Genomic DNA, 55,030 nt, shown 5'->3' with positions numbered 1-55,030 from the left:
CAAGGGCTGGGTTCGTGTCAATGGTGCACCTGCCGTCATGGGCCAGCCGGTCGCACTCGATGCCCGCATCGAGGTTGACCGCCAGGCCGAGCAGCAGCAGCGCCAGCAGGTCACCATACTCATCAATAAACCCGTGGGTTATGTCAGCGGCCAGGCTGAAGACGGCCATGAGCCGGCCGTGGTGCTGGTGCAGCCGCAAAACCGCTGGCGTGAATGCAACAGCCGCATGCGCTGGGGCCATGAGCAGTTGCGAGGCCTGGCGCCCGCAGGGCGGCTTGATATTGACTCCATCGGCCTGCTGGTGCTGACGCAGGACGGCCGCGTGGCGCGCCAGCTGATTGGCGAGGATTCACTGATGGAAAAGGAATACCTGGTGCGGGTGAGTCTTGGCGTGGGCGGTGAAAGCAGCAATGTGCAGGCGGTGTTTCCGCCCGAAAAGCTGGCGCTTCTCAACCATGGCCTCAGTCTGGATGGCCAGGCACTGCGGCCCGCAAAGGTCAGCTGGCAAAACCCGGAACAACTGCGTTTTGTACTGACAGAAGGCAAAAAGCGGCAGATCCGCCGCATGTGCGAGCAGGTTGGCCTGTTTGTGACAGGGCTCAAGCGTGTGCGCATAGGCCGGGTCAACCTCGGGCATCTTCCCGTGGGCCAGTGGCGTTACCTGATGCCGCACGAGAGTTTTTGAGGGCTTGCCGGCCCCCTGCTCAATCAACCCGGGGCTTTGACGAACGTGTGCTGTATGCCCTGCGGGTTCACCGCAGTGGCGCGGTAGCCTCCCCCTTCGGGGCCGGGCTCAAACTGCAACTGGTAAATCGGCGAGAAGCCTTCGTCCACCAATTCCCTGAAACGTCCCTCCGCCATCACCTCGGCTGAAAACCCCAGGGCGCCTGTGGGCACCAGGCGCAGGCGCGCGCCGGGTATCTCCAGTCGCATCACCAGTTGCCCCTGCTGCCGCGTGATGGTGATGGGCCCCAGCGTGCCGGACAGGTAGCGACCTTCCAGTGGCGCGGAATTTACTGCCTCGGCGGCCGCCGGCGCTGCCGCAGTGTCACTGCGCCTGAAGCCGGCCCGGTAGTCCTTTGCCGGCAGGCCCGCGATGCGGTCGGCGACCCATTGCGAAAGCGCGAAGGGCAGGCCTTCCTGTTGATGATTGGACAGCACGGCAATTCCTATGCCCGCCTCGGGAAGGATCATGGCGTTGGCGCCATAAGAGGCCGTGCCGCCTTCGTGGGTGATACGCCGGCCCTGCGGCGCGAACATCACGCCCCAGCCCAGCGCGCCACCTGCGGTGGGGCTGACCATGGTGCGCGGACGCCAGGTTTCGTCCATGTTGGCCTGCGAGACGATGCGCTGTCCGTCAATGGCGCCGCGGCCCAGCTGCAGGCGAAGCCACTGGCCCATGTCGCGTGCGCTGGAGTTGATCGACCCTGCCGGCCCCACACCCAGGCTGGACCAGTAACTGCCTACCGACGCCACCACCTGCAGCTTGCCGTCCAGGTGCTGGTGCGGGCTGGCGTGGTTGGCCGCAGCCAGCAGGGCCTCGCGCGTGGTCGAACTGTCCGACATGTTCAGCGGGCCGAAGATGCGCCTGGCCACCAGCGCATCCCAGTCCGCCTCGCCTATTGCCTGTGCGGCCACGGCGCCCACCACGGGGTGCAGCAGGTTCACATACTGCGGGCGCTGCCGGAATGGCGCGGTCAGCGGGGCCTGGGCAGCAGCCCGCAGGCGGTCTGCGAGCGGATAGCCCAGGAAGATCATGTCGTCATGGACATAGCTTTGCAAACCCACCGAATGTGACAGCACGTCGGCCGCCGAAACCTGCTGCGTCAGCCACGGGTCTTTCAGCGCAAAACCGGGGTAGCGCTGCACCAGCGGGGTGTCCCAGGCGAGCTTGCCGCTGTCTACCGCAATGGCGGCGGTGGTAGCCAGAAAGCCTTTGGTGACCGAGCCGATCTGGAACACCGTGCGCGCGGTGACCGGGTCACTCTTGCCGGCTTCGCGCACCCCGAAGCCCCTGGCGTAGAGCACCCGGTCCCGGTCTGCGATGACCACCGCCATACCGGGGATTTCCTCGCGGCGCATGAGGTTTGCCACATAGCGCTCCATCGCCGGGACGAGGCGCGCGACAGTCCGTGCGGTGCCTGATTTTTCAGTGGGCCCGGGCGCTGCCTGCGCAGCAGGGGAGCCGGGCAGCACCAGCGGTGTGGCGCTTTGAGCTGCTGTCGTCACGGTGGCGAACAGTGCAAGGACTGCTGTGGCCCTTCGCAGGGACTTCAGGGGGTGCCGGAGAGCGGGTGAATGTGGCATGGGTGAGCGGTAAAACAAAGGGGGTACGGGTTTGAGCCGTGAGGCACGCGTATTTGAAACCAGGTGCAGCTGTTTGGACAAGGCTTGAGCAGTCGTTCTGTATTGCATTTGAAATATGCCCGGCGCCTGGCTGAAACGATGGTGCAACCGGGCTTTTCAACAATGCAGTCAGGGCAGACGAATTCCCTGCCCACCCATTAATCCGCCAACTCATCAGGAGACTGCGACATGACCAACATCACCGCCCGCCCAGTGACCGTCCACGCCACCCGTTTCCCGCACCTGGCCCGCTTCGCCCTTGTTGCCGCGCTGGCGGTAGCGGCGCTGGCTTCACTGTCAGGTTGTGCCGGCATGGCCGAGCAGGCACGCCAGCAGCAGATCGCCCAGAACGAGCGTGATTGCAACCCCGGCTCGACCTGCTACAACAGCCTGACGCCCGAGCAGAAGCTCAAGCTCGTCGCCATCAAGCAGGAGGCCGCGCAGCAGGAAAAAAACCGCCAGTTGACATACCATTTCCTCAACCTGCTGCAAACCAGAGCCAGCTTCAAGTGATGGCGTTCAGGTATTTTTTCAGGCCTGTGTCCAGGGCAGTCTTTCAACCCACCTACTCCGGAGCGATAAAACAATGAAGTCCGCCTCTACCCGCCCCTCCCGCCACTCCCGTCATTTCCGCCTGGCCTGCGTGCCCCTGCTCGGCCTGTTCGCTGCGGCTTTCCAGGTGAGCGCCGCGCCGCTGACCGACGCCCAGAAGGCGCAGATCGACGCCATGGTGGCCGAGTACGTGCCCGCTGTGCTGCCGGGCCTGCAACTCGCCGTGGGCCGGGGCGGTGAGGTGCAATACGAGCGCGGTTATGGCGCGGCCAATGTGCGCACTGGCGCGCCCATGACGCCCGCTACGCCGGTTCGCATCGGCTCCGTCACCAAGCAGCTGACTGTGGCGACGCTGCTGGCGCTGAGCGAGCAGAAAAAACTCTCGCTGCAGGACCCGATCTCGCGCTGGCTGCCCGAGGTGAAGCTGCAACCTTCGCCCACACTGATGCAGGTGATGCAGAACGTGGGCGGCATCCCCGGTGCCAACGCCGAGGACTCTGATCTTTTCGGTACGGTGTTGCAGTCACTGGTGAACCCGCCGCCCCCGCGCGCCGACTTTATCAAGCGGCTCAATGCGCGCGGCCTGTTCGCGCAGCCCGGTGCGGTGTACGACTATTCCAACGCCGGCTACACCCTGCTGGGCATGGTGGCCGAGCGCGTGACAGGCCAGCCACTGGAGACCGTGTTGCAGGAGATGGTCTTCAAACCTGCCGGCATGGCCAGTTCCACACTTCCCGGCAGTCGTGAAGTGCCCGGCGCCGCAGCCGGCCACTACCGCGTCAAAACTACAGACAACTGGCGCCTGTGCCCGGACCTCAATGCCGGCTTCGATGCCGCTGGCGGTGTGGTGTCCACCGCGTCTGACCAGGTGCGCTGGAACGGCGCGCTCTACGGCGGCAAGCTGCTGCCGGCACAAACCGTGGCCTTGCTCCAGAAGCCCGCCATGCAGGCCGATGGCAAGCCCGCACCGGCCGGCATGGGCGTGGCGTACCTGGGCGGGCCCGGCAGCTACGGCGCAGCAGGCCAAACCGTGAATTTCGCCGCGGTGAACACCCACTTCGGCAGTGGCGATGACGTGGTGCTGCTGGCCAACGGCTCGAACGGCGCGGGCGATTCTGTCTACCCGCGTTTTGCGCTGGCCATACGTATCCACAACCTGCTCAACCCCGGGTCTGCGTTGCCAGTGCCGGCCACGCCCCCGGCACCGGGCGCCGACGCCCTGGCCCAGCCGGGCGAAGTGATGCAGATGTGCCGCTGACCTGGCGATGCCTTCGTAAGGCTGTCAGGGATGAGTAATTTAACGTATACATTAAAAAATTAATGTGTACGTTAAAAATTGATAAAAAGTTAACTTCCATGTTAACTTTTCGTGGTTTTGGCTTGTTTTGCGGCTACCAAAACCTGAAAAACAGTCAAAAAAGGCCGTTTTCAGGTGCCAAATGCGGCTGCAAGCCAATAAATACGTACGTAAGCAGCTACAAATATCATAGCGTCTGGCGCAGCCAACCCTCTGGTTAGCTGCCTCCTGAACAGCCACAATCCGGCGATGCCTCCATCCCAGCCCCCAAAAAGTTCGCCTGACATCCCCGCCAGCCTGCGCGAGCGCCTGCCGACCTGGCTGCATGTGTCTGACATCCAGGGGCTGGCGCAGCTGGCGACCCAGGGTGTGCTGGGGGTGACTGGCGTGGCCGAGGCGGTGCAGGGGGGGGTGTACAAATCTGTCGCCGCGCCTTTCGGCCTGCTGGGTTCGCGGTTTGTAGACGGCACGCCGGGCGCCACCGGCGTCAAGCCCCAGGGCATCACCGGTTTTGTGTACGGCAGCGTCAAGGCCATGACGCGGCTGGCGGGCGGCGCAGCTGACATGCTGCTGGCCGGTGCGAAGCCGCTGGTGGGTGAGCAGGCCTCTTCACCGCAGCGCGAGGCCATGCTGTCTGCCATCAACGGCGTGCTGGGCGACCAGCTGCTGGAAACCGCCAACCCGCTGGCCATCACCATGAGCCTGCGGCATGAAGGCAAAACCCTGGCGCTGGACAGGGCCGGCATCACCTTCGCACTGCCCAATGCAGGCCGCAAAATCCTGGTACTGGTGCACGGCCTGTGCATGAATGATTTGCAGTGGACGTCTGGCGATGCTTCCCACCGCTACAACCACGGCGATGAACTCGCAAAGGCGCTGGGCTACACGCCGGTCTACCTGCACTACAACACGGGCCGCCATGTATCAAGCAACGGCAAACAGTTTGCTGGCCTGCTCGAACAACTTGTTGAAGCCTGGCCGCAGCCGGTGGACGAGATCACGCTGCTGACCCACAGCATGGGCGGGCTGGTGTCGCGCAGTGCCTGCCATCACGCGGAACACCAGGCAGACCAGGGTGGCATGGCGTGGCGCAGCAAGCTGAAGAACATCATCTTTATGGGCACACCGCACCACGGCGCGCCGCTCGAGCGGGTGGGCAACTGGGTTGACGTGCTGCTGGGCAGCAACTTCATCACCAAACCCTTTGCAAAAATTGGCCAGGTGCGCAGCAGCGGCATCACCGACCTGCGTTACGGCGACGCCATAGGCAGCCACTGGGCCGATGCCGACCGCTTCAAGATGGCGCCCGACCAGCGCGAGCCCTTGCCCTTGCCTGAGGGTGTTGAATGCTTCACCGTGGCTGCAACCACGTCCGCCAAAGTCGGTGACCTGCAGGACCAGTTGCTCGGTGATGGCCTGGTGCCCCTGGCCAGTGCGCTGGGTGAGCATGACCAGACCCACCACGCCCTCGGCTTCAAACCTGAAAACCAGTGGGTGGCCACATCGACCAACCACATGGACCTGCTCAAAAAACCCGAGGTCACGACCCGCCTGCTGGGCTGGCTGGGCAAGCCGTCGGGGGTTTAGAACCCGACGGTAATGGTGTGGCCCTGACTGGCAGTGCAGGCGCCGCTGGTGCAGGTGCCGGCCTGGTTGGCCGCGGCAGTGCCGTTGACGGTGAAGTTTTGCGGGCCTGCGGTGCCGGTGCCTGAGGCCGCGCTCAACGTCAGGGAGTAATTCACGCCAAGCAGGGTGCCGGTGGCAGTGGGGATTGTCAGGGTGTACGGCGTGTTGTAGGTGCAGCTGAGCGCAAAGCCCGCACTGCCCGTTGCCGGGGATGCGCTGAAGGATGTGTAGTTCAGGATCAGCGGCGCGGGGCTGGTGCTGAAGTAGCACGAGTGCTGAATGCTGGCGCTCACCCCGAAGCTGGCAAGCCCCAGCACGCTGCCGGTTGCAAGGCCTGCCGAGTTGCTCAGGCGAATGGTCGCGGTGAGTGCGAGGTCGTCATAAATGCCGGCCGGCGCTGTCGCCTGCGGCGTGGGAATGCGCACGTAGTAGGGGTAGGAAAACGCTTGGGCGGCCGTGGTGTTCGTCATCCGGTAGAACACGCCGCCGCTGGTGCTGGAGGTCGAGCTCACTCCAGTGGCTTCAGTCCACGGCCCGCTGGTGGCGTTGCGGTGGTAGATCTCGTAGGTGAGCAACTCGGTGCCGTTCTGGCGCGTCATGGATCGCCCCGCAGGCGGCTCCCCCTGGTTGACGCCTATATAGATATACGGGCGTGTGGATGCTTCTGTGGCATTGGCTGCGGTGCAACTGCCGCTGATGGTGCCCGTGACCGATGTCGCCGTGCCCGAGGCGTAGAGCGTTGACAGCGGCACCGAGGTGGCGGCGATGCTGCAGGTCACGGCGTGGACCGAGCCGCCGGCGCCCAGTACGCCAATCGACAGAAGTTTCAACAAGGGGGTTTTCAACGTTTCACTCCAGTACATTTCAGGGGGCCCACGCGTGCAATGTCATCTTGGTTGACTGCAGCTGGCAAGTCAACCGCAAAGGTGCAGCTTGCACCCTCCCATTTCAGGCGCAGGCGGTTGGAAGCCTGCATTCCCGTGATAAATGCCTCACCGCGGCGTGCGACAAAAAACTCCTGCTTGTCGCCTATCAGCTCGATCTCCGCCCCGGCCGGTGCGGGTTCGCCATCATCAAACACAATTTTGATGAGGGCGCCGCGCCCGCTGCGGACCGGGAACCTGACGATCAAGCCGGTGCGGTTGCCCGGCACGACCACCTGCTCGATGCTGTCCAGCTCGGCACTGATGGGCAGCTCGCTCGGGTCCAGCCGGATGCTGTTTTCCTGGTACGGCAGCATGCCCGGCACCAGCGCCTTGCCGTCCTTGTTGGTACGCGCAAGAATGCGGCCCTGAAAGCCCACGCCGACATCGGCATAACCCGGTACCTCGACGAGCGCAAAGCTCTCCTGCACGCGGCGTGATGCAAAAAACTGTCCGTCAATGGCAGCGAGACCGCCCTGCGCACCGACACGCACGGTTTGCTGCAGGCTGGAAGCACTGACATCTGCTGTCCATGCACCCCGGTTGCCCTGGTAGTACAGGCCGCCTTCGGCATAGTTTTGCATGGCACGCTGGCCTGCAAGCGTGCGCCAGCCCAGACCGGTGTCGCTGCTCAGGCCCTTGCTGGCGCTGATATAGCCGTCGGTCTGGCCGCCGCGATGCGACAGGCTGCTGGAAACCGCCAGCTGGTTCTCCAGCGGGATCAGCAGACTCATGCCCACGGAGGTGCTGGATGGCGTGTTGCCCGGCAGGCCCTCGACGCGCACCACATTGAAGTTGAGCGACGAGCGCTGGCCCAGGCGCATTGAATAGTTGGCACTGTAGGTGGTGAGCGGCCCCTGGGTGAAGCTGTTGACGCGGGCATAACCCAGCCCGAGGGAGCCAAAACCTTCCGATGAATAGGTGTAGCTGCCCGACAGCTGGCGCTGGTAGGGCAGGGAGGCGACGTCCTGCCCTATCTGGCGGTAGCCCTGTGAGGCGGCTTCGTTTCGCAGGCTGAAGCCGTGGCGCAGGCTGGTGTGCTCCAGCGCGAACATGTACTGGTGACCGCGCCCTGTAACCACATCGTTGCTGACGGCCGCGCCGAGCTGGCCCAGCAGGTTGAATGGCAGCGCGCGAACCAGGCCGAACGTTGCGCCCTGGGTGCTCTGGCCGTACTCGCCGTGGGTTTCCATGGTTGTGTTTTTGTCGATGCCGTAGCGCCAGAGCCCGGACATGAAGCGCTGGCCATAGTCGGCGTTGCTGCTGCCCAGGTTTCTGCGTACCGCACCGGCTTCAATGCTCCAGTCGCTCAGGCCCTGCTCAAGCAGTTCTGCGCGGCTGAAAAAATCCTGCACCAGCACGGTCTCCCGGCCCAGCGAATCGCGCACCACGACCCGTGCCTGGCCGTTACCCGTGAGAAGGGGAAAGTTGTCGATGGCAAACGGGCCGGTGGGGACCTGCGAGGTTTGCCGCAGTGCATCGTTGATGTAGAGCTCCACTGTGCTGGGCGCGCTCGACATGCCGTTGATAACGGGCAGAGGCTGTGAAATAAAACCCGGGTTCAGGCCGAAGTTCCGGCTCAGCTGGAAACCGCCGAAATAAATCGAACGGCCCAGCCCTGCATTGCGCGTGGTGGCATCGCCCAGACGCAGCGTGAGCTTGTCATCGGGCAGATCGCGGGTGAATGTGGTCTCCAGCCGTCTCACCGTGCGCGGTGAAAGCGGGTTGCTGCTGCCGAGGTTGAGTGCCGAGTAGGTGCTGGTCAGCACGCCCCAGCGGTTGGAGACGCCGAACTCCAGCAGCGCCCCAAAATTTTGTGTGCTTGCGAGATCGCGTTGCCCGGTACGGGTGTAGCTGATGTCGTAGTTGAGAAAGCTGGCCAGTGCCGGCTCACTGAGTTTGGGCCGTTCGGCCAGCGTGCGCGTGAGCCGGGTGGCTGCAAAGGATTGCGGCTGAAATTTCAGGTCAACGGACTGGTTCGCAAAGTTGACCTGGGCTTCAAAACCGGGCACGGCCGTCAGTGCATACCACTGCTGGCCGAGGTGAGTGAAGGGCGGTGCGTCGGCCCGGCGGTTCACGCGCCATTCGTCAAACGCGGCGGCCGGCGCAAACAGCGTGCCGCCGCGCTCAAGCAGCACCCAGTTGCCGGCCTCTGCACCATTGACCTTGACCTCCAGCGGCATCATGCGTACCGGCGGGGGGGTGCTTTCGATGGGTGCAGGAGCGGTGGTTGCGGGGGCGGGGGCCTCGGGCTCAGCGGCCATCAGGGGCGCCGCAGCAAGCAGCAGCGCGCAGCACCAACCCGCCTGCAGCATGGCCAGCACCGAAGGCCGCAGCGCATGTCCCGAATGACTCCTGGCCCCGGAAGGTGGCTGGGCGGCATGGCGCACTGGCATGACCAGCGCCAGCGTACGGACGGGCAGGCGGGCGGGCGGTTGGGCGCAGTGGCGTAGGGGCGGGGCTTTACGGCAGCGTGATGTCAAAGGTCTGGGACTTGCCATCGTCAAAGCTCACGCTTAGCTGTGCCGCGCCGGGTGAAATGGGTTGCTCTGCCTTGACGCTCATCACCTGCCGCGCACCGGGCAGGATGTAGGTGCCGCCTTCGAACCGGCCCAGCGCCTGCGTGCCGCGCCTGACCTGAATCTCCCGCACCTGCGCGTAGGCCGTGCCGTTGTTGGTGCAGCTCACACTCACCGCAGGAGTGACGCCGCGTGCGGCCTGGCAGCTTACATCGCGTTTGGCCACTGGGGGCGTGATGAATACCGGCATCGACAGGGCCAGCGCAATCGGCACCTGTATGGTCTTGTCGCGTCCGGCAAGGGCTTCGGGCACTTCGCGCATGATCATGCGGTAAATCAGCTGGCGGCTCGCATCGGCAGGCTTGAGAAGGGCCAGGCGCACAACCTGGCGGGCATTGGGGGCCAGCTTGATGACAGGGGGGGACAGGATGAGGTCTTCTGTCGGGACCTGTTCATCGGTGCCGTCCGGCTTCTGGCTCCAGGCGTTCAGGTCCGCCTGCAGGACGACTTCCGTATCGCCCTCATTGATGATGGTGACTGCCACCGCACGGTCCCGCGGGGTCATGTAGATACGAACCGGGGTTACTGAAAAGACGCCCGCTGATGCAGGCGCCGCGGCGCCGGACAATACCCCCGCCAGCAACAAGACGACGGCCGGAGCAAGCCGGAGTGAGTGCACAGTGTCAGGCCTGTTTGGGTTGATGCGGAGCTTCATGTGCCGAGCTTAACAGCCACAGCCCGGCTTAAAAACTGACCAGCATCTCCAGAGGGCCATCTGAACCATTCGCGTTGTAAATACGCAATGCAGTGACCGTGCCAGCTCCGTTGTTTGCGCCGTTGGCGTTAAACATGGTGACGCTGGAGACGTTGTTGGCGTTCACGCTGTAACGGAAAGCACCGCCATGGGTGCCCACAAAGGGTTTACCCGGCAAGGGGGTGATGCTGACAAACTGCCCGGTTGTGCAGATCACCTGCACCAGGGAGTTGGTTTGCTCGCTCAAGGTCTGGTTGACGCAGACGTCCGACGCAACCGCCGCCTTGCCGCCCGTGACCGGGGGGGGCACAACCGCCACGCTACCGCCCGTGACCGGTTCACTAATGCCCGTGACCGGGGCGGGTTCAATGGCGTTCGGATTGTTCAGTCTGATGGTGACAGTGAACAAGCCCGAACTGGTTCCGGCAACCGCAATGCCTGCCCACAGGCTCATGAAGGCGCTCAGCCAGAAACTGCGGTTCAGTTTGTTCATGTGCTGGGGGCGTTGACGGCGTCAGGACCTGTCTGGAAACAATCAATAAACGACGTAGATGGTGCTTGCGACACCGGCGCCGTTCGTACAAGCTGCGGTCAAACAGGTGCCTGCCTGGCCAGCCGCCATGGTACCGGTAACCGAGTAGGCCTGGTCAACGCCACTGCCCGTGCCGGTAGCTGCCGACACACCCAGGGTGTAGGCAAGATTGGTTGCCGTATCCGTAACCGCCAGCGTCGCTGCGGGGGTGGCTGCATTGCTGAAACCGATTTTGTACGGCATGGTGTTGGTGCACTTCATGTTAAAGCTGCCGCCGGTGCCGTTGGCCAATGCGCCAAACGAGGTATAGGTGAATGCAAGTGCCGTCACAGCGCCAAAAACGCACTTGGACGTCAGACTGACGGTCACGTTGACGGTGGCCGAGTCATTGGCCGCCTGAACAGGGGCTGTCACAAGGCTGGCGATGCCGAAGGCGGCGACTAAAATGAGCTTTACAAGTTGTTTCACGACTTTTCTCCGATTGGGGGGACAAGAACAGACAAAATTGAAATGTGACTGAACTGTAACCGGTTGCGTGTTTTTAAAACATTTGTAACTTGTAACAGCGTCGGAATTTGTCCACTTGTTCACGGCAAGCTATTGAATTAATTGATTTTCAGCCAAATTTCAGCCTGTCAACGTGGTTTGTTTGATTGTAACAATTGTCTTTAAAGTTGTAACATAACTAATTAGTACTACTGGCAATTTCCATTCGTAACAACAGATATACATGTCTCAATTCACCATGTCACCAACTTCCATGCCACAAACCGCCATGTCACAAACCCTGTCCTTCCAGGCCGAAGTCGCCCAGTTGCTCAAGCTGGTCACGCACTCGCTGTACTCCAACCCCGAGATCTTTTTGCGCGAGCTGATCTCCAACGCATCAGACGCCTGCGACAAGCTGCGTTTTGAGGCGCTCAACGATGCCGGCCTGTATGAATCCGACCCCGAGCTGAAAGTCAAAGTCACTTTCGACAAGGCCGCCAAGACCCTGACCATCACCGACAACGGCATTGGCCTGTCGCAGCAGGAAGCGATTGACAACCTCGGCACCATTGCCAAGAGCGGCACGCGCGATTTCATGGCCAAACTCTCGGGCGACCAGAAGAACGACGCGCAGCTCATCGGCCAGTTCGGCGTGGGTTTTTATTCGGGCTTTATCGTCGCCGACAAGATCACCGTTGAAAGCCGGCGCGCCGGTTTGCCAGCAGGCGAAGGCGTGCGCTGGACCAGCGACGGCACTGGCCAGTTCGATGTCGCGCAGATCGAACGTCTAGAGCGCGGCACGAGCATCACCCTGCACCTGAAGGAAGAGGCCGAGGACTACCTCAACGCCTGGAAGCTCAAGGGCGTTATCAACAAGTACTCCGACCACATCTCCCTGCCCATCATGATGGAAAAGGAAGAGTGGAAGGAAGGTGAAAACGACCAGCCCGGCGAGATGGCCAAGACCGGCGAATGGGAAACCGTCAACCAGGCCGCAGCGCTCTGGACGCGCGCCAAGAAAGACATCACGCAGGACCAGTACGACGAGTTCTACAAACAGATCAGCTACGACCAGAACGCGCCGCTGGCCACCACGCACAACCGCGTCGAAGGTTCGACCGAATACACGCAGCTGCTGTTCATTCCGTCAAAAGCGCCCATGGACATGTTCAACCGCGACAAGGCGGCGGGCGTCAAGCTCTACGTCAAACGCGTCTTCATCATGGACGATGCCCAGGCGCTGATGCCCACCTATCTGCGTTTTGTGAAGGGCGTGGTTGATTCATCTGACCTGCCGCTCAACGTCTCACGCGAGCTGCTGCAGGAAAGCCGCGCCGTCAAGGCGATTCGTGAAGGCTGCACCAAGCGCGTGCTGTCCATGATCGAGGACATGGCGACGAATGACGCTGAAAAGTTTGCGACCTTCCAGACCGAGTTCGGCGCTGTGCTGAAAGAAGGCCTGGGCGAAGATTTTGCCAACCGCGAACGCCTGGCCAAACTGCTGCGTTTTGCATCGTCCACCACCGACACCGCGACTGTCAGCTTTGCCGACTACAAGGCCCGCATGAAAGAAGGCCAGGACGCGATTTATTACATCACCGCCGACACCCTGGCCGCTGCAAAGAACAGCCCGCAACTCGAGATCTTCCGCAAGAAGGGCATTGAGGTCCTGCTGATGGCCGACCGCGTCGACGAATGGGCGCTGAATTACCTGCACGACTTCGACGGCACGCCGCTGCAGTCCGTCGCCAAAGGCGCGGTTGACCTCGGCAAGCTTCAGGACGAAGACGAAAAGAAAGCTGCAGAAGAAGCGCAGACCCAGTTCAAGCCCGTGCTCGACAAGCTGAAGGAAGCGCTGAAAGACAAGGCGACAGATGTGCGCGCCACCTCGCGCCTGGTCGATTCACCCGCCTGCCTGGTGGTTCAGGACGGCGACATGTCTACCCAACTCGCACGCATGTTGAAACAGGCCGGTCAGGCCGTGCCTGAGGTCAAGCCGATTCTTGAAGTCAATGCCCAGCACCCGTTGGTCAAGAAGCTTGAAGGTACGACGGATGAGGCCAACTTTGCCGACCTCGCCAACATCCTGTTTGACCAGGCATTGCTGGCTGAGGGTGGCATGCCGGCTGATCCGGCGGCTTACGTCAAGCGCGTTAATGCGCTCCTCGTTTAAGACTCAGGCCTCAAACCCGCAATCCCGGCGCAGCGCAGAAAACTCTGCGCTCGCCAGCATCGCGATCAAATCACGCGCGACTTGGGGCTGGCCTGCCTTGGTACAGACTGCTGCGGTGTAGACGGTGGCCAGTTCAAACTCCTTGGGCAGCATTGCAACCAGTTCGACACCCTTGGTTAACAGGATTTCGGTCGCCTGCGTGCTGCCAATCAGGCCTGCCTCTGCGCATTCAGCCATGGCCTTCATGGCCGTTGCGCCGTTGGGGTACGGGCGCAGGCGGTCGGCGAGTTCAACATCCAGCCCGAGCGCTTTCAGCACCTTCATCACATGGATGCCGGCTGTCGCCTTGATGGGGTCGGGGAAGTAAATGCCGCGTGCTGCGCGCAGCGCGGCCTTCAGTGCATCCTGGTTGCTGACATCGACTGCCTTCTCGCCAGTCTTCACCGCCACCCCGGTCTTGACGGCACCCAGTGCCTGCGCGGTTCCTGCAACCAGATCACCACTGCCCGTCAGTTCATTGATCAGCGCATCACTGAGGATCATGATGTCGCAAGGCTCGCCGGCCAGCAGCTTGTCTTTCATCATGCCGACAGCGCCGAAGGTGCCGTCCACGCTGATACCGGACTTCTGGGTAAAGCCGTCCTTGAGCCGGGTGATCAGGCCTTGTGCCGCGCCGCCGCTGAAAATTCGAATGGCGTCCAAATCAGTCTGCCTTGATGTTGGCGTTCTTGATGACGCGCGCCCACTTGGCAATGTCATCCTGCATGTATTTGTCAAACACGGCAGGCGTCATCACCATCGGAACGGCACCCTGCTTGTTCCACAGTTGCTTCACGTCCGGCTGGCCGGCAATCTTTGAAACCGCCGCATTGAGTTTGTCCACCACGTCTTTGGGCGTGCCTTTGGGCGCCATCAGGCCGAGCCAGATGGTAGCCTCGTAGCCGGGCAGGCCGGCCTCGCTCATGGTGGGCACATCGGGCAGCACGTCCGAGCGCACCTTGCCAGTGGTGGCAATCGCCTTGACCTTGCCGGCCTTGATCTGCTCGACCATGGTCGTGACGGCGTCGAACATCACCTCGACCTGCCCGCCGATCACGTCGGTGCGCGCGCCCGAGCTGCCCCGGTAGGGAATGTGCACGAGGTAAACACTCGACATGCTTTTGAACAGTTCGCCGGCCATGTGGTACGGCGTGCCGGTACCCGACGACGCATAGTTGATCTTGCCGGGCCTGGCTTTGGCCTGGGCCGTCAGGTCCTTGAGGTTTGAAAATGACGTGCCGGGGTTGGCTACCAGCACCAGGTCTGAATAGTTGATCGGAGCCACCGGGACAAAGTCGCGCATCAGCTGGTAGGGCTTGCCCTGTACCAGCGTTTCGTTCACGGTCTGGGTGTTGGACATCATCAGCAGCGTGTAGCCGTCGGCTGGCGACTTGGCCACGGCATCGGTTCCAATCACCGATCCAGCACCAGGCCGGTTTTCCACCACAAAGCTTTGGCCGAGGGCATCCTGCAGGCCCTTGCCAATGAAGCGCGCATAGTTGTCGGCCGGGCCACCGGCTGCAAATGGCACGATGATCTTCACCGCTTTACTGGGGTAGCTTTGAGCGGTAGCCGAGGTGGCGAACAGGGCGGCGACGACTGTGCCAGCCAGCAGGATGGAAGGTTTGAAATTCATGATGTCTCTTTCGTTTTGATGTGATGGTTTTTCTATTCGACCTTACCGATGCGTCTGACCACGGCTGACATCCGGGCTGCATCGGCCTGCACATATTTTTTAAAATCCGAGGAGTCCTGGTATTGCACCGGGCTGCCCGCGCCGAGAATGACTTCCTTCACCTTCGCATCCTGTGCTGCGGCCCTGGCGGCTGCGCGCAGGCGCTGGGCAATCGGCTCAGGCACGTCTTTCGGAATGAAGAGGCCTGACCACTGTGCGTATTCGGCGTTGTAGCCGGCGTCTTTCAGGCTGGGCGCATCGGGCAGTGCGCCGAGTTGCGCCGTACCCCAGTGCGCCAGCACGCGTATCTTGCCGACCTTGACCTGCTGCAACACGGTGGCCGGGCCGGTAGATACCGCATCAATCTGCCCACCCAGCAACGCCACCACGGCGGGGCCGGCGCCGGTGAAGGGGACGTGTGTCATCCTGATGCTGGCGTTCTGCGCCAGAATTTCCATGGGCACGTGCATGGTGCCGTAGTTGCCTGATGAGCCGTAGTTGATGGCGCCGGGGCGTTTCTTCGCGTCGTCTACAAACTGCTGCACTGTCTTCCAGGGCGCATCGGCACGCACGGCCAGCACGGTTGGGTCGGCGGTGTAACGGGCGATGGGGCGCAGGTCACTAAGCGCAAACATGGGTGGCCGCTGCAGCACCACATCGGCTTCAGGCAGCACCGTCAGTGATGACAGCGCCATGAGTATGGTGTAGCCGTCGGGCCTGGCCTTGGCGACCTGGCTCATGCCTATGCCGCCGCCTGCACCGGCCTTGTTTTCAATCACCACCGGCTGGCCCAGGTCACGCGACATGGCCTCTGCCACAGGGCGCGCCACCAGGTCGGCAAGACCGCCGGGCGGAAAGGGCACGACCATGGTGATGGCCTTTGTCGGCCAGGCGTTTTGTGCGACGACGAAAGGACTGGTGGAAAGCGAAATGGCGGCAACAAATGCCGAGGCGAGCAGGGGTCTGCGCTTCATGTCTTGTCTCCTTTTGAAAGGCGTTGTTTTCCAGGTTGTGCAATCCTTTGCATACAATGGAAATTTATTCATGGCATGCTAACATCTGGCTGAATTTCAGGGGGCATCGCATTCCCTGAGACGCATCCAAAAAACGCACCTTCAACACAGGCGCCGGCGACTGCCGGCACCGCAGAGACAAGACACCGAAACCATGAAAATTGTTGCCTTTGAACACAACGGCCAGAGCGGCGTCGGCCTTGTCTCTAGCGACCTGCTGCAGGTTCAGCCCTTTGATTTACCCCAGGCGCAGCGCGCACTGGGTGCGCTGCCCATCGTCGAGATGCAGGTACGCGGCGATGCCTTGCCGAAGTTGCTGCCGGCCATTGCGCTGGCTGATGTGAAAGTCATTGCGCCGTTGCCAAAACCGCGCCGCAATATTTTTTGCGTCGGCAAAAACTATTACGCCCACGCAAAGGAATTTGCGGGCAGTGGCTTTGACAGCAGCGCCAAATCTGGCGGTGACATTCCCGCCGACCCCATCATCTTCACCAAGGTGCCTGAGTGTGTGGTCGGGCCTGATGCGGTGGTTGAAATGCCGTCGGTTTCGACCGCGATAGATTACGAAGCCGAACTCGCCGTCATCATCGGCAAGGGCGGCAAGGGCATCGCTGCCAAAGACGCCATGTCGCATGTCTGGGGCTACACCATCGTCAATGACGTGACGGCGCGCGACTGGCAGATGCGGCACCAGCAGTGGCACATGGGCAAGTCGTTTGACACCTTCTGCCCCATGGGGCCTTATCTGGTGAGTGCTGATGAGCTTGACGGCGCCAAAACGCGTGTGCGTTGTTTTGTGAATGGCGAGCTCCGCCAGGATGCATCAACGGCAGACCTGATTTTTGACATTCCCAAACTGATTGAAACGCTTTCAGCGGGCATCACGCTTTATCCGGGCGATGTGATTGCCACCGGCACGCCTGTCGGTGTGGGCATTGGCTTCAAACCGCCGAAGTATCTGAAGTCTGGGGATGTGATGCGCGTTGAGATCGACGGTATCGGGCATCTTGAGAATCCCGTTCGCTAGTTCGTCTTATCTGTCATTGCGGGCCTGACCCGCAATCCATGCTCGCTCAACGCAATCAAACAATCAGCGGTGCTTCCTGCATCGCTTCGTTCTGTTCTTCCAGCATGTCAGCCTGGCCCTTCCAGTAGTCACTTGACCCGAACCACGGGAAGTTGATCGGGAAGATCGGGTCGTGCCAGCGTTGCGCCAGCCAGGCGCTGTAGTGGATCAGGCGCAAGGTGCGTAGCGGCTCTATCAGCGCAAGCTCACGCCGGTCGAACTCGCGGAATTCTTCGTAGCCATCGACCAGTGCACCAAGCTGCCGCGTGCTTTGCGCCCTGTCGCCTGAAACCAGCATCCATAATCCTGCACGGCAGGCCCGCTGCGCGCATCGTCAAGATCGACAAAATGCGGGCCGGCGCCCGGCATGCCCTCGGGCGTCCACAGGATGTTGCCGGGGTGGCAGTCGCCATGCAGCCGCAGCGTTTTGACCTCGTTGGCGCTTTCAAACACGGCTTGTGCTGTCAGCATGGCCTCTTCAAAAGCCTTGAGCCAGCGCGACTCCATGTCTAGTGGCAGGTAGCCGCCCTTAAGCAGCACGTCACGTGAGGCGTAGCCAAAGGTCTGCAGGTCAAGTGCCGGCCTGTGCGTGAATGGTTTGGCGCTGCCGACGGTGTGTATGCGCGCCAGAAAGCGTCCTATCCATTCAAGCACTTCAAGGTTGTCGAGCTCGGGTCTGCGGCCGCCGCGGCTGGGCGAAACGCTGAAGCTGAAGCCGCCGAAGTGGTGCAAAGTGTGGCTGTGCAATTGCAATGCACCCACCACCGGTATCTCTGCGGCCATCAGCTCTGCCGCAAAGGCATGTTCTTCAATGATCTGCACTTCCGTCCAGCGGTCTGGCCGGTAAAACTTGACCACCACAATGTCACCCGCAGCGGCAGCCTTGCCCACGCTGTGCTCAAGATGCACCTGGTAGACGCGGTTCTCGTAGCTTGACAGCGCCATCAGGCGCCCGTCACCGTGCAGGCCCACGCTTGCCAGCGCGTCCAGCACCACGTCGGGTGTCAGGTGTTCATAGGCATGCAGCGTCTCGTTCGAAGGTGCTGCCTGATTGTTGTTGTCGGTCATACGCCGATTGTCGGCCCAATAAAGAAAGCCCGCCTGTTTGAAGGGCTGGGCTTTGTCTTTGCAGGTTCAAGCCGCGGAACCGGCTTTGCCGGGCCGCAGGCGGGCGGCCCCCTCGGGGGGCAGAGAGTTACACGAAGTGAACGAACGTGGGAGCCCTTACTTCAGGGTAATGGTCACGTCGATATTGCCGCGCGTGGCGTTCGAATAAGGGCAGACCTGGTGGGCGGCATCAATCAGCGCCTGCGCTTCTGCACGGTCCATGCCGGGCAGGGTGACGTTCAGGCGCACGCCGATGCCATAAGCGTTGGGGATCTTGCCGAGGTCGACTTCGGAGTCGATGGACACGTCATCAGGGACAGCAATCTTTTTCATGCCACCGACGGCCTTCATCGCGCCGATGAAGCAGGCGGCATAACCCGCGGCAAACAGCTGCTCGGGATTGGTGCCGGTGCCTGAGGTGCCGGGCGAGCTCAGGGTCACTTCCAGACGGCCGTCATCGGTCTTTGATTTGCCATCGCGGCCGCCGGTGGTGTGGGCTTTGGCTGTGTAGAGGACTTTTTCGAGTGTGGTCATGGTGTCTTCCTTGGGGTGAATGCCCTGGAGCGGGCGGGTTAAAAACAGGTGAACCGGCTCAGGCCACAAGTTGCTGGCGCAGCGCCTGGACTTGCCGGGTGAGATCGGAAATTTCAGAAATCGAGCACTGGCTTGCACTCAGAATACAAGCGGGGATTTTTGCGGCGCGCGTCTTGAGCTTGCGGCCTGCAGCGGTCAGCGTGATGTGCACGCGGCGCTCGTCCTGCACATCACGGATGCGGGTGATAAGGCCGGACGCTTCCAGTCGTTTGAGCAGCGGCGTCAGGGTGCCGGAATCAAGATAGAGCTTTTCGCCAAGTTCGGACACCATCAGGCCGTCGCGCTCCCACAGGGCCAGCATGGCCAGATACTGCGGATAGGTCAGACCCATCTCGTCAAGATGCGGTTTGTAGACCCTGGTCATGGCCAGCGAGGCGGAATAAAGCGCAAAACACAGCTGGTTGTCCAGTTGCAGAAGAGCGTCGGTTTTGTTTGGCATGGCTTTATTATAATACACAATTAAATTGTGTGCAATCTATTATTTGGGACTGGCTGGATAACCCCGGAAAGCCTCTCTGCAAGCCTGCCCCGCTAAACTGGCAGCCCATGCCTAAAACCACAAAGCCGCCCCGTCACCACCCGCCTGCAAAACCAGCGCAGGTGATTGAAGAGCTGCGGCCGGGGCAGTCGATAGAGTTGCTGAAGGAGCTGCACATCCTCACGCGCGAGGGCAAGCTCAACCAGGACACACGCCGCAAGCTCAAGCAGGTCTACCACCTGTACCAGTTCATCGAGCCGCTGATGAATCAGGTCATGGCCTCGAACCCTTCGGCAACGCTCGCTGATCATGGAGCCGGAAAGTCCTACCTGGGCTTCATTCTTTATGACCTGTTTTTTAATGTGGCGCACAAGGGTGAAAAAACCACCGGCCATATCTACGGCATAGAAACCCGCGCAGAGCTGGTGGAGAAATCCCGCGTACTCGCACAGCGCCTCGGCTTTGAACGCATGTCCTTCCTGAACCTGACGGTTCAGGAAGCCACAACCTCGCCTGAGTTGCCTGCGCAGATTGACATCGTGACCGCGCTGCACGCCTGCGACACGGCCACAGATGATGCCATTGCCTTTGGCCTCGCCAAAAACGCGCAGCACATGGTGCTGGTGCCCTGCTGCCAGGCCGAGGTGGCAGGCGTACTCAAAAAGACCCGCACGCTGAACCTCTCAAAAACCCCGCTGGCCGAGCTGTGGCGGCATCCGCTGCACACGCGCGAGTTCGGCAGCCAGATCACCAACGTACTGCGCTGCCTGCAGCTGGAGGCCAGTGGCTACGACGTGACCGTGACTGAACTGGTGGGGTGGGAGCATTCGATGAAAAATGAGCTCATCGTTGCCAGCAAACCCTTGCAGTCCAACGTGCGCAAGATTCGCGCAGCCAGTGAGCGCCTGCAACAGGTGCTTGTAGAGGTGGGGTTGGGTGAGTTGACGGCGCGATTCGCCATCCCTGCCTGATTTCAATTGCTATTCGATGCATCGCATGTAGCCCGGGACTAGACGGGTTACAGCCGGTGTGTCTCGTGGCAAAAAGCATCTCCCTTTTATAGAAGTCCATTTCTTGATGACCGGAGCCGTGTGCGCCCGGAGCGTGCCTGCGCGCGGGTTGGCTTGACAACAAGTTTGTGGGTGTTTTAAACTTGTTCTTGTTAACGAATTAAGTTCCTATATGAGAACAAGATGAGCGACTTAAACAAGCCACAAAAGGAGACTCATGAACCCCCATCCAGTTTTTTATCCTGTAGACACGCGAGGCCTGATGCCCGGCGAAGTACGCCAGCAAACCCTGGGCGGTAAAGACATCGCCATCTTCAACATTGACGGAGCATTCTTTGCGACCTCTGATTTCTGCACGCATTTGCGTGGGCGTCTGTCGGACGGGCATGTTGAAGGCGAAACCGTCACCTGCCCGCTGCATTTCGGAAAATTCAATATCCGGACCGGACAGGCGATGAACCCGCCGTGCAAGGCTGGTCTGCCGGTCTACCCCGTCAGACTGGAAGGTGGCACGCTGATGGTCGGCCTGCCTGCACAAGCAGAGGGCAGGCCGCATATACCGGTGACAGCCGCTTCATCTATGCCGCGAGCCTCCGCATGAGGCGCGTTTCATTCCAATAGTACCCACAGGAGATTTGATATGTCAGGCTTTAACCAGTTTCCCGGCGGCCAGGTTCGTGCGCGCCTTGATCACCCCGTCATTGATGGCGATGCGCACATGGTCGAGTGCGACTTTGCCTTTTTTGACTTTCTCAAACGGGTCGGCGGTGCCGGCATGGTGCAGCGCTCTGAAGAGTGGCGCAAAAACACCTTTGGAAAATCAAAGGGTGGTGATGTCTGGTGGGGCTTGCCCTCAGGTCCGCATACCAGTGACAGGGCTATGGCCATGCTGCCGCGGCTCTTCAAGTCGCGCATGGAGGAAGCCGGCATCGACTTCGCCTTCATGCATGCCACAACGGGTATCACCAACCTCTACATCGCCGACGATGAATTGCGCCAGGCCAGCTGCCGGGCGCTCAACATGCTTTATGCCGAGATGTTCAATGGCGTCACAGACCGCATTCGGCCGGTCGCTGTCATACCGACCTACACACCGGAAGAGGCCATCCGCGAAATGGACTACGCGGTGACAACGCTTGGCCTCAAGTCGACCATGATTGGTACGGAAATCCGCCGTCCGTCACCTTGGGGCGGCGTGCAGGTGGAGTCCATCGCCATGGATGCGCCTTTCGACTATGACCCCTTCTGGCAGCGTTGTGTGGACCTGGGTGTGGCGCCCATCGGCCATACGCCAGGTTTTGGCGGTCGCACGTTTCCCCATCGTGCATCACCGACCAACTATGTGTTCAACCATCTTGGCGGTTTTGCCGCCGGGGCGGAATTTTTCTGCCGCTCTGTTTTCTTTGGCGGCGTGATGCACAGGTTTCCCACATTGAACTTCGGCTTTCTCGAGGGCGGCGTGGCGTGGGCGCAGACACTGATCAACGACATCTTTGAGCACTGGGAAAAGCGCAACCGCAGGCTGATCCACAACCTCAATCCCAAGTCGCTCAATCTTGATTTGATGGAAAAGCTGTTCAACGAATATGGTAACGAGCGGCTCACGGGCAGCCGCATACGTGCCGAGCCGCACCACATGATCACCGCTGCACCGATTGACCCGCTGCAACTGGATGACTTTGCGGCCAGCGGGATGAACGAGGTGCATGACCTCAAGCACCTGTTCACAGACCGCTTCTATTTCGGTTGCGAGGCCGATGATCGCATGGTCGCGGTTGCTTTCAATCGCCGCCTGAACCCGGTAGGGGCCAAGCTCAAAGCGGTGTTTGGTTCCGACATCGGCCACTGGGACGTGCTGGATGCGAAGAGCATCCTGTCTGAAACCTATAGCCTGGTCGATGGCAAGCTGCTGGACCTCGACAACCTTCGCGATCTGACGTTCGTCAACCCGGCCAGCCTGCATCTGTCGATGAATCCCGACTGTTTTGTTGGCACTGCCGTTGAAGACGCGGCCGCAGCCTTGCTGCGCGAGCAGCGGCCCATGCTGAAGGCAGCATGAAGCCAGGGTGAATTTGCGGCAGCTAAAATTTCTTCAGGGGCTCATCAGCCTGAGCCCCTGAAGTACCGATGCGAGGCTATTGAGCCAGCCTGGTTCTATCTGTCGCTACAAAGTTACCGGACCACCCGACCGCCATGGCCAAATCAGCTTTTCGCGTGCTTGAAATTCTTGACCTGATCGCGCAACGCCCCAGTGGCGCAACGCATACAGAAATTTCGGCGGCGCTGAAGATTCCCAAGAGCAGCCTGACCAGTTTGTTGCGTGACCTGCAATTGCCCGGTTATCTGCAGCTTTCAGAAGGCTCGGGCAAATACATGATCGGCCCGCAGGTTCTGTTTCTTTCCAATGCCTATCTGAAGAACCTGAATATCGTTCGGCTGGCTGAGCCATTTGTGCGTCGAATTTTTCTGGCGGTGAATGAGTTCACGTCGCTGGTGATCCCGAAAGAAGAAACAGGTGTCATCGTCTGCGCCGAAAGTTCTCCTTCTCCACTTGCGCACGCCTTAAATATCGGCGAACGTACGCCGACTCTTGCGAGTGCGGCGGGCAAAGCTGTACTGGCTTTTCTTGAGGCAGACGAAGTTGACGCCTTCATCGCAAAGAACAAGCCGGTCGCCCACACGACTAACACCCTGATGCGCGCGGCGGATATCCGCAAGGACCTGGCTCATGTGCGCGAAGCGGGCCTGGCCTATAGCCGCGAAGAATATCTGCTGGGCATTACGTCGATTGCCAGCCCGGTTTTCAACAGCATGGGCCGGCCTGTTGCCTCTCTGGCCGTGGCGCTGCCAACGGCAAGGCTGTCGGCAAAAGTCGAGGCAAAAATTACAGCGGCGCTTTTGAAGGAAGGCGCCGCCCTGTCCAAGCTGCTTGGCGTTGCGCCTTCATCCCATTCCGCCAAACCCTGATCAGCGAATCGGCGAGAACGGCGCGGCGCTCATCAATTCCGATTGCTGGCTCACCACCAGGGGCAATGCGAGCGGTATATAGCCGTTGATCCACTCCGGGTCAGCCCACCATTTCTCGCGCGCCTTGCGGCGTGCCTCCAGATCTTCAAACTCCCAGACGTGCACCACGCGGTTTAACACGCCGGTGTCTATGGTCCAGTACGCCACCAGCTTGCAGTAACGCGACACCACCGGCAGTCCCTTTTCTTCGAACTGCTTCAGGTAGCGGGCGATTTCACCCACCTTGATCTGGTAAGTCCTCATCTCGTAAACCATGAAATCTCCTTCTTTTTAAAGAAATCCAGTTTACAAGAGAAATGGTAAGATGGCAAAATGGCATGACAAGATTGCCATTTGGCACTTGGGAGTGTAAATGACTGAAATTGCCTTGCCCGGCGTTTCAGACCCCTAAATAATGGAGATGACCCATGCATGGAAAAATAGATAACCGTCTTGCAAAATTTTTTTTGGCGTGGCTGCTTGCCGCAGCGACTGCTGCCTGGCACGTGCCCGGCGCGGCACAAACCTACCCCGATAAACCGATCACCATCATCGTTCCCTATACGGCGGGTACGCTGGCAGACCTGTTTGCGCGAACCGTGGGCAATGAGCTGGCGACCACGCTGAAACAGCCGGTGATTGTGGACAACCGTCCCGGCGCTGGCCAGGTGGTGGGCGCATCCGTGGTGGCGCGTGCTGCGCCCAATGGTTACACCCTGATGGTTGCGGCCTTCCCGAATATCGTGCCTCAGTCCATTCAAAAGACGCTTCCCTACAAAGGCAACCTTGACTTTGCGCCTGTGGCCCACGTCGCCACCGTGGCCAACCCGCTGGTGGTGTCCATGAACGTGCCAGCCAACAACCTGCATGATTTCATTGCGCTGCTGAAGGCCAATCCGGGCAGATACTCCTACGGCTCGGCTGGGGTCGGCAGCCCGATCCACCTGTTTGGCGAGGTCTTTAATGTGGCGGCCGGAACGAAGTCGGTTCACATCCCCTACAAGAGCTTCCAGACCGCACTCATCGACATCGGCAGCGGCCAGCTAGACTATGGATTCATGACCTTCGCCGCGATGCAGCAGGTGGCATTGGGCAAGATGAAAGTGCTCGGCACGCCGGGCGCCCAGCGTGACCCTGGCTATCCACAGGTTCCTACCCTGGATGAGCAGGGCATGAAGGGTTTTACCGCGGTTATCAACTACGTGATCATGGCGCCCAAAGCTACGCCGCCAGCTATTGTGGAAAAACTTAACGCGGCCATCAATGCGGCAACTTCTTCAGAAGCCTATGCCAGCAAGGTCAGGGCCGCCGGTGGGGTTACAGTGCAAAAGCCCATGACTTCAGCCCAGCTTGCCGCCATGCTTTCGCGTGAAGAAGATCGCTGGCAAAAGGTGGTGAAAGACCAGAACATCACGGTCGAATAAGGCACTGACGCGTACATCAAAAAGGGCCGCCTGAAGGCGGCCCGTTTCGTTTGGGGGATTTGTTCTATGCCCGCTGTTGGCACATCTTTCATAATGACGTCACTTTTCACTTTTCAGCCTCGCAAGCCAAAACCCCAATGACCGACGACTGGATGTTTATTGAGCGCAATCCCGCGCCGCTGCGCTCTCAGATCGTTGAAAAACTTCGCACGGCAATCATTGAGGGCGTCTACAAGCCCGGTGAGCGCCTGATTGAGCGGGCTCTCTGCGAGGCATTACAGATCAGCCGCCCGTCATTGCGCGAGGCCATTCGCCAGCTGGAAACCGAAGGCCTGATTGAAAACGTACCTAACCGCGGCCCCGTGGTTCGCACCCTGACGCCGCTCGAAGTCAAGGCGCTGTGCGACCTGTGCATACTGGTGGAAGGCCTTTGCGCCAGGTACTTCGCGGAGCATGGCCTGGAGTCCGAGATTGATGCTTTTGAAGCGGCGCTGCTGACCTTTGAAAGCTCCTTCAGCACCGGTAATGCGCTGGCCATACGCCGCGCCAAGCACAACTATTACGATGCCTTTGTCGCTGGCACGCACAGCGAAGTGCTGCAGACCACCCTGAAGCGGCTCAACGCACGCCTCAGCCAGTGCTGGGCGTCGTCCCTGCGCCAGCCCGACAGGGTGCCTGAGGCCATTGGCGAGATGCGCACCATCGTGCAGGCGATCCGTCAGCGTGACCCGGATGCCGCCTGCGCTGCCAGTACCTTGTATGCGCAGCACTTCAGCGCCTTTGTAAACCGCGTGCTGGTTGAAGAGGCCGTCGCAAAGCCCAAACGCAAACGCGCCGCAGCCGCAAACTAGCCGCTGCACAGCCCTCAAGGGCGTCTCTTCCTGCTTTGCCAGCTTTGTAGGTACCACGTCCACTTTCGCAGGCCGTGGCGTCGGCCCACCTCACTCCAGAAATCTCCAATCAACCGTTTTGTGGTCAGGGTCTTGTGCGAAATCTCGCATTTGGTATACTGGCATGACAATATTACAATTTGGTCAATTTGAGTGGTCTACGCGCAAAATGGCGTTGCCAGTCCCGATATGAAGGAGACAACATGATGAATTCGCGCATGCTCAGCAAGGATGTTGAGCTTTTCCAGGTCATTGAATTTCACGGCCCGACGCACGACGCGCAGTGGATGCTGCCCGGCGTGCCTGCCGCATCGCTTGAGCGCAACCTCGGCTGGATGAGCCCCGACTACTTCATGCCGGTCACCAACCGGCTGGTCTTTACCTTCCAGCTCTGGATACTGAAGATGGCCGGGGGTTTTGTCATCGTCGATACCGGCGTGGGCAACTCAAAAAAACGCACCGCCCCATCGCAGCACATGCTCAACAACCCGGTCCTTGACTGGTTGAAGGCGATTGGCGCAGAGCCAGAGCAGGTGAAGCACGTGATTTGCACACACCTGCATGGCGACCACGTTGGCTGGAACACCAAACTCGTGGATGGCCGCTGGATACCCACCTTTCCGAATGCCACGCACTACCTGCCGCGTATCGACTGGGAGGTCTACAGCGAGAGGCAAAAGGCGGGCACCCTGCTCAAGGTGTTTGAAGAGCCGTTGAAAGACAGCGTGATGCCCATTGTTGAAGCGGGGCTTGCGAAGTTCATGGACGACGGTGACGAAGCCGCCGGGCTGATCGCGCATGCCGCACCAGGCCACACGCCAGGCAACATGATTTACTCGCTGAACACCGGTGGTGTGGAACACCTTTTCACCGGTGACGTGATTCATTCACCCATCCAGATCCTGCACCCCGACATCAACAGCCGCTGGTGCGAGTTGCAGGATGTGGCGCGTAACACCCGCGTCAACGTCCTCAGGCGGGCGGCGGCCAACAACTCGAACATCCTTCCGGCGCACGCCAAGCTGATGGCCGGCTGGCATGTGCAGCAAAGCGGGGATGCGTTTTCAATCGATATCCAGGCGGCGAAATCCGCCGAAGTCGCATGAGCACCGGCGCTGCCCCATCGAGAACGATACCGGAGGCGTTGAAATCGCTGCCGGCTGCATCGCTGTACGAGGCAGCCGGCAAGCGCGGCGACATGGCCCCGCATATCCGGTCTCTGGCGGGCGGAAAACGTGTGGCCGGTTTTGCCTTTACCTTGCGCACCTTGCCGGGCGACAACCTCGGCGTCTTTCACGCCATCAACAAGGCTCAGCGCGACGACGTACTGGTGATTGACGCTGGCGGTACCGCCCGCGTGACGATATGGGGCGGCACATCGGCGATCGCAGCGCATGCAAAAGGCATTGCCGGCTGCGTGACCAACGCCGCCATCCGCGATGTTGCTGAAATCGATGTACTGGGTTTTCCGGTGTTTGCGGCAGGCACCAGCGTGCGGGGCGCCACTAAAAATCATGCGGGTTGGATGAATGTGCCGGTGTGCGTGGGTGAGGTGACAGTGAACCCGGGTGACTTCATCGTTGGGGATGAAGACGGTGTAGTTGTCATAGCTGCAGCGGACATTGCCACAGTTGTTGCGCGCGCCACAGAACTTGAAGGCAGGCACCTGCTTCGCGATTCGCGGCTTCGCGCCGGTGAATCCCTGGCAAGTGTCATGGAACTCTGAACAGGAAAGAAGCAGCAGACATCATGGGCCAAACCATCACGGAAAAGATACTGTCGCGCGCCGCCGGCCGTCCGGTCAGCGTCGGCGACACCATTTACCCGGAACCTGATCTGGTCACCTGCCACGACTGGTATGTCGTCAACTTCGACAAGGCCTTGAAAGACCTGGGTGTCAGTCAGATACGCAACCCTGAAAAGGTATTGATATCGACCGACCACGAGCCGGTAGCCCTCAGCCTGCGCGCATCAGAGCGGCAAAAGGCAGTGCGCGAAATCGTGCAGCGCTACGGCATCGAAAACTTTTACGATGCCGGCCGGGGGGGGCATGGTCATGTGTTCCCCATAGAGCTGGGTTATGTGCGGCCGGGCATGCTGGTACTCGCCTACGACACACACGTTACCAACTACGGTGCAGTGGGTTGCCTGGGCATCGCCATGGTCACGGAGATCAGCGAAGTACTGGCCTGTGGCTCGGCCTGGATACGGGTTCCACCGACTGTACGCGTCAACCTGCATGGCCGGCTGAGGCCGGGCACCAGCATGCGCGACGTTGCACAGAGGTTGACGGTTGACCTGCCTGCGGACCTGGTGGATTACAGCGTGGTCGAATACGGCGGCCCGGCCTTGAAAGATATCGGCATTGGCGGTCGCATGACGCTGTGCAACACACCTCTTGAAATAGGCGCCAAGTCTGCGATTGCCGAGCCCGACGCGCAAATCCTCGGCATGCTTGCAGCGCGGGCTCGCGGCCCGCTGGCCCTGATCGCGAGCGACGCAGATGCGCAGTTCAAGGCCGTGATTGACTTTGACATGGGAAGCCTGGAGCCCCAGGTTGCCGCACCGCCGCGCCCGGACAACGTGGTGGGTATCAGCGCCGTTGCGGGAACCGCCATCCAGCACGCCTTCATTGGCTCATGCGCCAACTGCTCGCTCGAAGACCTGCGCGATGCAGCGCGTGTATTGCGGGGACGCAAGCTCTCACCCGCTGTGCGCATGATCATCACGCCGGGCACCCAGGAGATCGCCGCCAAGGCTTACGCGGAAGGCCTCATGCAGGTCTTCTCGGATGCAGGCGCGATGACCACGCAGCCCGGGTGTGGTCCTTGTGCCGGGGGCGTGATCGGGACACTGGGCCCTGGCGAGACATCCATCAACACGGGTACGCGAAACGATGCCGGACGACTGGGTCCCCACGACGGGCAGATTTACCTGGCCAGCCCGATGACGGTAGCGGCATCGGCCATCGTCGGCGAAATCACCGACCCGAGGGAATTCCTGTGAGTGACGTCAACAGTTTCAACTGGGTTTACCGTGGCCGCTGCTGGAAGTTTGGCGACAACATTTCAGTCGACGGTGACCTGATGAGCCATGAACTGGCCGTAGCGCGCGAGATCCGCCCCGAGGTGCTGAAGAACCACGTGATGTGCGGCATAGACAAAAGCTTCGCAGCGAAGGTCATGCCCGGGGACATCATGGTGGCCGGCCTGCGTTTTGCGCAGGGCAATCCTCACATACAGGGCCTGTTGGGGCTGGCGGGCTTAGGCATGGGGCTGGTGGTGGAGTCCATTCCGCGCGGCAGCTTTCGCAATGCCATCAATGCCGGGCTGCCCATGTTGCCGCATTGCGAAGCTGTCACCAGCGAATGCGACACCGGAGACGAGCTGCGCGTGAACTTCCGTACCGGTCTGTTTGAAAACCTCACACGAGGTACCTCCCGGCAATACGACCCGATCGATGCACCTTTGCTGCGGACCATCGCACTGGGCGGCTGGCGTCCCATGGTGATGGAGCGCCTGAAAGAAATGGCACTTTTGCCTTGACGCGCGTTTCTGAACGCGCATTAAAACCATGAGAGAAAAATGACAGCAACAACAATGCAGGCCCTGGTGTTTGACGCGGCCGGAAAAGCAGAAGAAGTCCTGGCCTTGAAGACCGTCAGTGTTCCAGAGCCGGCCGCCGGAGAAGTCCTTGTGCAGCTTGAGGCGAGTCCCATGCATCCGGCGGACATGATGTTCATCGGCGGCCGCTACCGCATCAAACCGGCTTTGCCGCAGGTCGCCGGCCTTGAAGGCAGCGGCAAAGTGGTGGCTGCAGGTGAGGGCGTCTCGCTGGCTGTGGGTACGCGTGTAGCCTTTCGTCATCCCGGTACCTGGGCAGAATACGTCAGCGTTCCCGTTGCAAAAATACATGCTGTTCCCGATGGCATCGAAGCAGACAGCGCCTGCCAGTTTTCGCTGAATCCCTTGACCGCCTGGGCCCTGCTGGACGATGCGGACGTGAAGGCCGGTGACTGGATCGCGGTGAACGCCGCAAGCTCGGGTATTGCGCGCCTGGTTCATGGGCTGGCGATGCGCAAGGGCATCAAGGTGATTGGCATCGTTCGCGGCGCAGCAAAGATCACGCTGCCGTTTCCGGTGGTATCCACGGAGGTGGTGGATCTCTCAGCATCCATCCTGGAGGTGACCGGAGGGCAAACCATCGCGGCACTGCTTGACTGTGTCGGCGGGCAGTCCATCACGCGCGTGTTCCCTGCCATGCATCAGGGGGCCACCATCGTGAGTTATGGCGTGATGGAAACCACCGCAGCACAGGTCACCAACGTGGACATGATCTACCGCAACCTCAGCTGGAAAGGTTTTGGCATTGACTACTGGCTGTCGAGGTCATCTGAAGCGGTTCCCCGCATGACATCAGAAATCTGGCAGGCCATGGCCGATGGCGGGCTAGATCTGCCAGTCAAGTCGGCCTTTCCTCTGGCCGGGTTCAAGGCTGCTCTGGCAGCCATGAGTGCCGGCCCCAACACCGGCAAGGTGCTGCTTGGATCGGGTGCCTAGGTCTTGATATCTGCCTGGGGAATCAACCCGGCATCAAGCGCCCTGACGCGGTGGTCAACGTAATAGCCACCGAATTCCGTGTACCGGAGCAATACCTTGTGGCAGCTGCCGCAGCCGTACACATCGCACACGTTGTAGGGAAAGAACTTCACTGCCACCGGTGCATCGGGTGACGCATAGCGCGTACCGTCAGGGTGAAACTCTTGCTGTGTGGGCTCGTAAATGTCAGGGTCACGCAAAGTGCCCAGGGCCGTCATCTGTGCCTTGGGCCAGCGGTCTTCGGTAAAGCTTTCCCAGCATGCCGTCGGGCGTAGCGGGCAGCTGCAGGCCGTACCTTTACGTGCCGCAGCTAGCTGTTTGAGCGAATCGGCATCAAGCTTTTGCATCATTCATCCTTATCCACGAAACCGTTTGCGCGTCAGCGCCAGCGCAATCCAGAAAGCCACTACCGCATAGACGACCAGTAGCAGCAAATGCTGCAGGCCATGTGCCGGCCAGCGGCCCATGAAGAGTGGGCGTATGAGTTCCACTGCAGCTGTCAGTGGCAGCCAGTCGGAGATCACACGCATGATGCCGGGCAACTGGTCACGCGGAAAGAACACGCCGCTCAGGAACATGGTGGGCGTTAAAAAGAGCGTGAAGTAATAGGTGAAGAAGTCGTAGCCCTTGGCCAGCGCATTGAAGATAAGCGCGATGCATGAAAAGGTGATGCCGACCAGGCCCAGCAGGGGCAGGGAGAGCAGGAGCATGGGACTGTGGCTGATGCCCAGCGCGAGCATGACCAGCAAAATCACCGTTGTAGTGAAGAGGGACTTGAAAGCTGCCCACAGCATTTCTGCAAACACCACGTCGTCGAGTTGAACCGGCGCGTTCATGATGCCGTCCCAGGTGCGCTGCACCTGCATGCGCGAGAAGGCTGAATACAGCGCCTCGAAGGAGGCCGCGTTCATCGCGCTCATGCAGATGGAGCCACTGGCCAGAAACAGGATGTAGGGCACGGCCGCACCATTGAGCTGCACCTGGCCTACCAGTGCACCCAGGCCATAACCGAAAGCCACCAGCGTGATCAGCGGCTCTGCAATATTGCCGACCAGGCTGGGAATGGCCAGCTTGCGCCAGACCAGCAGGTTGCGCCTGAAGACGGGCAGCCAGCGCATGCTGATGCGTGGCGCACGAAAGAGCGAGGGGTTGTTGGTGGACATCACGCATCCTCCCTGATCTGGCGGCCGGTGAGCTTGAGAAATAAATCCTCGAGATTGGCAGGCCTGTGCAAGGTGCGCAGGTTCGGGTATTCGGTCAGTGCATTCATCAATGCTTTTGAATCCTGCGTGTAAAAGAACACCGTCTCACCGCTGACTTCCGTGCGCGAAGCCAGCGCCTTCAGTGGTGCGTTGACGAGTTCAAGCGCACCTGCACCATAAACCTCGACCACGTCTGGCTCCAGGTTTTCTGCGATGAGCTCACGCGGTGTGCCTTCAGTCATCTTCTTGCCGTGGTCCAGCACCAGCAGGCGGTTGCACAGGCGCTCCGCCTCGTCCATGAAGTGGGTCGTCAGCAGAATCGATTTGCCCTGCTGCACCAGGCGCTGCAGGCGCTCCCACATCAGGTGGCGTGCCTGGGGGTCCAGGCCGGTGGTGGGCTCATCGAGCAGCAACAGTTGCGGGTCATTGACGAGTGCGCGTGCAAGACTCAGCCGGCGCTTCATGCCGCCTGACAGCTCGCTGAGCTTGGCGTCGGCCTTGTGCGTGAGTGCCGCGAACTCCAGCAGTTTGGGAATGCGCTCACGGATCACTGCGTCCTTCATGCCGAAATAGCGGCCGAAGACCAGCAGGTTTTCAGAACAAGAGAAATCCGGGTCTAGGCTGTCGAACTGGCTGACGATGCCCAGCTTCTCCTTGATGGCCAGTGCATCCTGCGGCATGCGCAAAACGCCGCCTCCCGGCGTGAAGGTGATCTCACCCGCATCGGGCGCGGTCAGACCCAGGCACATGCGTATGGTGGTGGTCTTGCCTGCGCCATTCGGGCCAATCACCCCCAGGCATTCACCCGGTGCGATGCTGAACGACAGGTTATCGACAACCGTTGTGTCGCCGTAGCGTTTGGTCAGGCCCTGGATGCTGAGAAGTGGTTGGCTCATTTGTCTATTGTTGCGCATGAGCCACCATCTCCAGCAATGCTGAATTCACGTATCCCCGACTGTGCAAGCAGGGGCCGCGGAACTGGCTTTGCCAGGCCGCAGGCGCAGCGGCCCCCTCGGGGGGCAGGGAGCTACACGCAGTGAGCGACCGTGGGGGCTAATTATCCTCACCATAGTCATGATCGGGGTGATTGATGGTGTCCAGCTTCCAGTAGCCGCGGCCCACGATGTTCTTGCGGTCAATACCCAGCTCATCGGTCAGCAACTTGCGGATGCGGCGCATGGCAGCCGCTTCGCAGGCGAGGTAAATCTTTGCGTCTGCGGGAATAGCCAGCGAACGCAGGGCCTTTTCCAGCGGCACGCCAGCGCTTCGATGGTCGCTGCCGCGCGGCAGCCATTGTGCGGTGACTGCTGCGGTACTCTTTAGGGTGCGCTCTTCGTCGGCGCTGATGACCTCGACCAGCAACTGCACCCTTGCGCTCGACGGCAGTTCAGCCAATATGTTTTCAACCGCAGGCAGCGCACTGTCGTCGGCAATCAGCAGATGTTCCGCCGCAGTTTTGTCCAGTGCGTAGCCGGGGCCGGGTCCCATCAGGAAAAGGACGTTGCCCACCCTGGCCTGTGCAGCCCAGGTCGATGCCGGGCCCTCACCATGCAACACGAAATCAACGTCGACTTCATGCACATCAGGCCGCACGGCAAGCGGCGTGTAGGTGCGCATCGATTTCGGGCGCGGCGCATCGGGCAGCGGGCGGTCGGGTTCGGTTTGCCCCGGTTCAGGGAATATGAGTTTGATGTAGCTTGCCGGCGCTTCAGGCGCAAAGCCTTCCAGCTCGGTGCCCTTGAGCGTGATGCGGCGCATGGCCGGACTGAGCACCTGCACGTTCGTGACTTCAACACGGCGCGGCGGGCGGCGTTTGCGAGGGGGCGGTGCGCTTGTTTCGGGTGTGGTGGACATGAGCCTCTCTGGTGTTGGTCTTTGTTGTTGAGAATAATTATCATCTGAAGGAAATAAGCTTGTAGCCATCAGGGGCTAACGCGATGCTGTGAGTGAGGTAACGCTTGACGATACTGACGCGTTGCGTTACTATGGCGGCATGATCCTTGGCTTTCACTGCAAAGACACGCAAAGCCTTTTTGAGGGCAGACGAGTCAAGCGATGGGCAAATATTGAAACGGTCGCCATGCGAAAGCTGGCCATGCTCAACAGGGCGGCCAACTTGAATGATTTGAAGATACCGCCGCAGAACAGGCTTGAAGCCCTCAGGAAAGATCGCAGGGGCCAGCACAGCATTCGCATCAATGACCAGTGGCGGCTGTGTTTCAGGTGGACGCCCAACGGACCTGAGAATATTGAAATCGTCGATTACCACTGACGGGAGCTTTTATGACGCGCCAAATCCCTTACCCCCATCCCGGTGAAATCCTTGCCGAAGAATTCCTCAAGCCCATGGAGATCACGCCTTATCGCCTCGCCAAGGAGATCCATGTTCCCTTGACCCGCATCGCGGCCATTCTTGCGGGCAAACGCGCCGTCAGTGTTGACACCGCCCTGCGTCTTTCCAGATATTTCGGTACCAGCGAGGCTTTCTGGAGTGGCCTGCAAACGGACTATGACACTGCCATCGCGAAAGATACGCTGGCCACGGAACTGAACGCCATCGCAACCTATAACGACGGCAGGTTCGCATTGGCTGCCTGATTCAAACAGCTTACTGATCTCTTCACTGCTTAAAACAAATACTTTCATATGACCACCTTCGGCACACCCCTTTCCCCCAACGCAACCAAAGTCATGCTGCTCGGCTCGGGCGAGCTGGGCAAGGAGGTGCTGATTGCGCTGCAGCGCCTAGGCGTTGAAACGATTGCCGTTGACCGTTACGACAACGCGCCCGGCCAGCAGGTGGCCCACCATGCGCGCACCATCACCATGAGTGACCCGGCGCAGTTGAAGGCGCTGGTTGAAAAGGAAAAGCCCATGCTGGTGGTGCCTGAAATTGAAGCGATTGCCACGCCCATGCTGGAAGAGCTCGAAGCTGCGGGCACGGTTCGTGTGATTCCCACGGCGCGCGCTGCACGCCTGACCATGGACCGTGAAGGCATTCGCCGCCTTGCTGCCGAAACACTGGGCCTGCCCACCAGCCCCTATGTGTTTTGCGATTCGCTGCAAGAACTGCAGGCCGCGATTGATTCCAAAATCGGCTACCCCAATATTGTGAAGCCGGTGATGAGCTCATCCGGCAAGGGCCAGAGCAAGATCGCCGGCCCCGACGACGTGAAAAAAGCCTGGGACTACGCCATGGCCGGCGGCCGTGTGAGCCATGGCCGCGTGATTGTTGAGGGTTTTATCGACTTCGATTACGAGATCACGCAGCTCACCGTGCGCGCACTTGGCGCTGATGGAAAAATCGAGACCCATTTCTGTGAGCCCATAGGCCATGTGCAGGTCAGCGGCGATTACGTCGAAAGCTGGCAGCCGCACCCCATGCGCGAAGCCGCGCTGAAGAAAAGCCGGGAGATTGCCAAGGCTGTGACCGACAACCTCGGCGGCCAGGGCGTCTTCGGCGTCGAGCTGTTTGTAAAAGGCGATGACGTCTGGTTCAGCGAGGTCAGCCCGCGCCCGCACGACACGGGCATGGTCACCATGTGCACGCAGGTGCAAACCCAGTTCGAGTTGCATGCTCGCGCCATCCTCGGCCTGCCCGTCAACACCGCCCTCCGCACACCCGGCGCCAGCGCCGTGATTTATGGTGGCGTTGAGGCCAAAGGCATTGTGTTTGATGGCGTGGCCGAGGCGCTGCGGGTGCCCAACTCGGACATCCGGCTGTTCGGCAAGCCCGAGAGTTTTGTGAAACGCCGCATGGGCGTAGCGCTGGCCTTTGATCCAGATGTTGAGGTAGCACGCACGAATGCCAAAAAAGCGGCAGCGCTTGTGAAACCACGTGCAGCAAGCTGATACGGAATGTATCTGCGCGGAACTTGCGGAGAGCGGTACCGTCCCTCATAGATGACTGCCAGCGAATTCAGTATTTTTGAGAACACCGCCTGGGGTGTGCTGCTGAGCGCCCTGATTGCAGTAGTGGTCGCATTGCTGGTACACCGCGCCGGTACGGCGGTTGTTCATCGCCTCACGCGCAACCTGCCGATTGCCGGCGCTGTGGCGCGCCGCAGCTGGCGGCCCACACGTTTTGTGTTGCCGCTGATCGCGCTGCAGGGTGTGTGGCAGGCTGCGCCTGATGCGCTGCCGCTGATATCGCAGGTGCGTCACGGCAATGCACTTCTGCTGCTGGCCACGATCACCTGGCTGGGCCTGCGCGCCATTGACGGCGTGTCGCAAGGCATCATTACCCAGCATTCGATGGATGTCGAAGACAACCTCAACGCACGCCGCATCCATACACAGACCCGGCTGCTCGCACGCACCGCGGGCTTTATGGTGCTGGTGGCGGGACTGTCTTTGATGCTGATGACCTTTCCTGGCGCGCGGCAGGTCGGCACCAGCCTGCTGGCGTCGGCGGGTGTCATCGGTATCGTCGCCGGTATTGCCGCACGCCCGGTCTTCAGCAACCTGATCGCCGGCCTGCAGCTGGCGCTGGCGCAACCCATACGCATTGATGACGTGCTCATCGTGCAGGGCGAGTGGGGCCGTGTCGAAGAGATCAACGGCACCTATGTCGTGCTCAAGATATGGGACGAACGCCGCCTCATCATTCCCCTGCAGTGGTTTATCGAGAACCCTTTCCAGAACTGGACGCGCACCAGTGCCCAGATCACAGGCACGGTGTTTTTGTGGGTCGATTACCGCATGCCGCTGCAGCCGCTGCGCGATGCCGCGCAGCGCGCCTGTGAAGCCGCCAGCGAATGGGACAGGCGCCTGTGCCTGCTGCAGGTGGTCGAAGCGGGCGAGAAAAGCATGCAGTTGCGTGTGCTGGTCACATCTGGCAACTCGAGCCTGAACTGGGATTTGCGCTGCAAGGTGCGGGAGGCGCTGGTGGATTTCATGCAGCGGGAGTATCCGCAGCATTTGCCGTTGATGCGGGCTGAGGTGGGAACTGAGGTTAGGGACTTTGTTGATGCGCCTTCAGACCGCGATGTGCGTGGTTTGTAGGTCATCCCCTTCACGACCAAGCCGGGGGTTGCCCGGCGGCAAGTCACTTTCTTTTGCTTCGCCAAAAGAAAAGTGACCAAAAAAAAGGCGACCCGACGTCTGGGTCCTTCCGCTTCGCTACAGGCAACCTGCGCTGCTCGACTCCGGCGGCGGTCAAAACAACTCGCTGCGCTCAAACAAGTTTTCCCCTTGATGCCGTCTCCATCTGCGCTCCTCGGCCCAGCCTCCACGGGTTTTGGAGAAGGATTCGGGAACGGGTGCGGGGAGGTTTGTCTTCCTTTCTGTCATCCCGGACTTGATCCGGGATCCATCCCCGCTTCGTCGCCATGGATTGCGGATCAAGTCCGCAATGACAGCCCGATAGCAGTCAAGAAGCTGCAGCCGCCAGACAGGCTTCAAAAGCCTCATCGCCAATCAGCTCAAACCTATGCGCATCAGCCAGCTGGTAATGCCACCACTCGTAAGGGTGGTGAACAAACCCCGCCTCCAGCATGATGGTCAGCAGGTGCATGCGGTTGAGCATCACCGCTGCTGACAGCGCCGGGTAGAAGTGGTGCGATGCAGGCGTCATGGTGTCGACCGGTGTGCCCATGTCGAGTTCGTTGCCGTGTGCGTCGAGCAGGGTCAGGTCGAGCGCCACGCCGCGCGTGTGGTTGGAGCCCACTGCCGGGTCGGCCACGTAATGCGGGTCCGGCAGATGCGCCCACAAGGCCTCCTGTGCTTCTTGCGGCCGGTAGGCATCGAATATCTTGAGCGTGAAGCCAAAACCCTTCGCCGCCGCAGCTGCCTTGCGCAGCGCCACCTCGGCTTGCGGGTGAAGAAGACATTCCGTAAATCCGTAGACCGTCTTGCCCGTGAAGTTGCGGGGACTGGCATACATCATGTCGATGACGACGTGGTGGGTTTGCGGGGTGATGTGAACCAGGGCGCTGGCAGGGGGCTTGGGCATGCCTGATTATCTTGTCGGGTGACCACGCCTCGATTTTTGTTCTTCTGCCGCTGGATTCAAACAATAATGCATCACAAACAGCACTATAGACACTTAATGATTCATTTATGACGCATTAATTCTGAGCTTCCAGGCTTTGGGCCAGGATTTCAAGCAGTTTCAGCCCAAAAACAGCCTTTTCAGGTCATTTTCAGGTGCCATTTATGGCCACAGCCCTTTAAATACGCACGTGGGCAGCTATATTTTCAATAGCAGTCAGGGTTCGCGGATCGCCAATAAGCCTCCGTGCGCTGCCTTACTGAAACGCCACTTCGGCAAAACTCCGCAGCTTGCGGCTGTGCAGCTGCCTGATGCCTTCCTGGCGCAGCAGTTCGATGGCGCGTATGCCTATGCGCAGGTGCTGGTCCACGCGTTCGCGGTAGAAGTGGTTGGCCATGCCGGGCAGCTTGATCTCGCCGTGCAGGGGCTTGTCGCTCACGCACAGCAGCGTGCCGTAGGGCACGCGAAAGCGGAAACCATTGGCGGCGATGGTGGCGCTTTCCATGTCCAGCGCGACGGCGCGGCTCTGGCTGAAGCGGCGCTGCGGCTGGTTGCCGGGCAGCAGCTCCCAGTTGCGGTTGTCGGTTGACGCAACTGTGCCGGTACGCATGATGCGTTTGAGCTCGGGGCCCTTGAAGTGGGTGACGTCTTCAACGGCCTGTTCCAGCGCTTTCTGGATTTCGGCCAGCGCAGGGATGGGTACCCACAGCGGCAGTTCTTCGTCCAGCACATGGTCTTCACGCACATAGCCGTGGGCCAGTACGTAGTCGCCGAGCTGCTGGGTGTTACGCAGGCCGGCGCAGTGGCCCAGCATGATCCAGGCGTGGGGCCGCAGCACCGCGATGTGGTCGGTAATGTTCTTGGCATTGGCGGGGCCGACGCCGATGTTGACCATGGTGATGCCGGTGCGGTCGGCACGCATCAGGTGGTAGGCCGGCATTTGCGGCAGGCGCGGCGGCGGCACGCCGAGGTCGTCGCCGGCTTGCGGCTCAAGCCCTGCGCGGCGCGTGACGACATTGCCGGGTTCGACAAAGCAGGTGTATTCGCTGTTGGGGTCGGCCATGGCTTCATGGCCCAGGCGCACGAACTCGTCGATATAGAACTGGTAGTTGGTGAACAGCACAAAGTTCTGGAACCAGTCGGGGGAGGTGCCGGTGTAGTGGCGCAGGCGCTGCAGTGAATAGTCAGCCCGTGCAGCGGTAAAAAGCGACAGTGGCTGCGCTTCACCGGGGCTGGCCTCGTAGGTGCCGTTGGCAATGCCGTCGTCCATTGCGCCCAGGTCGGGCAGGTCGAACACATCGCGCATCAGCGTGCGGCGCGCAACGCTTAAATTGCCTTCGATGTGGTCATGCTCGGCAAACGAAAAGTGCACCGGTATCGGCTGCGTGCTGGTGCCGACTTCAAGCTCGACGTTGTGGTTCTGCAGCAGCAGGCGGAACTGCTCCAGGTAGTACTCGCCGTAGAGGTCGGGCCGCGTCAGCGTGGTTTCAAAGCGGCCCGGGCCGGCGACAAAACCATAACTGAGCTGCGAGACATCCAGGGTATCGAGGATTGCGCGCGCCACGGTGTCGGTGTGTATGCGCACAAAGGGGTAGCAGGCGCGCACGTGGCCAGGCAGGGTCTCGCCGGCAACAAAACGCTGCATGGCATCGCGCAGGTGGGCGATCTGCTGGTCGTAAATCGCACGCACCTGGGCCAGCGCAGCGGCGGGGTCGTTGTAACGGCTGGGGGCGATAAAGGCTGGCAGGTAAGGCATGAGCAATTATGGCCCCACGGTTGCTCACTGCGTGTAGCTCCCTGCCCCCGGGGGGCCGCTGCGCCTGCAGCCCGGCGAAGCCGGTTCTGCGGCCCCTGCTTGCCAAAACCTCGCTACGCTGAATGCCTTGCTTCAAAAGGTTTTGCAAAAGTGCTGGAAATGGTGTCTTCTCCGGGGGGAATCGGGGCTAAAGAGGCTTGACGGGTTCACGCATGGTCACAAACTCTTCGGCCATGGTCGGGTGAATGCCAATCGTGCTGTCAAAAATTGCCTTGGTGGCGCCGGCTTTCATGGCGACTGCGAAGCCCTGCACGATCTCGCCGGCATCGGCGCCCACCATGTGCAGGCCCACCACACGGTCAGTCGCGTCTTCGACCAGCAGCTTCATGAGCGTGCGTTCGGTGCTGCCGCTCAAGGTGTGCTTGAGTGCCTTGAAGTCGCTGCGGTACACGGTGATCCCGCCAAACTTCCTGCGTGCTTCGGCTTCTGAATAGCCCACGGTGCCGATGTTGGGGTGCGTGAAGACAGCTGTGGGAATGAAGTCGTAGCTGATGCTGCGCGCCTTCTTGCCGGCCACGGCACCGAACAGGTGGTCAACCAGCACCATGGCCTCGCCTGTCGCCACAGGTGTCAGTTGTACGCGCGCAGTGACGTCGCCCAGTGCGTAGATTGAAGGCACTGATGACTGGTAATGCGCATCGACCTTGATGGCGCCTTGCGCGTTGACTTCAACGCCCACCGCTTCCAGCCCCAGCCCGCTGGCGTTCGGCACGCGGCCGGTAGCGTACAGCACGGTATCGACCGTGAAGCTCGCGTCCTGGCCCTTGAACTTCACAAGCAGGCCGTCTGCGGTTTTGGTGATGGACCCGACCTCGGTCTTGAGCAGAAGGTTGACGCCGGTCTTGCCCATCTCGCTGGCAATGAAGCCGCGTATGTCGTCATCAAAGCCGGTCAGCAGCAGCTCGCCGCGGTGCACTTGCGTGACGTGAGAGCCCAGGCCATTGAAGATGGACGCGAACTCGCAGGCGATGTAGCCGCCGCCCACCACCAGCAGGCGCTTGGGGAAGGGTTTGAGGTCAAACATGCTGTCGGATGTGACGACGTGTTCGCGTCCTTCCACTGCGGGAACGGTGGCTGTGCCGCCGGTTGAGATCAGTATGTTCCTGGCGCTGAACTTCTGGCCGTCGACCTCTACCGTGTGTGCATCGAGCAGCCGCGCCCAGCCCTTGATGATTTTTACACCGGAGTTGTCGAGCAGCTGCACATAGACGCCGTTCAGGCGCGAGATCTCGCGTGCGCGGTTGGCCTTCAGTGTGTCCCAGTCGAATACCGGTGCTTCGCCTTTCCAGCCAAAACCATGCGACTCTTCAAACGATTCGGCGAAGTGGGCCGCGTAGCTGTAAAGCTTTTTGGGAATGCAGCCTACATTGACGCAGGTGCCGCCCATGTCGGCCACCTCGGCCAGAGCGACCTTTGCGCCGCGCTGTGCAGCCATGCGCGCGGCGCGAACGCCGCCGCTGCCGCCGCCGACGACGAAGAGGTCAAAGTCAAATGTCTGCATACGGGGTTCCTTTTCCTGTCTTTTCTTTCATGTCTTGACCTTACCACCGGACCACAATTTTTTTCAGCGCGGGGTTATGGTCGTGCGGGTTCTGCACGTGTGGCCAGCGCCGTTCGGCTGATTTGCGAAAGCTCGTCTTTCATCCACTCGATAAATACCTTGGTGCGGGCCGGCAACAACCGTGCATGCGGGTAGACCACGCTCACAGGGCGTTTGGGTGGTTCAAATTCTTCCAGCACCGTCACCAGCTTTTTCTGCTGCACAAAAGGCGCGGCCTGGTATGAGATGAACATGCCGAAACCTGCGCCAGCCACACAGGCCTCGACAGCCGGCGCGGCATTGTTGAACTCCAGGTTGCCAGAGACGGGTACCGTGAAAGTCTTGCCCTTTTCGTGAAAGGTCCACCACGGCTCGCTCGGGCCTGTGAAGCGCACGCAGTTGCTTGACGCAAGGTCGCGCGGGTGTTTGGGTAGCCCGTGTTTGCGCAGGAAGGCCGGGCTCGCAACCACCACCCGCCGTATGCTGAACACCGATTGCGCCACCAGCGTGGAGTCTTCGAGTGCGCCTATGCGCACACCGACATCAATGCCTTCTTCGAGCAGGTTGACCACCCGGTCGTGCAGCATCAGTTTGCAGTTCACGCCGGGGTAGCGTTGCACAAAACGCGTGACGGCGGGCGCCACATACATCTGGCCAAAAAGTACGGGCGCGGTGATGACCAGGTGGCCGCGCGGCTTGCCGCCCTGGTCGCCGAGGGATTCTTCTGCGTCCTGTACGGCGCCCAGCACCTCCCGGCAGCGGTCCAGGTAACGGCGGCCCTCGTCGGTGAGGGCAATGCGGCGCGTGGTGCGGTTAAAGAGTCGCACGCCGAGGTGCGCCTCAAGCGCGGCCAGGGTGCGCACCATGGCCGGTAGCGATGAGGACATCACGCGCGCCGCTGCTGTCAGGCTGCCTTCGTCGGCGATGTGCATGAAAGCCTGCATGGCCCGGAGTTTGTCCATGCACAAATGGTAAATGAGTTGGCCTGATTAATCCACTAAATGGAGTAGTTAAATCCGCTTGAAGCCATTTATTCATTTAAACGGCTGAACCAGAATCCACTCATCTCCCGCTTGTATCCCGCTTCAAATCCCACATCCCACCCGCAAAGGAAAGCCGCCATGACCTCGCCCAACACCATCACCAAACCCGGCCCCGCGAAGCCCATCAGGCTGTACCGCCTCGCCATTTCCGGTCATTCGCACCGGGTGGAGCTCTTCATGTCGTTGCTGGGCGTGCCCTTTGAGCTGGTCAATGTAGACGTGATGAGCGGGGCGCATAAAAAACCGGACTTCCTGGCCATGAACCCGTTTGGCCAGGTGCCTGTGATTGAGGACGGCGATGTCACGCTGGCTGACTCGAATGCGATCCTGGTGTACCTCACGCGCCGATATGCACAGGATGCGGAGCAATGGCTGCCCGGCGACCCTGTCGCGGCAGCGCATGTGCAACGCTGGCTGTCGGTCGCGGCAGGCCCTCTGGCGTTTGGCCCGGCGGCGGCGCGCGTGATTCAATTGTTCAAAAAGCCGGACAGCCCGGACGATGCCATGGCCCGCGCACACGCACTCTTCAAGGTGATGGAGCAGCAACTGGCCGTCTCAAAATTTTTGACGGGTGACAGCGCCACGCTGGCCGATATCGCCAACTACAGCTATGTAGCCCATGCGCCTGAAGGCAATGTGTCGCTCGACGGCTACCCGCATGTACGGGCCTGGCTCGCGCGCGTCGAAGCTCTGCCGCGTTTTGTGCCCATGGTCAAAAGCCCTGTCGGTCTGGCCGCATGAGCCTCCCTGCCTTTCACGAAGGCGAACGCGCCGTGCAGGCGCGCGTGGGTGCTGGCATTCGGGAAAAGCTGGCGGAGATTGGCCCGCGCGTGATCCGTGATTTCATGCCGGATCAGCACCGTGAATTTTTTGAGCAGTTGCCTTTTGTGGCGGTCGGCAGCGTTGATGCACAGGGCCAGCCCTGGGCTTCGGTGCTGGCTGCCGCGCCAGGCTTCATGCACTCGCCCGATGCACACACGCTGGAATTGAACGTGCAGGCTCTGGCGGGCGACCCCTTGCAGGACATCCTGAAAGACGGTGCGTCCATCGGCCTGCTGGGACTGGAGCCGCACACCCGCAGGCGCAACCGCATGAATGGTGTGGTGCGGGGTGTGACGGGTGCGGGTTTCGTGGTGCATGTCGAGCAGAGTTTTGGCAACTGTCCCAAATACATACAGGCACGGGAGCCGGTTTATTCAAACGTCGGACGCCGGCAACCCGTCATCCGTGAAGGCAGTCAGCTCGATGCCGCTGCGCGCCGCCTGATTGAACGCGCAGACACGCTGTTCATTGCGACGTCTTACGCAGGCACTTCGGCTGGCCGTGCCGGTGGCGTCGATGTGTCGCATCGCGGCGGCAAACCCGGGTTTGTGCGGGTGGACGGTGACGGCACCCTCACCATGCCGGACTTTGCCGGCAACTTTTTCTTCAACACCCTGGGCAATATCGCCGTCAATCCGCGCGCAGGTTTGTTGTTCATTGACTTCGACAGCGGTGACCTGCTGTACATCGCAGTGACTGCGGAGATCGTTTGGGATGGCCCCGAGCTGCAATCATTCGCCGGGGCGCAGCGCCTGATGCGCTTCAGGGTGCAATCGATGCGGCTGGTGGAGTCTTCGCTGCCGCTGCGATGGGGCGAGGCAGAATTGTCCCCGGTGCTGGAGACGACCGGCGCATGGGCCTAGAGGCTGTTTCGCGCCCTCAGCCTATGGCTTCGAGTGCGAGTTCGCTTTCCAGCCATGCGCGGAATTTCTGTACTGCTGGCCGCTCCGTGCTATTGGCAGAGATCACGATGCGATAGCCCAGGCCCGCCACCGTCTGGCCGGGCAAGACCACTTCGAGCTGGCCGCTGCGCAGGAACGGCAGCACCAGCGGCGTGCGGCCTATGGCAATGCCGGCACCCTGCGCGGCGGCGTTCAGTACATGCTCGTATTGCGAAAAATAAAGGCAGGGTTGCTGGGCCGATTGATTCAAGCCAAGGCGCTCGTACCAGTCCGGCCACGACATCCAGGGGAAACGCGTGGCCGGGTCGTAGTAGACGAGTAGTGGCGTGGTCAGGATGGCTGCAGCGGCATGGATGCGCGCCGCGACGGCAGGTGCCGCCACCAGCAGTGCCTGCTCCTGCAACAGCGGCGGGCTATGGTCGTCCGGCAGGACCTGGTAGAGCCGCACGGCCAGGTCCATGCCTTCGCGCTCAAGGTTGACCCGGGCTTCCGAGGCATCGACGCGCACGTCGATCGCAGGGTGCAACAACTGGAATCCTGCAAGCTTGGGTGCCAGCCATAACGCTGCGAAAGAGGGCGTGCAGGTGACTGTGACCGACTCCCTGTCAACCGCCAGCAGCCGGTTCACGGCCGAGGCCAGTTGCTCCAGCGCGGTGCGGCCAGCTTCATAAAGCTCGCGCCCCTGGGGCGTGAGGCTCAAGCCCTTGCCACCACGCAGGAACAGCGCCGTGCCCAACGCTTCTTCCAGGCCTTTGATCTGCTTGCTGACTGCCGACTGCGTGATGCACAGCTCTTCGGCCGCAGCGGTGAAGCTCAGGTGCCGCGCTGCGGATTCGAAGCCGCGTATCGCGTCCAGCGACATGGCGCGCAGCGCGTGGGAAGAAGAAGGGCTCAGCATGGCATGAACGGCATGAGTGAAGGGAATACCCCGGATGACAAACCATCCGGCCGCGCGGGCCGGTTCCAAAGAAGAATCAAACCACACTTTAGAAGGAGTCCGCCATGCATACCCCACAAACCCCGCTCAAGCTCGGGCTCATCCCCCAGGCCCTGCGCCTGCCGCGCGGCCAGGTCCTGAGTTGCACCGCGGGCTGCCTCTGGATCACCAGTGACGCGCTGGCCGGGCTACGGGACAGCGACGTCGTACTGGAGAGCGGCCAGTCCTTTGTGACGCCGCAAGCCTCGACCTATTTTGTGGGCGCCCCGCGCGGTTGTGGCGTCCTGGATTTCTCACCCGCTCCACAGCGCACGGAGGCCACATGCTGATAGAAACCAAACGCTGCGGCCAACACGTGGTACTCACCATGAATCGCCCCGACAAACTCAATGCGCTGAGCTACGAACTGATAGATGAACTCATGGACCGGCTGGATGCGCTGGAAGGCGATGACAGCGTGCGCTGCCTGGTGCTGACGGGCCAGGGTGACAAGGCCTTTAGCGCAGGTGCCGACATCGTGGGTTTTGCGACCGATATTGCTGCATCGCCCGAAGCGGCGTGCCGAAATTTCGTCATGCGCGGCCAGGCCATGACCCGGCGCATCGAGAACTACCCCAAACCAGTCATTGCAGCCGTCAACGGCATCGCCTTCGGCGGCGGCTGCGAAACCATGGAGGCCTGCAGCATCGCAATCGCGGCCCAACACGCCACTTTTGCCAAACCCGAAATTCGCCTGGGCTTTCCGCCGCCCTTTGGCGGCACGCAGCGCCTGCCGCGCCACATAGGCCGCAAACGCGCCAACGAGATGATCCTGACCGGCGATGCGATCAGCGCCGAGGAAGCCCTGTTGACAGGACTCATCAATCACGTGGTGCCAAGCCCCGAGCTTCTGACAAGCTGTTTGCAGATGGCCGACCGCATCGCCCGGAACTCCGCCGTCGCGGTGACGGCCTCGCTTCGTGCCGTGACGCGCGGGATGAATGTTTCCATCGATGAAGGCCTGGCCATTGAGGCCGCGCAGTTCATGATTGCGGCTGCCTCGCAGGACGCGCGTGAAGGTACCGCCGCCTTTGTTGAGAAGCGCCAGCCCGTGTTCAAGCACCGATAGCGACGATTTTGGGAGCAAAGCCGATAATCGGGGCATGACTATTGCCCCAACCGACTTCAGCGCGCTTTCCCTGCCGGCCCATGTGCTGGCCAATCTGAAGCAACTCGGCTACCTGAACATGACGCCGATCCAGGCGGCCAGCCTGCCGGTGGCGTTGCTGGGCAAGGACCTGATTGCCCAGGCCAAGACCGGCAGCGGCAAGACGGCGGCCTTCGGCATTGCGCTGCTGGCCAACCTCAATGCCCGGCGTTTTGCGGTGCAGGCCATGGTGCTGTGCCCGACACGTGAGCTGGCCGACCAGGTGGCGACTGAAATTCGCCGACTGGCGCGTGCCGAAGAAAACATCAAGGTGGTGGTGCTGTGCGGCGGCGTTCCGCTTCGCAACCAGACGGCCAGCCTTGAAAACGGCGCGCACATCGTGGTCGGCACGCCCGGCCGCATCATGGACCACCTGGCGCGCGGCAACCTGACGCTGGAGGCGCTGAACACGCTGGTGCTCGACGAGGCCGACCGCATGCTGGACATGGGCTTTTTTGAAGACATTGCCACGGTGGCAAAGCAGTGTCCCAAAGAGCGCCAGACCCTGCTGTTCTCGGCCACCTACCCGGAAGGCATTGCCAAACTCAGCCAGCAGTTCATGAAGACGCCGCAGACCATCACCGTGCAGGCGCAGCATGAAAAAACAAAAATCCAGCAGCGCTGGTACCAGGTGCCGGACAGCGACCATGACGAGGCGCGCCTGGGCGCCGTGGCGCAGGTGCTCAGGCACTTCCGCCCGGCCAGCACGCTGGCGTTCTGCAACACCAAATCTCAATGCCGTGCACTGGTTTCTTATCTCAAAGATCAGGGATTCAGCGCACTGGCTTTGTTTGGCGAGCTTGAGCAGCGAGAGCGCGACCAGGTGCTGGTGCAGTTTGCAAACCGCAGCTGCTCGGTGCTGGTGGCGACCGATGTGGCCGCACGCGGGCTGGACATCGCCCAGCTGGCCATGGTCATCAATGTCGATGTCACGCCCGATGCCGAAGTTCACATTCACCGCATTGGCCGCACCGGCCGCGCGGATGAAGAAGGCTGGGCCATCAGCCTGGCCAGCATGGACGAGATGGGCTACGTCGGCAAGATTGAAGTGCTTCAAAAAGCCGAGTCTGAATGGCACAAGCTGACGGAACTCACCCCGGCGAGCAACGAGCCGCTGCTGCCGCCCATGGTCACCCTGCAGATTGTGGGCGGCCGCAAGGAAAAGATACGCGCCGGTGATGTGCTGGGCGCGCTCACGGGTGATGCCGGCAATGTGCCGCCGTTCACGCGCGAGCAGGTCGGCAAGATCAACGTCAATGAATTCTCGACTTACGTTGCGGTAGACCGCGCACTGGCCAGCCAGGCCCAGCTCAAGCTGGCAAACGGTGGCGTCAAGGGCAAAAGCGTGAAGGTGCGCTTTATGGACGAGGCCTGAGGTGCGTTTTGTGGGGCAGGCAGGCGTTTCGCGTCGGGTGATCTGGTTTTTTTGCCTGTGTGCTGGTCTGCTGGGCCATAGCCTTGCCTTCGCGCAGGACCAACCCTCGCGCTACGGCAAATCGCTGGTGCGCTCGTATGAGTTGCCTGCAGACTTGCTCGACCAGTACAACCTGGCGGTGCATGGCCAGGCTGAGGGGCGCACCCAGACGCTGGCGGGTATTCCGGCCTGGACGGGTCCTGAATTTCGCGCAGCGGCTGGCACTGGCCCCTACACCCTTGTGATCAGAATGCTGGGCGCAGCCATTGAAAGCGACGACGTTGCCGCGCGATGGCAACTGGGCTGGGGCAGCACGCCGGGCATGGTGCCGCTGCTGGGTGAGCCGGGCGCGAAGAAAGGTGAGTTCCTGCAGTTAGTGCTTGCTTCAGAGCCTGTAACGCTGGAAGACGGTCGCCTTGTACCTTTGTCGTTGCGCCTGGGCGATGTGCGCAACATGCGCCTTGAGCGTGTACGGGTAGAGGTCTGGTCGGGGCTGGGTGAGACCACATGGCTGGATTGGCTCAGGGACTGGTGGAAGCTGCTGGCCACCGCTGCGGTCTGGGTGGCGCTTTATTTTTACTGGCGCAATGACAGGCTGAGGGCGGCGGCTGCAGAAGCGGAAGAGTCCGCGGCTGAGCCTGCCAGGCCTGGTGTTGAAAAATAATTTTCGCGAAAGTGAATCCAGAAAAGGGTTTGGCGTGTAGTAGCTGTAGCAGCATAAAAAATGCTGCCAACGGTTCCTGTTCACCAAACCACTTCCTGGAGGATTTCCATGTCAATCAAACGCCTTTCGATTCTTGCTGCAGCTTCTGCCGCCGCCCTGCTCACCGCTTGCGCAGGCATGCAACCCATGTTCTCGCAGGACGGCCTGCCTGACCCCATCAAGGTGCCGGCCGGCAACCGCATCGCGATGGAAACCGTGGGCGTGGGCGACATCACCTACGAATGCCGCGACAAGGCCAATGCCCCCGGCCAGACCGAGTGGGTGTTTGTCGGCCCGAACGCCGTCCTTAATGACCGCAGCGGCAGGCAGGTCGGCAAGTACTACGGCCCACCCGCCACCTGGGAATCCCTGGACGGCTCCAAACTGACAGCCACCCAGCTCGCCGTTGCACCTTCTGGCGCAGGCAACCTGCCTTACCAGCTGGTCAGGGCCAACCCCGCCATGGGCAGCGGCGCCATGACCGGCGTGACCCACATCCAGCGCGTGGCGCTCAAGGGTGGCGTGGCACCTGCCACTGTGTGCAGCCCGGCCAACAAGGGCACCAGGGAAATCGTGAAGTACCAGGCCGACTACATCTTCTGGAAAGCTGCGTAAATCGCAGCCGAACAGCAGTTCAGCCGTTAAAGCTCAGGCGGGCCGCCATGGGAATTCGTGTGTTCGCCGCGCCTGAAGCCCGGAGGTTTGCGACCTGCCTCCGGCAATGTAGGCAAGCCCGCCGACCTGCTGTCGGCACACCGACGCAGGGCCGTTCGGCGAACGTCGCCAGCTGCAATTCGTACCTGCGTTTGGTGGCCCAATGGGAAAAGTTTGTGCATCGGCTTTTGCACGTCATCCCAACGCACACAAGGCACCCATGGTCAGGCTTGAATTTTCAACAGAACTTGCTTACGAGGTTTCAGGTGCGCCCTGCGATTTCATCTTCAATATCCAGGCGGCCTATACGCCGAGGCAGATCGTGCTCGGCGAAACGCTGGGCTTCAGCCAGAACGTCCCCTTTACCGTCTACACAGACCCGGCAACCCAAAGCCGCTTCCTGAGGCTGCGGGCCAACCCTGGCCAGTTCGTCCTGCGCTACGAGGCCACGGTCGAGCTGGTGCACTACGAAGCCCAGCCCGGCCAGTTGCCCGAGTTGAGTTCGCAGGCCTTGCCGGGTGAGGTGCTGACCTATCTTTACCCCAGCCGTTACTGCCAGTCAGACCGCCTGCTGACCCTGGCAAACCAGGAGTTCGGCCACCTGCCCCTGGGTTACAGCCGTGCGACCGCGATTTGTGAATGGGTGCAGCGCCACGTGAGCTTCCAGGGCAACACCAGCAACAGCAACACCTCTGCACTGGACACGCTGATTGAACGTGTGGGTGTGTGCCGTGACTTTGCGCATCTGATGATTGCCCTGTGCCGTGCCGCCAACCTGCCGGCACGCATGGCCAGCGGCATGGATTACGGTGCGGACCCGATACTCGGCCCGCCAGATTTTCATGCCTATGTGGAGGTGTTCCTCGGTGACCGCTGGTACATCTTCGACCCGTCGGGCACAGCGATTCCCATGGGCTTTGTACGTTTCGCCACCGGGCGCGATGCGGCTGATATTGCCTTTGCCACAATTTACGGCAACGTGATGGCTTCGCAACCCATCGTCAACATACAGGCAGTGGCCAACAGCGAGGGGCAACTTGTCGTGCCGCAGCATGTTCCTTATGCCTTGTCGACAGACGGGTTCTAGAAAAACAAAAAGCGCCTTCAAGGCGCTTTTTTTTTCGCTTGACCTTCTGGTCAGGCAGCACGGCTTTCGGCATTGCGCCTGCGCTCGCGGTAGGCCAGCAGTTCACCCACCACACCCTTGCGGAAGGCCAGCACGCACAGCACAAAGATCACGCCGATGATGACGGTGACCCATGAGCCCACCTTGTCGGCCAGCAGGTTCTGCAGGGCAATCACGATGCCCGAGCCCATGACCGGGCCGAAGAAGGTGCCAACGCCACCCAGCAGCGTCATCAGGATGACTTCGCCCGACATGGACCAGTGCACGTCCGACAGCGTGGCAAAACCCATGACCAGCGTCTTGAGTGAGCCGGCCAGCCCGGTCAAGGCAGCAGACAGCACAAAGGCCAGCAGCTTGTAGCGGTCTACGTTGTAACCCAGCGAGATGGCGCGTGGCTCGTTCTCACGAATCATCTTGAGCACCTGGCCGAACGGCGAATGCACGATGCGAGAAATGAACAGAAAGCTGGCGACAAACACCGCCACCACCACGTAGTACAGGGAGATGTCTGATTCGAGCGAGAAGATGCCGAAGAGCTTGCCGCGCGGCACGCCCTGAAGGCCGTCTTCACCCCCGGTAAAACTCGCCTGCAGGCAGACGAAATACACCATTTGCGCAATCGCCAAAGTGATCATCGCGAAATAAATGCCCTGGCGGCGAATGGCGACCAGGCCGACCAGCAGGCCGATCAGGCCCGCTGCAATCGCACCCGCAATCAGTCCCAGCTCGGGCGTCCAGTTCATGGACTTGATGAACCAGCCGGTCACATACGCCGCCGAGCCGAAGAACGCGGCATGGCCGAATGACAGCAGGCCGGTAAAGCCCAGCAGCAGATTGAAGGCGCAGGCAAAGAGGGCGAAGCACAACAGCTTCATCACGAACACCGGGTACAGGCCGAGGAAGGGTGCGGCGAGGGCGAAGACCAGCAGCACCAGGTAAGTGATGCGCGTAACTTTGTTGTAGTTATTCATTTTGACGAACCTGGAAAGCAACGGGATTTTCGCAAGCCGGGGCCGCGGAACCGGCTTTGCCGGGCCGCAGGCGCAGCGCCCCCTCGGGGGGCAGCGAACCACACGAAGTGGGGAGTGTGGGGGCTCATGCTTCTTTTCCGAAAAGGCCGGCGGGCTTAACCATCAATACGATGACCATGATGACGAAGACAACAATGTTGGAGGCTTCAGGGTAAAACACCCGTGTCAGACCCTCAATGATGCCCAGCACCAGTCCGGTGATGACAGAGCCGAGGATGGAGCCCATGCCGCCGATCACCACGACGGCAAAGACCACGATGATGAGGTTGGAACCCATGAGCGGGCTGACCTGGATCACGGGCGCTGCCAGCACACCTGCAAGACCTGCCAGTGCCGCACCTGCGCCGTATGTCAGCATGACCATCAGCGGCACGTTGACGCCAAAAGCCTGTACCAGTGGCGCGTTCTCCGTGCCGGCGCGCAGGTAGGCGCCCAGCCGTGTGCGCTCGATGAGGTACCAGGTGCCCAGGCAAACGACCAGCGAGGCGACAACCACCCATGCGCGGTAGTTGGGCAGCACCATGAAGCCGAGGTTGGTGGCGCCCGAGAGCAGTTCGGGTACGTTGTAGTTCTGGCCGGACGCACCGTATATTTCGCGGAAGACGCCTTCGATGATCAGCGCCAGGCCGAACGTCAGCAGCAGGCCGTACAGCGGGTCGAGCTTGTACAGGTGCTTGAGGAAAAGCCGTTCAATGATGACGCCGAGAATGCCGACAGCCAGAGGCGCCAGCACCAGCGCCAGCCAGTAATTGATGGCGAACTGGTCGAGCATGATCCAGGCCGCAAACGCGCCCAGCATGTAGAGCGCGCCATGGGCGAAGTTCACGATGCCCAGCAGGCCGAAGATGACCGCCAGGCCCAGGCTCAGCATCGCGTAGAACGCGCCATTGACCAGGCCCAGCATGAGCTGGCCCATAAACGCTTGCAGGGGAATGCCGAAAATTTCCATGGGAACCTGGTTGTATGCCTTGGTAGCCGGCGCCTTCTGGCTTGTCATCCCGGGCTTGACCCGGGCTCCATGACTTCCCGCTCGCTGCATTGCTGCAGGAGGCAGGTTCATGTATTGCGGATCAGCTCCGCAATGACAATCCGGAAAACCGGGCTGTTACTTTTGTCGAATTACTTCTTGATCAGCGAGCACTTGGACTCGGCAATCGTCGTGAAGGCCTGGTCACCGGGAACCTTGGCGATGGTCTTGTAGTAATCCCATGGCGTGGTGGATTCTTTCTGGCTCTTGACCTGGAACAGATACATGTCGTGGATCATGCGGCCGTCGGCGCGGATCTGGCCCTTGCCGTAGAAGTCGTCAAACTTCATGGACTTCATGGTGGCCATGACCTTGTCCGAGTCTGTCGTTTTTGCGGTCTGCACGGCCTTCAGGTAGTTCATGGTGGCCGAATAATCCGCAGCCTGCAGGCTGGACGGCATGCGTTTGTATTTGTCAAAGAAACGCTTGGCGAACTTGCGTGAGGCGTCGTCCTGGTTCCAGTACCAGCTGTCGGCCAGTTGCAGGCCTTCGGTGTTGGCCAGGCCTAGGCTGTGCACGTCGTTGATGAACACCAGCAGGCCGGCGACCTTCATGGTCTTGCCGATGCCGAATTCTTTTGCAGCCTTCATGGCGTTGGTGAAGTCACCGCCGGCATTGGCCAGCGCCAGGATTTGTGCCTTGGACGACTGCGCCTGCAGCAGGAAGGACGAGAAGTCAGATGCGTTCAGCGGGTGGCGCACGGTACCGGCAACGGTGCCGCCATTGGCCTTGACCACGTTGGAGGCATCGCCTTCCAGGGAGTAGCCGAAAGCGTAATCAGCGGTCAGGAAGTACCAGCTTTTGTTGCCGGCCTTGACCAGTGCGGTACCTGCCACCTTGGCCAGGGCCACGGTGTCGTAGGCGTAATGCACGGTGTAAGGCGAGCAGTCTTCATTGGTCAGGCGGGCAGAGCCCGGGCCGATGGCGATGAAAGGGCGTTTCTTTTCAGTCGTGACCTTGGACATCGCCAGCGCCGTGCCGGAGTTGGTGCCGCCAATCAGCATCTGCAGGCCGTCCTTGTCTATCCACTCGCGGGCTTTGGACGATGCGACGTCAGCCTTGTTCTGGTGGTCGGCGCTCAGCACTTCAACGGGGCGGTTAAGAACCTTGCCGCCGAAATCCTGCACGGCCCACTTGACCATTTCCGCGCCTGCAGGGCCGTCGATGTCGGCATACAGGCTGGACATGTCGGTGATGATGCCGATCCTGATCGGGCCTGTGCCCTGCGCTGTGGCGGCGGCGACAGCGCCAAGTGCCATGGCGGCGGCGAGTGCTTTGAATTTGAGTTTCATGATGTCTCCTGTTGGCGGGGTTGTGGTGAAGGGTGGTGAAAAAAATGAATATGTATCTGGTCAGACGCCGAGATATTCCTGCAGCATGCCCATATTCGCCTTCAGTTCACTCTGGTTGAACTGCTTGACGATGCGGCCATGCTCCATGACATAAAAACGGTCAGCCAGCGGCGCGGCAAAACGGAAGTTCTGCTCGACCAGGACGATGGTGTAGCCCTTGGCCTTGAGCGTGAGGATCATCTCGGCCAGCTTCTGCACGATGACGGGCGCCAGGCCTTCGGAGATTTCATCGAGCAGCAACAGGCGTGCGCCGGTGCGCAATATGCGTGCAACGGCCAGCATCTGCTGCTCGCCGCCCGAAAGGCGCGTGCCGGGGCTGGAAGCGCGCTCTTTCAGGTTGGGGAACATGGCGTAGATCTCGTCAATGCTCATGCCGCCCGCAGCAATCGTGGGCGGCAGCATCAGGTTTTCTTCGGCCGAGAGGCTTGCAAAAATGCCGCGCTCTTCAGGGCAATATCCCACGCCCAGGCGTGCCACCTTGTGCGGTGCCATCCTGATGGACTCTTCGCCCTTGATTTTTATCGAACCCTTGCGTGAGCCGGTCAGGCCGACGATGGCGCGCATGGTGGTGGTGCGGCCCGCGCCATTGCGGCCCAGCAGGGTGACGACTTCACCTTCATTGACGGTCAGGTTCACGCCATGCAGGATGTGCGACTCGCCGTACCAGGCGTTGAGGTCTTCTATCTTGAGGAGCTCTGTGGTCATGCAGGCCTCCGCAGGGCCGCCCCAAGGCAGGCCTGAGCCCCCTCGGGGGGCAGCGTATTACACGTAGTGAAAAGCGTGGGGGCCAACATCTAGTGAGCTCCTTGAAGTTCCGTGTCCGCCGTGCCCATATACGCCTCAATCACCAACGGGTTCTTCGACACTTCCGCATAAGGCCCATCGGCAATGATGGCGCCGCGCTGCAGCACCGTGATGCGGTCTGCAATTGACGACACCACATTCATGTTGTGCTCGACCATCAGGATGGTGCGGCCGGCCGATACCTTCTTGATCAGCTGGGTCACGCGGTCCACGTCTTCGTGGCCCATGCCCTGCGTGGGTTCATCGAGCAGCATCAGTTCGGGCTCAAGCGCCAGCGTGGTGGCGAGCTCAAGTGCGCGCTTGCGGCCGTAGGGCAGGTTGACGGTCATCTCGTTGGCAAAGCTTGAGAGGTCAACCGCTTCAAGCAGTTCACGCGCACGCTGGTGCAGGTGGTACAGCGTGTCTTCAGCCTTCCAGAAGTGAAACGATGTGCCGAGGTTGCGCTGCAGGGCGGCGCGCACGTTCTCCAGCACGGTCATGTGCGGAAACACGGCCGAGATCTGGAACGAGCGGACTATGCCGCGGCGTGCGGTCTGCGCAGGCTTTTCAGACGTGATGTCGTTGCCGTTGAACAAAATCGTGCCGCGGGTGGGCAGCAAAAACTTGGTCAGCAGGTTGAAGTAGGTGGTCTTGCCTGCGCCGTTGGGGCCTATCAGCGCGTGAATGTGCCCGCGCTGGACTTTCAGGTCCACGTTGTTGACGGCGACAAAACCCTTGAATTCCTTGGTCAGGCCGCGCGTTTCAAGAATGTACTCAACTGGCAAATCTGGCAAGGCACTCTCCGGCGGATAAGGGTAAACAGGCACTGAATCCATGAGGCAAACATCTCTTGTAGACAGGCAAAACGCCAGGCCCCGCGAAACACTGGAGGTGATAGTAGCCAGCGCCCTTGGGGGGCGATACCGGGTAAGACCCTTAGGTAGTTTTGCATCATGGCCGACCCTGAGCGCAAGGATGCTTGTGAAATGTCAACCGGGCGTCATTTGCCGCATGGCTTCAGGCATTCGGATAAAGCCATTCCGGTTAGCTGTGCGTGCCGTGCGGGATTACTGACTTTCTTCTGACGCCTGTGCGCGTTGTGTACGCTTCTGTACGCTGTTCCTGCTGCTGGCATTGCGCCCACTGCCTGTCGGTTGGTAAAGGGTTAGCTCCTAAGTGCCAAGGGGCTATGATGACGGATGAACACACCCATACAGACCGAATCCGCTACCGGCGCGCTTTTCGGTAATCTTTTTGCAGCTTATGACGACGCGAGCTTCAAGTTCTCCGTCGATCTTTTCGAACGCCGATTCCGCGATGGCGGATTTGATGTCAGTTGGTTCAAAGACAAAAAGTGTCTGGATGCCGGATGTGGGGGAGGTCGCTACA

General features: G+C 60.7%; 56 protein-coding genes and 1 pseudogene (2 of these 57 only partly in view). 30 read left to right on the top strand and 27 right to left on the bottom strand.

The window, feature by feature from the left end; all coding sequences use genetic code 11:
• Positions 1 to 685 carry the 3' portion of a pseudouridine synthase gene (locus HYX42_RS18525; protein ID WP_293405866.1) on the top strand. It extends 179 nt beyond the left edge of the window, so the window shows 685 of its 864 coding nt (coding positions 180-864); the start codon falls outside the window, past its left edge; its stop codon occupies positions 683 to 685.
• A 23-nt stretch (positions 686 to 708) separates the two neighbouring features.
• Here HYX42_RS18525 and HYX42_RS18520 read toward each other — a convergent pair whose 3' ends face one another.
• Positions 709 to 2,229 (bottom strand): serine hydrolase, encoded by a 1,521-nt coding sequence (locus tag HYX42_RS18520; RefSeq protein ID WP_293405864.1) that lies wholly within the window; start codon positions 2,227 to 2,229, stop codon positions 709 to 711.
• Positions 2,230 to 2,535: 306 nt separating this feature from the next.
• On the opposite strand from HYX42_RS18520, the gene HYX42_RS18515 reads away from it, so the two are divergent.
• The 3 genes from HYX42_RS18515 (at position 2,536) to HYX42_RS18505 (ending at position 5,782) form a co-directional block, all read left to right on the top strand.
• Positions 2,536 to 2,859: a hypothetical protein gene (locus HYX42_RS18515; protein WP_293405862.1), complete on the top strand. Its 324-nt coding sequence runs from the start codon at positions 2,536 to 2,538 to the stop codon at positions 2,857 to 2,859.
• Between the two features lie 73 nt (positions 2,860 to 2,932).
• The gene (locus HYX42_RS18510; RefSeq protein WP_293405860.1) at positions 2,933 to 4,156 is read left to right on the top strand and encodes a serine hydrolase; all 1,224 of its coding nucleotides are present in this window, start codon (positions 2,933 to 2,935) and stop codon (positions 4,154 to 4,156) included.
• Between the two features lie 288 nt (positions 4,157 to 4,444).
• A complete protein-coding gene (locus tag HYX42_RS18505) occupies positions 4,445 to 5,782 on the top strand; it encodes an alpha/beta hydrolase (protein WP_293405858.1) in 1,338 nt (445 codons plus the stop codon).
• Here HYX42_RS18505 and HYX42_RS18500 read toward each other — a convergent pair.
• The 5 genes from HYX42_RS18500 to HYX42_RS18480 form a co-directional block, all read right to left on the bottom strand.
• A complete protein-coding gene (locus HYX42_RS18500; RefSeq protein ID WP_293405856.1) occupies positions 5,779 to 6,654 on the bottom strand; it encodes a spore coat protein U domain-containing protein in 876 nt (291 codons plus the stop codon). The genes HYX42_RS18505 and HYX42_RS18500 overlap by 4 nt on opposite strands.
• An 8-nt stretch (positions 6,655 to 6,662) precedes the next feature.
• On the bottom strand, positions 6,663 to 9,140 hold the full coding sequence (locus HYX42_RS18495; RefSeq protein ID WP_293405854.1) for a fimbria/pilus outer membrane usher protein: 2,478 nt from the start codon (positions 9,138 to 9,140) through the stop codon (positions 6,663 to 6,665).
• A 67-nt stretch (positions 9,141 to 9,207) separates the two neighbouring features.
• Positions 9,208 to 9,978: a fimbria/pilus periplasmic chaperone gene (locus HYX42_RS18490; protein ID WP_293405852.1), complete on the bottom strand. Its 771-nt coding sequence runs from the start codon at positions 9,976 to 9,978 to the stop codon at positions 9,208 to 9,210.
• Between the two features lie 28 nt (positions 9,979 to 10,006).
• Complete coding sequence (locus HYX42_RS18485) at positions 10,007 to 10,510, bottom strand: hypothetical protein (protein WP_293405849.1); 504 nt, start codon at positions 10,508 to 10,510, stop codon at positions 10,007 to 10,009.
• Positions 10,511 to 10,552: 42 nt separating this feature from the next.
• A complete protein-coding gene (locus HYX42_RS18480) occupies positions 10,553 to 11,017 on the bottom strand; it encodes a spore coat protein U domain-containing protein (protein WP_293405847.1) in 465 nt (154 codons plus the stop codon).
• Positions 11,018 to 11,324: 307 nt separating this feature from the next.
• Here HYX42_RS18480 and htpG point away from each other — a divergent pair, with 307 nt between their 5' ends.
• Entirely contained in the window at positions 11,325 to 13,211 is a 1,887-nt protein-coding gene (gene htpG, locus HYX42_RS18475) for a molecular chaperone HtpG (RefSeq protein ID WP_293405983.1), read from the top strand.
• A 3-nt stretch (positions 13,212 to 13,214) separates the two neighbouring features.
• Here the strand turns inward: htpG and HYX42_RS18470 are convergent, their stop codons facing one another.
• Genes HYX42_RS18470 through HYX42_RS18460 form a run of 3 tightly spaced genes read right to left on the bottom strand, consistent with a single transcriptional unit; the run spans position 13,215 to position 15,899 of the window.
• Positions 13,215 to 13,913: a substrate-binding domain-containing protein gene (locus tag HYX42_RS18470; RefSeq protein WP_293405845.1), complete on the bottom strand. Its 699-nt coding sequence runs from the start codon at positions 13,911 to 13,913 to the stop codon at positions 13,215 to 13,217.
• Position 13,914: 1 nt separating this feature from the next.
• Positions 13,915 to 14,886, bottom strand: coding sequence for a tripartite tricarboxylate transporter substrate binding protein (locus HYX42_RS18465; protein WP_293405843.1), 972 nt, complete (start codon positions 14,884 to 14,886; stop codon positions 13,915 to 13,917).
• Between the two features lie 32 nt (positions 14,887 to 14,918).
• Positions 14,919 to 15,899 carry a tripartite tricarboxylate transporter substrate binding protein gene (locus HYX42_RS18460; RefSeq protein ID WP_293405841.1) on the bottom strand — a complete coding sequence of 327 codons (981 nt, stop codon included), beginning with the start codon at positions 15,897 to 15,899 and terminating at the stop codon, positions 14,919 to 14,921.
• A 193-nt stretch (positions 15,900 to 16,092) separates the two neighbouring features.
• Here HYX42_RS18460 and HYX42_RS18455 point away from each other — a divergent pair, with 193 nt between their 5' ends.
• Entirely contained in the window at positions 16,093 to 16,965 is an 873-nt protein-coding gene (locus tag HYX42_RS18455) for a fumarylacetoacetate hydrolase family protein (protein WP_293405839.1), read from the top strand.
• 55 nt (positions 16,966 to 17,020) lie between these two features.
• Here HYX42_RS18455 and HYX42_RS18450 read toward each other — a convergent pair.
• The 3 genes and pseudogenes from HYX42_RS18450 to HYX42_RS18440 form a co-directional block, all read right to left on the bottom strand.
• Positions 17,021 to 18,072, bottom strand: a pseudogene (locus tag HYX42_RS18450) (serine/threonine protein kinase).
• A gap of 156 nt (positions 18,073 to 18,228) precedes the next feature.
• Positions 18,229 to 18,645 (bottom strand): organic hydroperoxide resistance protein, encoded by a 417-nt coding sequence (locus HYX42_RS18445; RefSeq protein WP_293405837.1) that lies wholly within the window; start codon positions 18,643 to 18,645, stop codon positions 18,229 to 18,231.
• Positions 18,646 to 18,703: 58 nt separating this feature from the next.
• The gene (locus HYX42_RS18440) at positions 18,704 to 19,144 is read right to left on the bottom strand and encodes a MarR family transcriptional regulator (RefSeq protein WP_293405835.1); all 441 of its coding nucleotides are present in this window, start codon (positions 19,142 to 19,144) and stop codon (positions 18,704 to 18,706) included.
• Positions 19,145 to 19,251: 107 nt separating this feature from the next.
• Here HYX42_RS18440 and HYX42_RS18435 point away from each other — a divergent pair, with 107 nt between their 5' ends.
• The 4 genes from HYX42_RS18435 (at position 19,252) to HYX42_RS18420 (ending at position 23,160) form a co-directional block, all read left to right on the top strand.
• Positions 19,252 to 20,154 (top strand): SAM-dependent methyltransferase, encoded by a 903-nt coding sequence (locus HYX42_RS18435; RefSeq protein ID WP_293405833.1) that lies wholly within the window; start codon positions 19,252 to 19,254, stop codon positions 20,152 to 20,154.
• 256 nt (positions 20,155 to 20,410) lie between these two features.
• A complete protein-coding gene (locus HYX42_RS18430) occupies positions 20,411 to 20,794 on the top strand; it encodes a non-heme iron oxygenase ferredoxin subunit (protein ID WP_293405831.1) in 384 nt (127 codons plus the stop codon).
• A 39-nt stretch (positions 20,795 to 20,833) separates the two neighbouring features.
• A complete protein-coding gene (locus HYX42_RS18425) occupies positions 20,834 to 22,252 on the top strand; it encodes an amidohydrolase family protein (RefSeq protein WP_293405829.1) in 1,419 nt (472 codons plus the stop codon).
• Positions 22,253 to 22,386: 134 nt separating this feature from the next.
• Positions 22,387 to 23,160 (top strand): IclR family transcriptional regulator, encoded by a 774-nt coding sequence (locus HYX42_RS18420; protein WP_293405827.1) that lies wholly within the window; start codon positions 22,387 to 22,389, stop codon positions 23,158 to 23,160.
• Here HYX42_RS18420 and HYX42_RS18415 read toward each other — a convergent pair whose 3' ends face one another.
• Positions 23,161 to 23,475, bottom strand: a complete 315-nt coding sequence (locus HYX42_RS18415; protein WP_293405825.1) for an NIPSNAP family protein — start codon at positions 23,473 to 23,475, stop codon at positions 23,161 to 23,163.
• Positions 23,476 to 23,627: 152 nt separating this feature from the next.
• On the opposite strand from HYX42_RS18415, the gene HYX42_RS18410 reads away from it, so the two are divergent.
• The 7 genes from HYX42_RS18410 to HYX42_RS18380 all read left to right on the top strand — a co-directional run bounded on the left by HYX42_RS18410 (position 23,628) and on the right by HYX42_RS18380 (position 30,072).
• On the top strand, positions 23,628 to 24,623 hold the full coding sequence (locus HYX42_RS18410; protein WP_293405823.1) for a tripartite tricarboxylate transporter substrate-binding protein: 996 nt from the start codon (positions 23,628 to 23,630) through the stop codon (positions 24,621 to 24,623).
• 137 nt (positions 24,624 to 24,760) lie between these two features.
• Positions 24,761 to 25,474, top strand: coding sequence for a GntR family transcriptional regulator (locus HYX42_RS18405; RefSeq protein WP_293405820.1), 714 nt, complete (start codon positions 24,761 to 24,763; stop codon positions 25,472 to 25,474).
• A gap of 242 nt (positions 25,475 to 25,716) precedes the next feature.
• Positions 25,717 to 26,619, top strand: coding sequence for an MBL fold metallo-hydrolase (locus tag HYX42_RS18400; protein ID WP_293405818.1), 903 nt, complete (start codon positions 25,717 to 25,719; stop codon positions 26,617 to 26,619).
• Positions 26,616 to 27,239, top strand: coding sequence for an RraA family protein (locus HYX42_RS18395; protein WP_293405816.1), 624 nt, complete (start codon positions 26,616 to 26,618; stop codon positions 27,237 to 27,239). Before HYX42_RS18400 ends, HYX42_RS18395 begins: the two co-directional genes overlap by 4 nt.
• A gap of 23 nt (positions 27,240 to 27,262) precedes the next feature.
• Positions 27,263 to 28,519 carry an aconitase/3-isopropylmalate dehydratase large subunit family protein gene (locus HYX42_RS18390; RefSeq protein WP_293405813.1) on the top strand — a complete coding sequence of 419 codons (1,257 nt, stop codon included), beginning with the start codon at positions 27,263 to 27,265 and terminating at the stop codon, positions 28,517 to 28,519.
• Entirely contained in the window at positions 28,516 to 29,058 is a 543-nt protein-coding gene (locus HYX42_RS18385) for a hypothetical protein (RefSeq protein ID WP_293405811.1), read from the top strand. Before HYX42_RS18390 ends, HYX42_RS18385 begins: the two co-directional genes overlap by 4 nt.
• A 39-nt stretch (positions 29,059 to 29,097) precedes the next feature.
• Entirely contained in the window at positions 29,098 to 30,072 is a 975-nt protein-coding gene (locus tag HYX42_RS18380; protein ID WP_293405808.1) for a zinc-dependent alcohol dehydrogenase family protein, read from the top strand.
• On the opposite strand, the gene HYX42_RS18375 is transcribed toward HYX42_RS18380, so the two are convergent.
• From HYX42_RS18375 to HYX42_RS18360, 4 genes are all read right to left on the bottom strand, one after another.
• Entirely contained in the window at positions 30,069 to 30,458 is a 390-nt protein-coding gene (locus tag HYX42_RS18375; protein WP_293405806.1) for a hypothetical protein, read from the bottom strand. The genes HYX42_RS18380 and HYX42_RS18375 overlap by 4 nt on opposite strands.
• Positions 30,459 to 30,467: 9 nt before the next feature.
• Positions 30,468 to 31,274 (bottom strand): ABC transporter permease, encoded by an 807-nt coding sequence (locus tag HYX42_RS18370; RefSeq protein WP_293405804.1) that lies wholly within the window; start codon positions 31,272 to 31,274, stop codon positions 30,468 to 30,470.
• Positions 31,274 to 32,209: an ATP-binding cassette domain-containing protein gene (locus HYX42_RS18365; protein ID WP_293405802.1), complete on the bottom strand. Its 936-nt coding sequence runs from the start codon at positions 32,207 to 32,209 to the stop codon at positions 31,274 to 31,276. The genes HYX42_RS18370 and HYX42_RS18365 overlap by 1 nt, the downstream gene beginning before the upstream one ends.
• A gap of 157 nt (positions 32,210 to 32,366) precedes the next feature.
• The gene (locus HYX42_RS18360; protein WP_293405800.1) at positions 32,367 to 33,167 is read right to left on the bottom strand and encodes a siderophore-interacting protein; all 801 of its coding nucleotides are present in this window, start codon (positions 33,165 to 33,167) and stop codon (positions 32,367 to 32,369) included.
• Between the two features lie 139 nt (positions 33,168 to 33,306).
• Between HYX42_RS18360 and HYX42_RS18355 the strand changes: the two genes are divergently transcribed.
• Genes HYX42_RS18355 through HYX42_RS18340 form a run of 4 tightly spaced genes read left to right on the top strand, consistent with a single transcriptional unit; the run spans position 33,307 to position 36,317 of the window.
• Entirely contained in the window at positions 33,307 to 33,585 is a 279-nt protein-coding gene (locus tag HYX42_RS18355; RefSeq protein WP_293405981.1) for a type II toxin-antitoxin system RelE/ParE family toxin, read from the top strand.
• 11 nt (positions 33,586 to 33,596) lie between these two features.
• On the top strand, positions 33,597 to 33,911 hold the full coding sequence (locus HYX42_RS18350) for a HigA family addiction module antitoxin (RefSeq protein WP_293405799.1): 315 nt from the start codon (positions 33,597 to 33,599) through the stop codon (positions 33,909 to 33,911).
• A gap of 48 nt (positions 33,912 to 33,959) precedes the next feature.
• Positions 33,960 to 35,165, top strand: coding sequence for a formate-dependent phosphoribosylglycinamide formyltransferase (gene purT / locus HYX42_RS18345; protein ID WP_293405797.1), 1,206 nt, complete (start codon positions 33,960 to 33,962; stop codon positions 35,163 to 35,165).
• A gap of 51 nt (positions 35,166 to 35,216) precedes the next feature.
• Positions 35,217 to 36,317, top strand: a complete 1,101-nt coding sequence (locus HYX42_RS18340) for a mechanosensitive ion channel domain-containing protein (RefSeq protein WP_293405795.1) — start codon at positions 35,217 to 35,219, stop codon at positions 36,315 to 36,317.
• 367 nt (positions 36,318 to 36,684) lie between these two features.
• On the opposite strand, the gene ddpX is transcribed toward HYX42_RS18340, so the two are convergent.
• The 4 genes from ddpX to HYX42_RS18320 all read right to left on the bottom strand — a co-directional run bounded on the left by ddpX (position 36,685) and on the right by HYX42_RS18320 (position 41,623).
• Entirely contained in the window at positions 36,685 to 37,266 is a 582-nt protein-coding gene (gene ddpX, locus HYX42_RS18335) for a D-alanyl-D-alanine dipeptidase (RefSeq protein ID WP_293405793.1), read from the bottom strand.
• Positions 37,267 to 37,561: 295 nt separating this feature from the next.
• Positions 37,562 to 39,061, bottom strand: coding sequence for an AMP nucleosidase (locus HYX42_RS18330; protein WP_293405791.1), 1,500 nt, complete (start codon positions 39,059 to 39,061; stop codon positions 37,562 to 37,564).
• A gap of 187 nt (positions 39,062 to 39,248) precedes the next feature.
• Positions 39,249 to 40,622 carry a glutathione-disulfide reductase gene (gorA, locus tag HYX42_RS18325; RefSeq protein WP_293405789.1) on the bottom strand — a complete coding sequence of 458 codons (1,374 nt, stop codon included), beginning with the start codon at positions 40,620 to 40,622 and terminating at the stop codon, positions 39,249 to 39,251.
• Between the two features lie 74 nt (positions 40,623 to 40,696).
• The gene (locus HYX42_RS18320) at positions 40,697 to 41,623 is read right to left on the bottom strand and encodes a LysR family transcriptional regulator (protein WP_293405788.1); all 927 of its coding nucleotides are present in this window, start codon (positions 41,621 to 41,623) and stop codon (positions 40,697 to 40,699) included.
• A gap of 159 nt (positions 41,624 to 41,782) precedes the next feature.
• On the opposite strand from HYX42_RS18320, the gene HYX42_RS18315 reads away from it, so the two are divergent.
• Together HYX42_RS18315 and HYX42_RS18310 are read left to right on the top strand one after the other, a co-directional pair.
• Positions 41,783 to 42,445: a glutathione S-transferase family protein gene (locus tag HYX42_RS18315; protein WP_293405786.1), complete on the top strand. Its 663-nt coding sequence runs from the start codon at positions 41,783 to 41,785 to the stop codon at positions 42,443 to 42,445.
• Positions 42,442 to 43,389, top strand: a complete 948-nt coding sequence (locus HYX42_RS18310; RefSeq protein WP_293405783.1) for a pyridoxamine 5'-phosphate oxidase family protein — start codon at positions 42,442 to 42,444, stop codon at positions 43,387 to 43,389. Before HYX42_RS18315 ends, HYX42_RS18310 begins: the two co-directional genes overlap by 4 nt.
• A gap of 16 nt (positions 43,390 to 43,405) precedes the next feature.
• On the opposite strand, the gene HYX42_RS18305 is transcribed toward HYX42_RS18310, so the two are convergent.
• The gene (locus HYX42_RS18305) at positions 43,406 to 44,326 is read right to left on the bottom strand and encodes a LysR substrate-binding domain-containing protein (protein WP_293405781.1); all 921 of its coding nucleotides are present in this window, start codon (positions 44,324 to 44,326) and stop codon (positions 43,406 to 43,408) included.
• Between the two features lie 104 nt (positions 44,327 to 44,430).
• Between HYX42_RS18305 and HYX42_RS18300 the strand changes: the two genes are divergently transcribed.
• From HYX42_RS18300 to HYX42_RS18275, 6 genes are all read left to right on the top strand, one after another.
• Positions 44,431 to 44,694 (top strand): DUF2917 domain-containing protein, encoded by a 264-nt coding sequence (locus HYX42_RS18300; protein ID WP_293405779.1) that lies wholly within the window; start codon positions 44,431 to 44,433, stop codon positions 44,692 to 44,694.
• Positions 44,688 to 45,473 carry a crotonase/enoyl-CoA hydratase family protein gene (locus tag HYX42_RS18295; RefSeq protein WP_293405777.1) on the top strand — a complete coding sequence of 262 codons (786 nt, stop codon included), beginning with the start codon at positions 44,688 to 44,690 and terminating at the stop codon, positions 45,471 to 45,473. Before HYX42_RS18300 ends, HYX42_RS18295 begins: the two co-directional genes overlap by 7 nt.
• Positions 45,474 to 45,507: 34 nt before the next feature.
• Positions 45,508 to 46,926: an ATP-dependent RNA helicase DbpA gene (dbpA, locus tag HYX42_RS18290; protein ID WP_293405775.1), complete on the top strand. Its 1,419-nt coding sequence runs from the start codon at positions 45,508 to 45,510 to the stop codon at positions 46,924 to 46,926.
• Positions 46,927 to 46,963: 37 nt separating this feature from the next.
• A complete protein-coding gene (locus HYX42_RS18285) occupies positions 46,964 to 47,629 on the top strand; it encodes a hypothetical protein (RefSeq protein WP_293405773.1) in 666 nt (221 codons plus the stop codon).
• Positions 47,630 to 47,737: 108 nt separating this feature from the next.
• A complete protein-coding gene (locus HYX42_RS18280) occupies positions 47,738 to 48,283 on the top strand; it encodes a DUF3455 domain-containing protein (protein ID WP_293405771.1) in 546 nt (181 codons plus the stop codon).
• Between the two features lie 259 nt (positions 48,284 to 48,542).
• Positions 48,543 to 49,409, top strand: coding sequence for a transglutaminase family protein (locus HYX42_RS18275; RefSeq protein ID WP_293405769.1), 867 nt, complete (start codon positions 48,543 to 48,545; stop codon positions 49,407 to 49,409).
• Positions 49,410 to 49,459: 50 nt separating this feature from the next.
• Here the strand turns inward: HYX42_RS18275 and HYX42_RS18270 are convergent, their stop codons facing one another.
• The 5 genes from HYX42_RS18270 to HYX42_RS18250 all read right to left on the bottom strand — a co-directional run bounded on the left by HYX42_RS18270 (position 49,460) and on the right by HYX42_RS18250 (position 54,426).
• Complete coding sequence (locus tag HYX42_RS18270) at positions 49,460 to 50,419, bottom strand: branched-chain amino acid ABC transporter permease (protein ID WP_293405767.1); 960 nt, start codon at positions 50,417 to 50,419, stop codon at positions 49,460 to 49,462.
• Between the two features lie 124 nt (positions 50,420 to 50,543).
• Positions 50,544 to 51,428, bottom strand: a complete 885-nt coding sequence (locus HYX42_RS18265) for a branched-chain amino acid ABC transporter permease (RefSeq protein WP_293405979.1) — start codon at positions 51,426 to 51,428, stop codon at positions 50,544 to 50,546.
• A gap of 170 nt (positions 51,429 to 51,598) precedes the next feature.
• Positions 51,599 to 52,798 carry an ABC transporter substrate-binding protein gene (locus HYX42_RS18260; protein ID WP_293405765.1) on the bottom strand — a complete coding sequence of 400 codons (1,200 nt, stop codon included), beginning with the start codon at positions 52,796 to 52,798 and terminating at the stop codon, positions 51,599 to 51,601.
• A gap of 60 nt (positions 52,799 to 52,858) precedes the next feature.
• Positions 52,859 to 53,563, bottom strand: coding sequence for an ABC transporter ATP-binding protein (locus tag HYX42_RS18255; RefSeq protein ID WP_293405763.1), 705 nt, complete (start codon positions 53,561 to 53,563; stop codon positions 52,859 to 52,861).
• 89 nt (positions 53,564 to 53,652) lie between these two features.
• Positions 53,653 to 54,426 (bottom strand): ABC transporter ATP-binding protein, encoded by a 774-nt coding sequence (locus tag HYX42_RS18250; protein ID WP_293405976.1) that lies wholly within the window; start codon positions 54,424 to 54,426, stop codon positions 53,653 to 53,655.
• Positions 54,427 to 54,840: 414 nt separating this feature from the next.
• Between HYX42_RS18250 and HYX42_RS18245 the strand changes: the two genes are divergently transcribed.
• Positions 54,841 to 55,030: the 5' end (the start) of a class I SAM-dependent methyltransferase gene (locus HYX42_RS18245; RefSeq protein ID WP_293405761.1), read on the top strand. Its footprint extends 740 nt past the window's final position; 190 of the gene's 930 nt are visible here — the first part of the coding sequence; it begins with the start codon at positions 54,841 to 54,843; the stop codon falls past the right edge of the window.

The sequence above is a fragment of the Polaromonas sp. genome (genome assembly GCF_016185115.1).
Classification (GTDB): Bacteria; Pseudomonadota; Gammaproteobacteria; order Burkholderiales; family Burkholderiaceae_C; genus Polaromonas.
Note: the sequence above shows the minus strand (reverse complement) of the source record. Positions and strands in the feature narration are given on the sequence as shown.

Coding starts and splice junctions, on each gene's coding strand:
- HYX42_RS18515 (WP_293405862.1), top strand. CDS start 2,536: ATGACCAACATCACCGCCCGCCCAGTGACCGTCCACGCCACCCGTTTC.
- HYX42_RS18510 (WP_293405860.1), top strand. CDS start 2,933: ATGAAGTCCGCCTCTACCCGCCCCTCCCGCCACTCCCGTCATTTCCGC.
- HYX42_RS18505 (WP_293405858.1), top strand. CDS start 4,445: ATGCCTCCATCCCAGCCCCCAAAAAGTTCGCCTGACATCCCCGCCAGC.
- HYX42_RS18495 (WP_293405854.1), bottom strand. CDS start 9,140: ATGCCAGTGCGCCATGCCGCCCAGCCACCTTCCGGGGCCAGGAGTCAT.
- HYX42_RS18490 (WP_293405852.1), bottom strand. CDS start 9,978: ATGAAGCTCCGCATCAACCCAAACAGGCCTGACACTGTGCACTCACTC.
- HYX42_RS18485 (WP_293405849.1), bottom strand. CDS start 10,510: ATGAACAAACTGAACCGCAGTTTCTGGCTGAGCGCCTTCATGAGCCTG.
- htpG (WP_293405983.1), top strand. CDS start 11,325: ATGTCACAAACCCTGTCCTTCCAGGCCGAAGTCGCCCAGTTGCTCAAG.
- HYX42_RS18465 (WP_293405843.1), bottom strand. CDS start 14,886: ATGAATTTCAAACCTTCCATCCTGCTGGCTGGCACAGTCGTCGCCGCC.
- HYX42_RS18460 (WP_293405841.1), bottom strand. CDS start 15,899: ATGAAGCGCAGACCCCTGCTCGCCTCGGCATTTGTTGCCGCCATTTCG.
- HYX42_RS18455 (WP_293405839.1), top strand. CDS start 16,093: ATGAAAATTGTTGCCTTTGAACACAACGGCCAGAGCGGCGTCGGCCTT.
- HYX42_RS18445 (WP_293405837.1), bottom strand. CDS start 18,645: ATGACCACACTCGAAAAAGTCCTCTACACAGCCAAAGCCCACACCACC.
- HYX42_RS18440 (WP_293405835.1), bottom strand. CDS start 19,144: ATGCCAAACAAAACCGACGCTCTTCTGCAACTGGACAACCAGCTGTGT.
- HYX42_RS18435 (WP_293405833.1), top strand. CDS start 19,252: ATGCCTAAAACCACAAAGCCGCCCCGTCACCACCCGCCTGCAAAACCA.
- HYX42_RS18430 (WP_293405831.1), top strand. CDS start 20,411: ATGAACCCCCATCCAGTTTTTTATCCTGTAGACACGCGAGGCCTGATG.
- HYX42_RS18425 (WP_293405829.1), top strand. CDS start 20,834: ATGTCAGGCTTTAACCAGTTTCCCGGCGGCCAGGTTCGTGCGCGCCTT.
- HYX42_RS18420 (WP_293405827.1), top strand. CDS start 22,387: ATGGCCAAATCAGCTTTTCGCGTGCTTGAAATTCTTGACCTGATCGCG.
- HYX42_RS18415 (WP_293405825.1), bottom strand. CDS start 23,475: ATGGTTTACGAGATGAGGACTTACCAGATCAAGGTGGGTGAAATCGCC.
- HYX42_RS18410 (WP_293405823.1), top strand. CDS start 23,628: ATGCATGGAAAAATAGATAACCGTCTTGCAAAATTTTTTTTGGCGTGG.
- HYX42_RS18405 (WP_293405820.1), top strand. CDS start 24,761: ATGACCGACGACTGGATGTTTATTGAGCGCAATCCCGCGCCGCTGCGC.
- HYX42_RS18400 (WP_293405818.1), top strand. CDS start 25,717: ATGATGAATTCGCGCATGCTCAGCAAGGATGTTGAGCTTTTCCAGGTC.
- HYX42_RS18395 (WP_293405816.1), top strand. CDS start 26,616: ATGAGCACCGGCGCTGCCCCATCGAGAACGATACCGGAGGCGTTGAAA.
- HYX42_RS18390 (WP_293405813.1), top strand. CDS start 27,263: ATGGGCCAAACCATCACGGAAAAGATACTGTCGCGCGCCGCCGGCCGT.
- HYX42_RS18380 (WP_293405808.1), top strand. CDS start 29,098: ATGACAGCAACAACAATGCAGGCCCTGGTGTTTGACGCGGCCGGAAAA.
- HYX42_RS18375 (WP_293405806.1), bottom strand. CDS start 30,458: ATGCAAAAGCTTGATGCCGATTCGCTCAAACAGCTAGCTGCGGCACGT.
- HYX42_RS18370 (WP_293405804.1), bottom strand. CDS start 31,274: ATGTCCACCAACAACCCCTCGCTCTTTCGTGCGCCACGCATCAGCATG.
- HYX42_RS18365 (WP_293405802.1), bottom strand. CDS start 32,209: ATGAGCCAACCACTTCTCAGCATCCAGGGCCTGACCAAACGCTACGGC.
- HYX42_RS18360 (WP_293405800.1), bottom strand. CDS start 33,167: ATGTCCACCACACCCGAAACAAGCGCACCGCCCCCTCGCAAACGCCGC.
- HYX42_RS18355 (WP_293405981.1), top strand. CDS start 33,307: ATGATCCTTGGCTTTCACTGCAAAGACACGCAAAGCCTTTTTGAGGGC.
- HYX42_RS18350 (WP_293405799.1), top strand. CDS start 33,597: ATGACGCGCCAAATCCCTTACCCCCATCCCGGTGAAATCCTTGCCGAA.
- purT (WP_293405797.1), top strand. CDS start 33,960: ATGACCACCTTCGGCACACCCCTTTCCCCCAACGCAACCAAAGTCATG.
- HYX42_RS18340 (WP_293405795.1), top strand. CDS start 35,217: ATGACTGCCAGCGAATTCAGTATTTTTGAGAACACCGCCTGGGGTGTG.
- ddpX (WP_293405793.1), bottom strand. CDS start 37,266: ATGCCCAAGCCCCCTGCCAGCGCCCTGGTTCACATCACCCCGCAAACC.
- HYX42_RS18330 (WP_293405791.1), bottom strand. CDS start 39,061: ATGCCTTACCTGCCAGCCTTTATCGCCCCCAGCCGTTACAACGACCCC.
- gorA (WP_293405789.1), bottom strand. CDS start 40,622: ATGCAGACATTTGACTTTGACCTCTTCGTCGTCGGCGGCGGCAGCGGC.
- HYX42_RS18320 (WP_293405788.1), bottom strand. CDS start 41,623: ATGGACAAACTCCGGGCCATGCAGGCTTTCATGCACATCGCCGACGAA.
- HYX42_RS18315 (WP_293405786.1), top strand. CDS start 41,783: ATGACCTCGCCCAACACCATCACCAAACCCGGCCCCGCGAAGCCCATC.
- HYX42_RS18310 (WP_293405783.1), top strand. CDS start 42,442: ATGAGCCTCCCTGCCTTTCACGAAGGCGAACGCGCCGTGCAGGCGCGC.
- HYX42_RS18305 (WP_293405781.1), bottom strand. CDS start 44,326: ATGCTGAGCCCTTCTTCTTCCCACGCGCTGCGCGCCATGTCGCTGGAC.
- HYX42_RS18300 (WP_293405779.1), top strand. CDS start 44,431: ATGCATACCCCACAAACCCCGCTCAAGCTCGGGCTCATCCCCCAGGCC.
- HYX42_RS18295 (WP_293405777.1), top strand. CDS start 44,688: ATGCTGATAGAAACCAAACGCTGCGGCCAACACGTGGTACTCACCATG.
- dbpA (WP_293405775.1), top strand. CDS start 45,508: ATGACTATTGCCCCAACCGACTTCAGCGCGCTTTCCCTGCCGGCCCAT.
- HYX42_RS18280 (WP_293405771.1), top strand. CDS start 47,738: ATGTCAATCAAACGCCTTTCGATTCTTGCTGCAGCTTCTGCCGCCGCC.
- HYX42_RS18275 (WP_293405769.1), top strand. CDS start 48,543: ATGGTCAGGCTTGAATTTTCAACAGAACTTGCTTACGAGGTTTCAGGT.
- HYX42_RS18270 (WP_293405767.1), bottom strand. CDS start 50,419: ATGAATAACTACAACAAAGTTACGCGCATCACTTACCTGGTGCTGCTG.
- HYX42_RS18265 (WP_293405979.1), bottom strand. CDS start 51,428: ATGGAAATTTTCGGCATTCCCCTGCAAGCGTTTATGGGCCAGCTCATG.
- HYX42_RS18260 (WP_293405765.1), bottom strand. CDS start 52,798: ATGAAACTCAAATTCAAAGCACTCGCCGCCGCCATGGCACTTGGCGCT.
- HYX42_RS18255 (WP_293405763.1), bottom strand. CDS start 53,563: ATGACCACAGAGCTCCTCAAGATAGAAGACCTCAACGCCTGGTACGGC.